The 54,788-nt window shown below is 65.5% G+C and carries 57 protein-coding genes, 1 tRNA gene and 1 pseudogene (2 of these 59 running past the window's edge); 27 read left to right on the top strand and 32 right to left on the bottom strand.

Translation table 11 applies throughout. The features are described from left to right. A protein-coding gene (gene rpoD / locus PAM7066_RS01645; protein ID WP_085852370.1) for an RNA polymerase sigma factor RpoD crosses the window boundary here: on the top strand, positions 1–1,662 show its 3' portion. 345 nt of this gene lie to the left of the window's left edge; 1,662 of the gene's 2,007 nt are visible here — the last part of the coding sequence; its start codon lies beyond the left edge, outside the window; it ends in the stop codon at positions 1,660–1,662. Positions 1,663–1,727: 65 nt separating this feature from the next. After that, positions 1,728–2,006, top strand: coding sequence for an HlyU family transcriptional regulator (locus PAM7066_RS01640; protein ID WP_085852369.1), 279 nt, complete (start codon positions 1,728–1,730; stop codon positions 2,004–2,006). Between the two features lie 98 nt (positions 2,007–2,104). Here the strand turns inward: PAM7066_RS01640 and PAM7066_RS01635 are convergent, their stop codons facing one another. After that, positions 2,105–2,311: a hypothetical protein gene (locus tag PAM7066_RS01635; protein WP_085852368.1), complete on the bottom strand. Its 207-nt coding sequence runs from the start codon at positions 2,309–2,311 to the stop codon at positions 2,105–2,107. Between the two features lie 78 nt (positions 2,312–2,389). Here PAM7066_RS01635 and PAM7066_RS01630 point away from each other — a divergent pair, with 78 nt between their 5' ends. Both PAM7066_RS01630 and PAM7066_RS01625 read left to right on the top strand, forming a co-directional pair. Next, positions 2,390–2,800, top strand: coding sequence for a secondary thiamine-phosphate synthase enzyme YjbQ (locus PAM7066_RS01630; RefSeq protein ID WP_085852367.1), 411 nt, complete (start codon positions 2,390–2,392; stop codon positions 2,798–2,800). Between the two features lie 64 nt (positions 2,801–2,864). Beyond that, positions 2,865–4,604, top strand: a complete 1,740-nt coding sequence (locus PAM7066_RS01625; protein WP_085852366.1) for an alpha-amylase family glycosyl hydrolase — start codon at positions 2,865–2,867, stop codon at positions 4,602–4,604. A 32-nt stretch (positions 4,605–4,636) separates the two neighbouring features. Here PAM7066_RS01625 and PAM7066_RS01620 read toward each other — a convergent pair whose 3' ends face one another. Next, a complete protein-coding gene (locus PAM7066_RS01620; protein ID WP_085852365.1) occupies positions 4,637–5,308 on the bottom strand; it encodes an SDR family oxidoreductase in 672 nt (223 codons plus the stop codon). Positions 5,309–5,469: 161 nt separating this feature from the next. On the opposite strand from PAM7066_RS01620, the gene nrdR reads away from it, so the two are divergent. Together nrdR and ribD are read left to right on the top strand one after the other, a co-directional pair. Next, positions 5,470–5,937: a transcriptional regulator NrdR gene (nrdR, locus tag PAM7066_RS01615; RefSeq protein WP_085852364.1), complete on the top strand. Its 468-nt coding sequence runs from the start codon at positions 5,470–5,472 to the stop codon at positions 5,935–5,937. Between the two features lie 14 nt (positions 5,938–5,951). Next, positions 5,952–7,034, top strand: a complete 1,083-nt coding sequence (ribD, locus tag PAM7066_RS01610; RefSeq protein WP_085852363.1) for a bifunctional diaminohydroxyphosphoribosylaminopyrimidine deaminase/5-amino-6-(5-phosphoribosylamino)uracil reductase RibD — start codon at positions 5,952–5,954, stop codon at positions 7,032–7,034. A gap of 8 nt (positions 7,035–7,042) precedes the next feature. Here ribD and PAM7066_RS01605 read toward each other — a convergent pair whose 3' ends face one another. The 3 genes from PAM7066_RS01605 to PAM7066_RS01595 all read right to left on the bottom strand — a co-directional run bounded on the left by PAM7066_RS01605 (position 7,043) and on the right by PAM7066_RS01595 (position 11,554). Further along, positions 7,043–9,043: a capsule polysaccharide biogenesis protein gene (locus tag PAM7066_RS01605; protein WP_085852362.1), complete on the bottom strand. Its 2,001-nt coding sequence runs from the start codon at positions 9,041–9,043 to the stop codon at positions 7,043–7,045. After that, a complete protein-coding gene (locus PAM7066_RS01600) occupies positions 9,040–10,176 on the bottom strand; it encodes a polysaccharide biosynthesis/export family protein (RefSeq protein WP_476703798.1) in 1,137 nt (378 codons plus the stop codon). The genes PAM7066_RS01605 and PAM7066_RS01600 overlap by 4 nt, the downstream gene beginning before the upstream one ends. Before the next feature lie 91 nt (positions 10,177–10,267). Continuing rightward, complete coding sequence (locus tag PAM7066_RS01595) at positions 10,268–11,554, bottom strand: capsule polysaccharide biogenesis protein (protein ID WP_085852361.1); 1,287 nt, start codon at positions 11,552–11,554, stop codon at positions 10,268–10,270. 111 nt (positions 11,555–11,665) lie between these two features. Between PAM7066_RS01595 and PAM7066_RS01590 the strand changes: the two genes are divergently transcribed. From PAM7066_RS01590 to PAM7066_RS01570, 5 genes are all read left to right on the top strand, one after another. Further along, positions 11,666–12,268 (top strand): riboflavin synthase, encoded by a 603-nt coding sequence (locus PAM7066_RS01590; protein WP_085852360.1) that lies wholly within the window; start codon positions 11,666–11,668, stop codon positions 12,266–12,268. A 66-nt stretch (positions 12,269–12,334) separates the two neighbouring features. Continuing rightward, positions 12,335–13,438, top strand: coding sequence for a 3,4-dihydroxy-2-butanone-4-phosphate synthase (gene ribB / locus PAM7066_RS01585; RefSeq protein WP_085852359.1), 1,104 nt, complete (start codon positions 12,335–12,337; stop codon positions 13,436–13,438). After that, positions 13,438–13,935 (top strand): 6,7-dimethyl-8-ribityllumazine synthase, encoded by a 498-nt coding sequence (locus PAM7066_RS01580; protein ID WP_370738073.1) that lies wholly within the window; start codon positions 13,438–13,440, stop codon positions 13,933–13,935. The genes ribB and PAM7066_RS01580 overlap by 1 nt, the downstream gene beginning before the upstream one ends. 2 nt (positions 13,936–13,937) lie before the next feature. Continuing rightward, positions 13,938–14,405 carry a transcription antitermination factor NusB gene (gene nusB / locus PAM7066_RS01575; protein ID WP_085852357.1) on the top strand — a complete coding sequence of 156 codons (468 nt, stop codon included), beginning with the start codon at positions 13,938–13,940 and terminating at the stop codon, positions 14,403–14,405. 101 nt (positions 14,406–14,506) lie between these two features. Then, complete coding sequence (locus tag PAM7066_RS01570) at positions 14,507–14,692, top strand: hypothetical protein (protein ID WP_139214930.1); 186 nt, start codon at positions 14,507–14,509, stop codon at positions 14,690–14,692. Positions 14,693–14,701: 9 nt separating this feature from the next. Here PAM7066_RS01570 and PAM7066_RS01565 read toward each other — a convergent pair whose 3' ends face one another. Both PAM7066_RS01565 and PAM7066_RS01560 read right to left on the bottom strand, forming a co-directional pair. Beyond that, a complete protein-coding gene (locus PAM7066_RS01565) occupies positions 14,702–15,463 on the bottom strand; it encodes a COG3904 family protein (RefSeq protein WP_085852355.1) in 762 nt (253 codons plus the stop codon). Beyond that, positions 15,460–16,710 carry an AAA family ATPase gene (locus tag PAM7066_RS01560; protein ID WP_085852354.1) on the bottom strand — a complete coding sequence of 417 codons (1,251 nt, stop codon included), beginning with the start codon at positions 16,708–16,710 and terminating at the stop codon, positions 15,460–15,462. Before PAM7066_RS01560 ends, PAM7066_RS01565 begins: the two co-directional genes overlap by 4 nt. A gap of 347 nt (positions 16,711–17,057) precedes the next feature. Between PAM7066_RS01560 and PAM7066_RS01555 the strand changes: the two genes are divergently transcribed. Next, positions 17,058–17,492: an MmcB family DNA repair protein gene (locus tag PAM7066_RS01555; protein ID WP_245749556.1), complete on the top strand. Its 435-nt coding sequence runs from the start codon at positions 17,058–17,060 to the stop codon at positions 17,490–17,492. On the opposite strand, the gene PAM7066_RS01550 is transcribed toward PAM7066_RS01555, so the two are convergent. Further along, positions 17,489–17,692, bottom strand: coding sequence for a DUF6324 family protein (locus PAM7066_RS01550; protein ID WP_085852353.1), 204 nt, complete (start codon positions 17,690–17,692; stop codon positions 17,489–17,491). The two genes, PAM7066_RS01555 and PAM7066_RS01550, sit on opposite strands and share 4 nt — an antisense overlap. A 108-nt stretch (positions 17,693–17,800) precedes the next feature. Between PAM7066_RS01550 and PAM7066_RS01545 the strand changes: the two genes are divergently transcribed. Then, positions 17,801–17,877 (top strand) — tRNA-His (locus tag PAM7066_RS01545). Between the two features lie 2 nt (positions 17,878–17,879). Here PAM7066_RS01545 and PAM7066_RS01540 read toward each other — a convergent pair. After that, positions 17,880–18,167, bottom strand: coding sequence for a DUF6476 family protein (locus PAM7066_RS01540; protein WP_090928600.1), 288 nt, complete (start codon positions 18,165–18,167; stop codon positions 17,880–17,882). Between PAM7066_RS01540 and PAM7066_RS01535 the strand changes: the two genes are divergently transcribed. The 3 genes from PAM7066_RS01535 to PAM7066_RS01525 all read left to right on the top strand — a co-directional run bounded on the left by PAM7066_RS01535 (position 18,166) and on the right by PAM7066_RS01525 (position 21,277). Continuing rightward, positions 18,166–19,194 carry an RluA family pseudouridine synthase gene (locus tag PAM7066_RS01535; RefSeq protein WP_085852351.1) on the top strand — a complete coding sequence of 343 codons (1,029 nt, stop codon included), beginning with the start codon at positions 18,166–18,168 and terminating at the stop codon, positions 19,192–19,194. The genes PAM7066_RS01540 and PAM7066_RS01535 overlap by 2 nt on opposite strands. 150 nt (positions 19,195–19,344) lie before the next feature. Next, the gene (gene rpoH, locus PAM7066_RS01530) at positions 19,345–20,241 is read left to right on the top strand and encodes an RNA polymerase sigma factor RpoH (protein ID WP_085852350.1); all 897 of its coding nucleotides are present in this window, start codon (positions 19,345–19,347) and stop codon (positions 20,239–20,241) included. Positions 20,242–20,308: 67 nt separating this feature from the next. Next, entirely contained in the window at positions 20,309–21,277 is a 969-nt protein-coding gene (locus PAM7066_RS01525; RefSeq protein WP_085852349.1) for a Gfo/Idh/MocA family protein, read from the top strand. 37 nt (positions 21,278–21,314) lie between these two features. Here PAM7066_RS01525 and PAM7066_RS01520 read toward each other — a convergent pair whose 3' ends face one another. From PAM7066_RS01520 to PAM7066_RS01500, 5 genes are all read right to left on the bottom strand, one after another. After that, positions 21,315–23,132, bottom strand: coding sequence for a M3 family oligoendopeptidase (locus tag PAM7066_RS01520; RefSeq protein ID WP_085852348.1), 1,818 nt, complete (start codon positions 23,130–23,132; stop codon positions 21,315–21,317). A 69-nt stretch (positions 23,133–23,201) separates the two neighbouring features. Further along, on the bottom strand, positions 23,202–24,134 hold the full coding sequence (locus PAM7066_RS01515; protein ID WP_085852347.1) for an amidohydrolase family protein: 933 nt from the start codon (positions 24,132–24,134) through the stop codon (positions 23,202–23,204). Continuing rightward, complete coding sequence (locus PAM7066_RS01510; protein WP_085852346.1) at positions 24,127–25,719, bottom strand: ATP-dependent DNA ligase; 1,593 nt, start codon at positions 25,717–25,719, stop codon at positions 24,127–24,129. Before PAM7066_RS01510 ends, PAM7066_RS01515 begins: the two co-directional genes overlap by 8 nt. Further along, entirely contained in the window at positions 25,716–26,732 is a 1,017-nt protein-coding gene (locus PAM7066_RS01505; protein ID WP_085852345.1) for a ligase-associated DNA damage response exonuclease, read from the bottom strand. The genes PAM7066_RS01510 and PAM7066_RS01505 overlap by 4 nt, the downstream gene beginning before the upstream one ends. Positions 26,733–26,774: 42 nt before the next feature. Next, complete coding sequence (locus tag PAM7066_RS01500; RefSeq protein ID WP_085852344.1) at positions 26,775–27,197, bottom strand: BLUF domain-containing protein; 423 nt, start codon at positions 27,195–27,197, stop codon at positions 26,775–26,777. A gap of 155 nt (positions 27,198–27,352) precedes the next feature. On the opposite strand from PAM7066_RS01500, the gene PAM7066_RS01495 reads away from it, so the two are divergent. The 4 genes and pseudogenes from PAM7066_RS01495 (at position 27,353) to PAM7066_RS01480 (ending at position 31,689) form a co-directional block, all read left to right on the top strand. Next, on the top strand, positions 27,353–28,768 hold the full coding sequence (locus PAM7066_RS01495; RefSeq protein WP_085852343.1) for a circularly permuted type 2 ATP-grasp protein: 1,416 nt from the start codon (positions 27,353–27,355) through the stop codon (positions 28,766–28,768). A 2-nt stretch (positions 28,769–28,770) separates the two neighbouring features. Beyond that, a complete protein-coding gene (locus PAM7066_RS01490) occupies positions 28,771–29,727 on the top strand; it encodes an alpha-E domain-containing protein (RefSeq protein ID WP_085852342.1) in 957 nt (318 codons plus the stop codon). Further along, positions 29,724–30,539 carry a transglutaminase family protein gene (locus PAM7066_RS01485; protein ID WP_085852341.1) on the top strand — a complete coding sequence of 272 codons (816 nt, stop codon included), beginning with the start codon at positions 29,724–29,726 and terminating at the stop codon, positions 30,537–30,539. Before PAM7066_RS01490 ends, PAM7066_RS01485 begins: the two co-directional genes overlap by 4 nt. A 184-nt stretch (positions 30,540–30,723) precedes the next feature. Then, positions 30,724–31,689 (top strand): annotated as a pseudogene (locus tag PAM7066_RS01480) (DDE-type integrase/transposase/recombinase). Between the two features lie 78 nt (positions 31,690–31,767). On the opposite strand, the gene PAM7066_RS01475 reads toward PAM7066_RS01480, so the two are convergent. From PAM7066_RS01475 to PAM7066_RS01430, 11 genes are all read right to left on the bottom strand, one after another. Further along, positions 31,768–32,112, bottom strand: a complete 345-nt coding sequence (locus PAM7066_RS01475; protein ID WP_085852340.1) for a hypothetical protein — start codon at positions 32,110–32,112, stop codon at positions 31,768–31,770. Further along, positions 32,109–32,495 (bottom strand): response regulator, encoded by a 387-nt coding sequence (locus PAM7066_RS01470; protein WP_085852339.1) that lies wholly within the window; start codon positions 32,493–32,495, stop codon positions 32,109–32,111. Before PAM7066_RS01470 ends, PAM7066_RS01475 begins: the two co-directional genes overlap by 4 nt. After that, entirely contained in the window at positions 32,496–33,398 is a 903-nt protein-coding gene (locus PAM7066_RS01465) for a CheR family methyltransferase (RefSeq protein ID WP_085852338.1), read from the bottom strand. Then, complete coding sequence (locus tag PAM7066_RS01460) at positions 33,399–33,869, bottom strand: chemotaxis protein CheW (protein ID WP_085852337.1); 471 nt, start codon at positions 33,867–33,869, stop codon at positions 33,399–33,401. Further along, positions 33,866–35,938, bottom strand: coding sequence for a chemotaxis protein CheA (locus tag PAM7066_RS01455; RefSeq protein ID WP_085852336.1), 2,073 nt, complete (start codon positions 35,936–35,938; stop codon positions 33,866–33,868). The genes PAM7066_RS01460 and PAM7066_RS01455 overlap by 4 nt, the downstream gene beginning before the upstream one ends. A 4-nt stretch (positions 35,939–35,942) precedes the next feature. Then, on the bottom strand, positions 35,943–36,314 hold the full coding sequence (locus PAM7066_RS01450; protein ID WP_085852335.1) for a response regulator: 372 nt from the start codon (positions 36,312–36,314) through the stop codon (positions 35,943–35,945). Beyond that, the gene (locus PAM7066_RS18475) at positions 36,311–36,583 is read right to left on the bottom strand and encodes an STAS domain-containing protein (RefSeq protein WP_139214929.1); all 273 of its coding nucleotides are present in this window, start codon (positions 36,581–36,583) and stop codon (positions 36,311–36,313) included. Before PAM7066_RS18475 ends, PAM7066_RS01450 begins: the two co-directional genes overlap by 4 nt. Further along, positions 36,580–36,999, bottom strand: coding sequence for a chemotaxis protein CheD (locus PAM7066_RS01445; RefSeq protein ID WP_175484542.1), 420 nt, complete (start codon positions 36,997–36,999; stop codon positions 36,580–36,582). The genes PAM7066_RS18475 and PAM7066_RS01445 overlap by 4 nt, the downstream gene beginning before the upstream one ends. 140 nt (positions 37,000–37,139) lie before the next feature. Beyond that, positions 37,140–39,668: a methyl-accepting chemotaxis protein gene (locus PAM7066_RS01440; protein ID WP_085852333.1), complete on the bottom strand. Its 2,529-nt coding sequence runs from the start codon at positions 39,666–39,668 to the stop codon at positions 37,140–37,142. 10 nt (positions 39,669–39,678) lie between these two features. Then, complete coding sequence (locus tag PAM7066_RS01435) at positions 39,679–40,242, bottom strand: hypothetical protein (protein WP_085852332.1); 564 nt, start codon at positions 40,240–40,242, stop codon at positions 39,679–39,681. A 196-nt stretch (positions 40,243–40,438) separates the two neighbouring features. Beyond that, complete coding sequence (locus tag PAM7066_RS01430) at positions 40,439–41,179, bottom strand: DsbA family protein (protein WP_085852331.1); 741 nt, start codon at positions 41,177–41,179, stop codon at positions 40,439–40,441. A 126-nt stretch (positions 41,180–41,305) separates the two neighbouring features. Between PAM7066_RS01430 and PAM7066_RS01425 the strand changes: the two genes are divergently transcribed. From PAM7066_RS01425 to PAM7066_RS01415, 3 genes are all read left to right on the top strand, one after another. After that, positions 41,306–42,445: a pyridoxal phosphate-dependent aminotransferase gene (locus PAM7066_RS01425; protein ID WP_085852330.1), complete on the top strand. Its 1,140-nt coding sequence runs from the start codon at positions 41,306–41,308 to the stop codon at positions 42,443–42,445. A 98-nt stretch (positions 42,446–42,543) separates the two neighbouring features. Beyond that, positions 42,544–43,833 (top strand): N-acetylmuramoyl-L-alanine amidase, encoded by a 1,290-nt coding sequence (locus PAM7066_RS01420; RefSeq protein ID WP_085852776.1) that lies wholly within the window; start codon positions 42,544–42,546, stop codon positions 43,831–43,833. A 112-nt stretch (positions 43,834–43,945) separates the two neighbouring features. Beyond that, on the top strand, positions 43,946–46,432 hold the full coding sequence (locus tag PAM7066_RS01415; protein WP_085852329.1) for a penicillin-binding protein 1A: 2,487 nt from the start codon (positions 43,946–43,948) through the stop codon (positions 46,430–46,432). Positions 46,433–46,441: 9 nt separating this feature from the next. Here the strand turns inward: PAM7066_RS01415 and PAM7066_RS01410 are convergent, their stop codons facing one another. The 4 genes from PAM7066_RS01410 to purB all read right to left on the bottom strand — a co-directional run bounded on the left by PAM7066_RS01410 (position 46,442) and on the right by purB (position 50,084). Next, positions 46,442–47,335: a lysophospholipid acyltransferase family protein gene (locus PAM7066_RS01410; protein ID WP_085852328.1), complete on the bottom strand. Its 894-nt coding sequence runs from the start codon at positions 47,333–47,335 to the stop codon at positions 46,442–46,444. 79 nt (positions 47,336–47,414) lie between these two features. Continuing rightward, entirely contained in the window at positions 47,415–48,479 is a 1,065-nt protein-coding gene (locus PAM7066_RS01405; RefSeq protein WP_085852327.1) for a FliG C-terminal domain-containing protein, read from the bottom strand. A gap of 69 nt (positions 48,480–48,548) precedes the next feature. Beyond that, positions 48,549–48,695 (bottom strand): hypothetical protein, encoded by a 147-nt coding sequence (locus PAM7066_RS18810; RefSeq protein WP_175484541.1) that lies wholly within the window; start codon positions 48,693–48,695, stop codon positions 48,549–48,551. Positions 48,696–48,773: 78 nt separating this feature from the next. Further along, the gene (purB, locus tag PAM7066_RS01400; RefSeq protein WP_085852326.1) at positions 48,774–50,084 is read right to left on the bottom strand and encodes an adenylosuccinate lyase; all 1,311 of its coding nucleotides are present in this window, start codon (positions 50,082–50,084) and stop codon (positions 48,774–48,776) included. Positions 50,085–50,162: 78 nt separating this feature from the next. Between purB and PAM7066_RS01395 the strand changes: the two genes are divergently transcribed. Both PAM7066_RS01395 and PAM7066_RS01390 read left to right on the top strand, forming a co-directional pair. After that, entirely contained in the window at positions 50,163–50,582 is a 420-nt protein-coding gene (locus PAM7066_RS01395; protein ID WP_085852325.1) for a DUF6314 family protein, read from the top strand. Between the two features lie 186 nt (positions 50,583–50,768). Further along, entirely contained in the window at positions 50,769–51,701 is a 933-nt protein-coding gene (locus tag PAM7066_RS01390; protein WP_085852324.1) for a calcium/sodium antiporter, read from the top strand. A 40-nt stretch (positions 51,702–51,741) separates the two neighbouring features. On the opposite strand, the gene gap is transcribed toward PAM7066_RS01390, so the two are convergent. Together gap and PAM7066_RS18805 are read right to left on the bottom strand one after the other, a co-directional pair. After that, positions 51,742–52,752, bottom strand: a complete 1,011-nt coding sequence (gene gap, locus PAM7066_RS01385; RefSeq protein ID WP_085852323.1) for a type I glyceraldehyde-3-phosphate dehydrogenase — start codon at positions 52,750–52,752, stop codon at positions 51,742–51,744. A gap of 109 nt (positions 52,753–52,861) precedes the next feature. Then, positions 52,862–53,002: a hypothetical protein gene (locus PAM7066_RS18805; protein WP_175484540.1), complete on the bottom strand. Its 141-nt coding sequence runs from the start codon at positions 53,000–53,002 to the stop codon at positions 52,862–52,864. 157 nt (positions 53,003–53,159) lie between these two features. On the opposite strand from PAM7066_RS18805, the gene PAM7066_RS01380 reads away from it, so the two are divergent. Next, the gene (locus PAM7066_RS01380) at positions 53,160–53,360 is read left to right on the top strand and encodes a hypothetical protein (protein WP_085852322.1); all 201 of its coding nucleotides are present in this window, start codon (positions 53,160–53,162) and stop codon (positions 53,358–53,360) included. 686 nt (positions 53,361–54,046) lie between these two features. Here PAM7066_RS01380 and PAM7066_RS01370 read toward each other — a convergent pair. Beyond that, positions 54,047–54,373 (bottom strand): hypothetical protein, encoded by a 327-nt coding sequence (locus PAM7066_RS01370; RefSeq protein ID WP_139214928.1) that lies wholly within the window; start codon positions 54,371–54,373, stop codon positions 54,047–54,049. Between the two features lie 382 nt (positions 54,374–54,755). On the opposite strand from PAM7066_RS01370, the gene PAM7066_RS18800 reads away from it, so the two are divergent. Beyond that, on the top strand, positions 54,756–54,788 hold the start of the coding sequence (locus PAM7066_RS18800) for a hypothetical protein (RefSeq protein ID WP_176237554.1). The gene runs 465 nt beyond the window's last position; the window shows 33 of its 498 coding nt (coding positions 1–33); it begins with the start codon at positions 54,756–54,758; its stop codon lies off the right edge, out of view.

Below are 54,788 nucleotides of genomic sequence, written 5' to 3'. Positions count from 1 at the left end.
GTCCGGATGTACCTGCGCGAGATGGGCTCGGTCGAGCTGCTGTCCCGCGAGGGCGAGATCGCGATCGCCAAGCGCATCGAGGCCGGCCGCAACACGATGATCGCGGGCCTGTGCGAAAGCCCGCTGACCTTCCAGGCGATCACCATCTGGCGCGACGAACTTCTGTCCGAAGACATCCTTCTGCGCGACGTCATCGACCTCGAGACGACGTTCGGCCGCTCGATGGGCGAAGAGGGGGACGAGCCCGTCGTCTCGGACCTCGGCTCGACGCCGCAGGAGATGAAGGAGAAGCCGCCGGCGCCCAAGCCCGAGGTGGTCAAGGAAGAGGTCGATGCCGACGGCAACCCGATCTCGGAATCAGACGACGAGGAGGATGACGAGGACCAGGCGAACCTGTCGCTCGCCGCGATGGAAGCCGCGCTGAAGCCGCGCGTCCTCGAGATGCTCGACGCGATCGCCAGCGACTACGAACAGCTCAGCGAAATGCAGGACATGCGCATGTCCGCCACGCTGAACGAGGATGGGTCCTTCGATTCCGGCGCCGAAGAGAAGTACCAGAAGCTGCGGGGCGAGATCGTCGTGCTGGTGAAGGAGCTTCACCTGCACAACAACCGTATCGAGGCGCTGATCGACCAGCTCTACGGCATCAACCGCAAGATCATGTCGATCGACAGCGCGATGGTGAAGCTCGCCGACCAGGCGCGCATCAACCGGCGCGAATTCGTCGACGAGTATCGTGGTGCCGAGCTCGATCCGAACTGGATGGACCGGATGCGCGAGAAGGCCGGCCGCGGCTGGCAATCGCTGTTCGAGCGGTCCACCGACAAGATCGAGGACCTGCGCGGCGAGATGGCCCAGGTCGGCCAATATGTCGGCGTCGACATCAGCGAATTCCGCCGCATCGTGCAGCAGGTCCAGAAGGGCGAGAAAGAAGCCCGTCAGGCCAAGAAGGAGATGGTCGAGGCCAACCTGCGCCTCGTGATCTCGATCGCCAAGAAATACACGAACCGCGGCCTGCAATTCCTTGATCTCATTCAGGAAGGCAACATCGGCCTGATGAAGGCAGTCGACAAGTTCGAGTATCGCCGCGGCTACAAGTTCTCGACCTATGCGACGTGGTGGATCCGCCAGGCGATCACCCGCTCGATCGCCGACCAGGCCCGCACGATCCGCATCCCGGTCCACATGATCGAGACGATCAACAAGCTGGTCCGCACCGGCCGCCAGATGCTGCACGAGATCGGCCGCGAGCCGACGCCGGAAGAACTGGCGGAAAAGCTGCAAATGCCGCTCGAGAAGGTTCGCAAGGTGATGAAGATCGCCAAGGAGCCGATCAGCCTCGAGACGCCTATCGGTGACGAAGAGGACAGCCAGCTCGGCGACTTCATCGAGGACAAGAACGCCGTCCTGCCGCTCGACTCCGCCATCCAGGAGAACCTGAAGGAGACGACGACGCGGGTCCTGGCTTCGCTTACGCCGCGCGAGGAGCGGGTCCTGCGGATGCGTTTCGGCATCGGCATGAACACCGACCACACGCTGGAAGAGGTTGGCCAGCAGTTCAGCGTCACCCGCGAACGAATCCGTCAGATCGAGGCCAAGGCGCTCCGCAAGCTCAAGCATCCGAGCCGGTCGCGCAAGCTGCGCTCGTTCCTGGATCAGTAGGGCCCAGGGTGCCCTTGGCCGACGCGCGCCAAGGGCTCGGCCAGTCATGAAGGAGGGGGCAAGACATGAGCATTCTCAGCAAGCTCTTCGGTCGCAGCGGCGACAAGTCCGCGCCCGAGGAGGAATCCGTTTCCTACAAGGGCTTCAAGATTCGACCCGCGCCGATCGTCGAGGGCAGCGAGTATCGCCTCGGGGCGTGGATCGAGAAGGACATCGACGGCGAACTGAGGACCCACCATCTTGTCCGCGCCGACATGACCACCTCGCGCGAGACGGCGGTCGATGCCGCGATCGCCAAGGCCAAGCTGGTGATCGACGAACAGGGTGAACGGCTCTTCGACTGAGGTCGAAGGGTGGCGCCGTTGGCTTCGAACCGGAGGTTGTCGGCGTTGTCGTGACGGCGCCGCGCCTTTCATTCCGAAAGCGCGACAACCGAGCAGGCTCAGGTCCGGTTCGCCTGGTTCGGGTCGTTGGTCGAGCCTTGGCCGGTGGCGGGATTGTCAGGATCCGCGTCGGGATCCGGTTTGACGTCCGGCTTTATCGGCTCCTTCTTCGGCATCGGCGTGCGGTTCGCCTGGTTCGGGTCGTCGGTCGTTCCCGCGCCGGTCTTCGCGCGCTCCGCCTCTTCGTCGCGATCTTGATTGGACATCTTGCGTCCTCCTTTCATCTTCACGTCCAACACGCGAACCGACCGAGGGTTCGCCCAAGGACGAAAGGACGCAGAGCCATGACGCAGACGACGTTCGAAATCGCCACGCGCGGGCCGGGCCTGCACGAGTTCACGGACAAGGTCGCGGGCTGGCTGCCCGATCGGGATGGGGTGCTGACGCTATTCGTGCGCCATACCTCCTGCTCGCTTCTGATCCAGGAGAACGCCGATCCGGACGTGCAGGCCGACCTGATGGGGTGGATAGACCGCCTCGTTCCCCGCGCCGACACGCCCGAGATGCGCTACCTGCGCCACCGCGCCGAGGGGCCGGACGACATGCCGGCGCATATCAAGGCCGCGCATCTGCCGGTGTCGCTGACGATCCCGGTCTCGGCCGGGCGGATGGCGCTCGGCACCTGGCAGGGCATCTACCTGTGGGAGCATCGCGACGATCCCCACACGCGACGGGTCGCCGCCGCACTCGCCTGAAGAAGCGGGAACGCGACCCACGTCTCGCCGTTAGGCACGGAAGACGACTACAGGTAAGCTGCTCATGAGAGAGATTTTTTCCCGCCGCCGCGCCACGATGCGGCCCACCCGAGAATCCATCGTCGCCCAAGTGGCGCAACGCGATCCGCTTCCTCCCCTCGAACGACGCGAATGGTGGCGCGGGGCGGCGCTGTACCAGGTCTATGTCCGCAGCTTCCGCGACTCGAGCGGCGACGGGATCGGCGACCTCAAGGGGGTGTGCGAGAAGCTCGACCATATCCAGTCGCTCGGCGTGGACGGGTTCTGGCTGAGCCCGATCAACCCGTCGCCGCAGGAGGATTTCGGCTACGACATCACCGACTTCCGCGCCGTGGACGCGATCCACGGCAACATGTCGGACTTCGACCGCATGGTCTCCGAGGCGCATTCGCGGGGGCTGAAGGTGCTCCTCGACCTGATCCCGTGCCACACCTCGGACGAGCATCAATGGTTCAAGGAAAGCCGGCGCGACAAGGACGGCAATTTCGGCGACTGGTACATCTGGGCCGATGCGGCGCCCGATGGGGGGCCGCCGAACAACTGGCTCAGCTCCTTCGGAGGCCCCGCCTGGACGTGGGAGCCGCGACGGTCGCAATACTACTACCACCCGTTCCTGTCCTGCCAGCCGGCGCTGAACCTGCGCAAGAACGAGGTGCTTGAGGCGGTCGTGGACGCGATGCACTTCTGGCTCGACCACGGAGTTGACGGCTTTCGCCTCGACGCGATCCAGTGTCTTGCTTGCGATGCCGATCTGCGCTCGAACCCGCCCGAGGACAGCCGCGGCCCGGTCGCGCCGCTTGGCGGGGGCGAGAACAACCCCTTCCGAAAGCAGGCCCACCTGTACGACCGCGACGTGCCCGGCGCCTTCCCGATCGTCGAGCGTCTGCGCAAGGCGGTGGAGGGGTACGAGCCCGAGCGCGTGCTGATCGGCGAGCTGGCCGATACCGATAGCGCCCGCAACTCCGAGAAATATACCGTTCTGGGCGAGGGGCTGCACGCGGTCTATGACTTCAGCCTGATCCACGTCTCGCGCGAGGTGCGCGAGCTGACCGAGATCCTGACCTATCGCAGCGCCTTCCTGCGCACCGGCTGGATGATGAACGTGTTTTCCAACCACGATTCCACGCGCGCCGTGACCGACTTCACCCATTTCGCCGAAACGCGCGAGCAGCAGGTGGCGGCGCAGAAGTTGCTGTTCTTCATGCAATTCGCCCTGAAGGGCGGCGGGATCATCTACCAGGGAGAAGAGCTCGCCCTGCCGCACCCCGAGCTGCGCTACGAAGACCTGCGCGATCCATGGGGTATCGCCTTCTGGCCGGATTTCGAGGGCCGCGATGGTGCCCGGACGCCGATGCCGTGGTCGAGCGGCGCGCCCCATTGCGGCTTCACCGAAGGCGAGCCCTGGATGCGCGTTCCGCCCGAGCATTGCCACCTCAGCGCCGACAGGCAGGCCGAGGACCCCGACAGCGCGATGCGGTTCCTTCGCGCGTTCCTCGACTGGCGGAAGGAGCAGCCTCTGCTGCGGTGGGGCGGCGAGCGGGTCTATCCCCCCGACCTGGCGCCCCTGATCATGTGGGAACGATACGGCGGCGGCGAGGACATGCTGTGCTTCGTCAATTTCAGCGCCAATACGCAAACCTTGCCGGCCGAACGGATCGGCAAGCGCCAGCTTCTGGATGGCCCGGGCATGGCCAGCGAGATGGAGAAGACCGGCGTCGAGATCCCGCCCTTCGGCTTCGGATGCGCGCTCGGCTCGACCGAGTGACCGGGCGCGCCCGGGGAAAGCCCCGGGCGGCCTCAGTTCTGGGGCATCAGGTACACCTCGCGGATCGCGGCGCGGGGATCGGCCTCGATCGCGTAGAGGACGGCTCCGGCGACATCCTCGGGCTGCAGCTTGTCGGGCTTCCCCTCGTCGAAGAAGGGCGTGTCCACCATGCCCGGAGCGATCAGGCTGCACCGCCCGCCCCACTCGCGCATCTCTTCCGCCATGTTCCCGGCAAAGCCGTGGACGAAATACTTCGTCGCACCATAGATCGAACCCGCGATGTGCCGCCGACCCGCGGCCGACCCGGTCAGGACCAGCGTGCCCTTCCGCTTCTTCAGCTCGGGCAGTGTCGCACGCGCCGTCCAGACCAGTGCGGTGATGTTCAGCTGGATCATCCCGGCGATCTCGTCGGCATCGCCCTCGACCACGCCCGACGTGTCCATCCCGCGGCCGGCATTGGCGAAGGCTGCGTCGATCCCGCCGAAGCGGTCCACCGCCCGCGCCACCGCGTCCTGTTGCGCGGCCAGATCCGTCGCATCGCCCGGCAGTGGCAGTGCAGCGTCGCCGATCTCGTCCGCCAGGGCCTGAAGCTTCTCGGCCGAGCGGGCAAAGAGTGCCACGTTCCAGCCGGCCTTCGCGGCCATGCGCGCCGTCTCGGCGCCGATTCCCGAACTCGCCCCGGTGATGAAAAGCGTCTTGGCCATGTCTGATGGTCTCCGTGCTGAATGACCCAGCCCAACGTGATCCGCTTGCATCGGTTCATCACCGCTGCATGTGGGGGGCGATCTTTTCGTGCTGTCCATCGGTAGGGTCGGCGGCTAAGGATGGACGACGAGGGGAGAAATCACCCGAAGGGGGATACGGGATGCGCTGTCCGTTCTGCGGCAATGTCGAAACCCAGGTGAAGGATTCGCGGCCCGCCGAGGATCACGTGGCGATCCGCCGCCGCCGCCTCTGCACTGCCTGCGGTGGCCGCTTCACCACCTACGAACGGGTCCAGCTGCGCGACCTCGTGGTGGTCAAGACCAACGGCCGACGCGAGGATTTCGACCGCGACAAGCTGGAGCGCTCGGTTCGCATATCGATGCAGAAGCGCCCGGTCGAACAGGAGCGGGTGGACCAGATGATCAGCGGTATCGTCCGGCGGCTGGAAAGCATGGGCGAGACCGACATCCCCTCGAAGGTGATCGGCGAGATCGTGATGGAAAGCCTCGCCCGGATCGACGCCGTGGCCTATGTGCGTTTCGCCAGCGTTTACAAGAACTTCCAGGCCGCGGATGATTTCGACAAGTTCGTGAGCGAACTCAGACCGCTTACCAAGCCCGAGGGGTGAGCGACGCGGCCCATATGGCCCACGCGCTGGCCCTGGGCCGGCGCGGGCTGGGTCGTGTCTGGCCGAACCCGGCCGTGGGCTGCGTGATCGTTGCCGGCGGCCGCGTGGTCGGGCGTGGCTGGACCCAGGAGGGCGGGCGCCCCCATGCCGAGACGGTGGCCCTGGCGCAGGCCGGTGCGGCCGCGCGAGGCGCCACGGCCTACGTGTCGCTCGAACCTTGCGCCCACTACGGTCGGACCCCTCCTTGTGCCGAGGCGATGGTTGCGGCTGGCGTCGCGCGCGTGGTGACGGCGCTCGAGGATCCTGATCCGCGCGTCGCCGGTCGTGGTCACGCCATCCTGCGCGAGGCGGGAATCGAGGTGGTCACCGGGGTCCGCGCGGCCGAGGCGCGCCGCGATCAGGCGGGGTTCCTCAGTCGCGTGCTGCGGCAGCGCCCGATGGTGACGCTGAAGCTGGCCACGACGCTCGACGGTCGGATCGCCACCGCGAGCGGCGAGAGCCGCTGGATCACCGGCCCCGACGCCCGGCGCACCGTTCATGCCATGCGCCTGTCGCACGACGCCGTGCTGATCGGTGGCGGCACCGCACGGGCGGACGACCCCCGCCTGACGGTGCGCGGCATGGGTGCCGACCGCCAGCCCGTCCGCGTGATCGCGGCGCGTAAGCTCGACCTGCCGTCGGAGGGTGATCTGGCGGCCTCGGTGGGCGAGGGGCCGCTATGGCTTCTCCACGGGTCCGAGGCGCGGGACGATCGGATTGCCGCCTGGACCGATCTCGGCGCTACCTGCGTCGAGGTGCCGGTTGCGGGCGGCTACCTCGATGCGGGATACCTTTTGCAGGTCCTGGCCGAGCGGGGGATCACCCGTGTCTTCTGCGAGGGCGGCGGCAGCTTCGCCGCGTCGCTGCTACAGGTCGGGCTGGTCGATCGGCTCGTAAGTTTTGGCGCTGGCCGCGTGCTGGGGGCCGAGGGTTGGCCCGCGGTCGGGGCGCTCGGGGTGGACGCGCTTTCCGCCGCCCCGCGGTTCGCCCTCGTCGAGACGCGCCGGATCGGCGCCGACACGATGTCCGTCTGGGAACCCTCGGCCAAGCAGGGATAGGCGCCGCGCTACCGTCGCCAGAGATGGGCCTGACCGGCGAGCGCCCCCTGCAGTTTCGCAAGTGCCCGGTTCGCCCGGCCGGGTCCCGGGATCGCGCCTGTCGCAAGCCGCTCGGCGACGAGTTCGGGCGGGCACGGAAGGCCGCTGAGAGGATCGATGTAGCGCGGATAGGCGATCAGAGTCGCGTGTGCGAGGCCGGCGAGCGGGACCGGGACGCTGCGCCGCATGGGCACGGGGCCGAGGTCCCGGGTGAGGCCCCAGCCCGCGTAGAAGGGCGCGCCGAGGCAGGTCACGGGCACGCCCCGCAAGAGCGCCTCGAACCCCGTGGCCGAGGTCAGGGTCCAGACCTCCTGCACCCGCGGCAGCAGGCGCGCGGGATCGACGCCCGACAGGACGACATCGGCTTCTGCGGCGTGGATCGCGCCGGGGCGCAGGCCGGCCTCGACGTCCGGGTGCGGCTTGTAGAGGATCGCGGCTTCGAGGTTCGCTGCGCGGACGGCTGCCAGGAGGGCCGCGTTCGTCTTCACCGCGCCAGCGCCGAGGCGGATCGAGGCGTCGTCCTCGACTTGGCCGGGCACGAGGATGCGGTGGCCTTCGGGCAAGGGCGGCAGTTCTGCGCGGCCGACGTTGTATTTCGTGAGGCCACCCGCCACGAGCGTCGCCACGAGCCGTTCGGCGCGGAGGAGGTCGGGCTCGGGCAGATCGCCGCTCAGGGCGATCAGCCGTTCGAGCCGCGACGGTCGCGCGGGATCGTAGTAGATGCCCAGATCGTCCGTCACCAGCGACAGGGGCGGGACCAGATCCGCGCCCAACCCGCGCGAGCGCAGGAAGCCGTCCTCGACGCGCAGGATACGCGGCGCGGACAGCCCCGGCTGTTCGGCCCCCGCCCAGACGAGAAGGCCGCGCCCCTCGACCTTTGCGCGGCGGCAGGCGCGGCCGGGGTCGCGCTCGAACCGTACCGGGCGCCAGCGGCCGAAGATGCGCTGCACCGGCCCCCGCTTCCACAGGCGCATCCCGAGGGCGACGTGGCCGTGCCGATCCTCGCGCCAGGCGCGCGCCTGCGCTTCGAGGGTATCGACCACGTCCTCGACCTCGCAGAGACGGTCGCGAAACGGGTCGTACCATGTCGGGTAGTGGATCATGGCGCCCGCGACGAGCTGCGCGCGGGTCAGCCGGCGGGTGCGGCGGGCGACCGGGTATTCATCCTCGGTCAGGCCCCAGCCGGCATAGAAGGGTTGCCCGAAGAGACGCGGGCGGTGGTCGGCGAGGATCGCCTCGAACCCCAGCTGAGAGCTGACGGCGTAGACCGCGACAGCCCCCTCCAGCAGGTTCCAGGGCGAGACGGGCGCGTCCACGATGCTCGTCCGAGCGTCCAGAGCGCCGGGGCCGAAGTGGCCGCCGCGATAGCCGTGAGCCGTCTCGGGGTGGGTCTTGATGACGATGCGCGCGCCCGGATGTTCGAGCCGCGCGAGCGTCAGCATCTCGGCGAAGCTGGCCTCGGTCGCGCCGGCATGGCGGATCGAGGCGTCGCCCAGCGTCTGATCGATTACCAGAACGTAGCCCGGCTCGGGCACCGGCAGCGACGGGTCGACCGCGCTGTATTTCGTCAGATGCGCCCGCTTCAGCCGGGTCACCAGGTGCCGCGCGCGGTCCAGCACCGCCGTGTCGTCGAGCGGCGCGGTCGCGAGCAGATGCTCCAGATCCGACGGTCGGCTGCTGTCGAAATGGACGCCCGCGCGGTCGATCAGAAGGCCCAGCGGCGCCTCGCCGGAGCGGCCGGGCATCAGCGAGCGCAGGAAGGCGTCCTCGATCCGCACCAGCGGTGCGGCGGTGCGCGCGGCGACCGCTTCGCCCCGGTGGGCGTAGGGCGAGCGGCCCCAGACACCCACGGCGTCGCCGTCGCGCGGGCGCCCCGTCGTAACGCGCCACCCGGCCAGCGTCAGGATGCGACGCAACCGCCGATTCAGGAAGCCGGCGGAGTAGACCCGGAGCGCGGGGGGCGGCGTCATTCGGTCGAAATGGTATCCTGAACCGTGGCGAGCGAAGAGGTCGCGCCGGTCAGGACGCCGACGACCTTCTGGACCTGCACGTAGGGCGCCTCGGTCACGTAGACGGTGTCGCCGTCGCGGATCGCGAAGTCGCGGGCCTCGAACATGCCGTTGGGCTCTGTCAGGTCGAGCACGTAGACCATGCGCTGCGGGCCCACGAGGTCGGTGCGGCCCAGCACCATCTCGGCGATCTCTTCCGGCTCGTTGCGGAAGACGAAGACGCCGGTGGGATCGGCGAGGGCGGTCGACAGCCCGCCGACCAGCGCGATCGCCTCGATGGCCGAGATCGTCTGCCGGTCGAACGTCACGAGCCTCTGGCTGCCCGTGGCGCCGAGTGCGGTGAATGACCGGGCGTCTTGTTCCACGAGGATGCGGTCGCCGTTCCTAAGCGCGATGTCGTAGCGCGGGTGGGTGTAGAGATCGTCGAACCATATGGTCTCTTGCCGATTGCCGCGGCTGACGGTGACCTGGGCGACGTCCTGAGGGATGGCCAGCCCGCCCGCCTGCGCCAGCATCGCCGAGAGCGTCCGCGTCGGCTGCTCGATCGGGTAGACGCCCGAGCCCGTGACACCGCCGACCACCGAGACGGTGGCCCCGTCACCGGCAAGGCGGCGGACGAGGATCTGCGGATCGGGGGTCTGGCTGCCCAGCTTTTCGGAAATGATGCGGCGGATCGCTTCGGGCGTATTGCCGGCGGCGCGGATCCGGCCGGCATAGGGCACGAAGATGTAGCCGTCGCCATCCACCTGGATTTCTTCCAGCGAGGTGGCGGGGGTGCCTTCGGGGACCAGCAGGCCGTCCTCGACATTCTCGTAGATGGTCAGGCCCAGCGTGTCGCCGGGGCGGATCGTGTCGGAGCCCAACACGCCGGCATTCAGGAAGGCGGGGCTGAACCCGAGCGACGGATAAATGGCGGTGGCTGTGTTCACGCGCCGGTTGACCGAGACGACGAAGGCGTCGCCCTGGCGCTGCACCGAGCCGCTGTAGATTTCCTTCTTGGTCGGCCCGACGCGCGGTAGGCCGCACGCTCCGACCATGGCAACGGCGGCGAGCAGGACGAAGGGTTTCGCCCAGAACGGGTTCTTGAGATTCACTGCCCGGTCTCCTGACCTGTTCTGCCTCGGGTGCTTTTTTTGGATCAGGATACCCGAGCGGCGCCGGAAATCCACTCCGAATGGGGCGGTGTCACTCATTCACCACATGCAGGCGGAGCCGTGGCGCCGCTCCGAGGCGCAGCGTTCCGTACGGATCGTGTGGGGCCAGCAGCCTGTCGGTCACCTGCCGCAGAAGTTGCCGGCGCCCCGAGGCCGAATAGAAGCCGCCGGCGATCTGGCTCGTCTCGAGCAGGTAGCGCCGGTAGTCCCGGTAGGCTTGCGCATCGGGATGCAGGGGGTGGCGGAAGAACTCGGCCAGCGGCTGGGTCGAGACGAACTCGGGCTTGCCATAGACCGCCGCGCCGAACGCCCGCAAAGGCAGTCCGCGCCACAGCACCTGCTGCCCCGCGGTCGAATTCACCGTCACCGCCGAGCGTGCGTGGTCCAGCAGCGTCGCCAGCTTGCCGCCACGGATATAGTGCACCCGCTCCGCCACCCCGTGTTCGCGGGCCAGCCTGCGGATCGCGCGGCGCTGGTCGACGCGGCCGTCCTCCAGCGGGTGGGCCTTGAAGACCAGGTGGTGGTGGGCGGGCGCGCCGGCGGCGAACCCCTCGATCACCATGCGCAGGAAGTCGGCGCCGGTCTCGAAGGGCGAGTGGTGCAGGAAATTGCTGTCATGCTCGAGCTGCAGCAGCGCGAGGTGGTAGGGAAAGCCGCCGCGCTTCACTCGGCGAGTGGCGGCGACACGGCCGGCGCGGTGGAGGGGGGCGAGCAGAAGCCGCGCGAGGTAGAGGCGGAACTCCTGCCTGACGCTGAGCGCACGGTGGGGGCGGAAGCCCGAATAGCTGCGGTTCCCGAGCAGCACCGCGGCGTGATAGAGCGCGCCGTACCAGACATGTTGGCGCATCTCGCCCCAATGCGCGGGGGCGACCGGCATTTCGGTCTGCCTCTCGGTCAGCGCGCTGCGTATCTGTGCGACGCTGGTGGACATCAGTGGGGAGTGGCCGTTCGAGCCGCCCCGTTCGTAGGTCACCCAGTAGGGGCGCAGGTAGCCTTCCTCGAAGACGTGAACCTCGATCCCGCGCGCGGCCGCGAGGCGCACCGCCTCGGCGTGGACTGGCCGCGTGTCGCCGTAGAGGACGATGTCGGTGATCCCCTTGGCCTCCAGCGTCCGGGCCAGGACGTCCGGCCAATCCCCGGGCGTGCCGCGATAGGGGATGTAGCTTGCGCGGTCGGGCCAGAAGACCCCGTCGCCACGGTTGAAGCCGATCCGCCAGCAGCGCGCGCCGGTGCGGGCGAGCATCCGGCCGAGCTGGCCGAAGAACGGTCCGTGCGGTCCCTGCAGGAACAGGAAGGTGCGTGTCGTCGGATCGTGCATCGGGTCGAGTCTGCCTCTGCGGCGCGGTCTTGCGCAAGCCATGGCAGTCCTTGCAGCCCCGATCACTTCGCGCCATGTGGGGAGGCGATGGCCTGAGCGGAGGATGCAGCGATGTTCACCGGATTGATCGGCGACGTGGGAGAGGTGCTCGAGGTCGAGCTGCGCGGCGACATGCGCGCCCGGATCGCCTGCTCCTGGACCGCCGCGGATATTCCTCTGGGCGCGTCGATCTCCTGCGACGGCATCTGCCTGACCGTGGTCTCGACCGGCAGCGACCCCCGGAACTGGTTCGACGTGGAGATTTCGGCCGAAACCCTGTCGCGCACGAATATCGGCGCAGAGGGCTGGCCCGTCGGCCGGCGCGTGAACCTGGAACGCAGCTTGCGCGTCGGTGACGAACTGGGCGGGCACATCGTGGCGGGCCACGTGGACGGGGTCGCGCGGATCGTGTCGGTCCGGGACGAGGGCGACAGCACCCGCTATACCTTCGAGGCACCGGAAGATCTGGCGCGTTTCATCGCGCCCAAGGGTTCGATCTCGCTCAACGGGACGTCGCTGACGGTGAACGAGGTCGAGGGTGCGCGCTTCGGCGTCAACCTTATCCCGCATACGAAAAAGGTCACGACCTGGGGCGGTGCGGCCGAGGGCGACATGGTCAACCTCGAGGTGGACACGGTGGCCCGCTACGTCGCAAGGCTACGCGACGTCGGCTGAGGGCGATCCGCTCTGGCCTTCGCGGCGCGCCCCGTCTATCTGGCGGGCGGAAGCGAAAGGGTGCGCATGGCCGAGCACGAGTATCACGACGCGATCTCCTCGACGCAGGAGATCATCGACGACGCCCGCAACGGCCGCATGTTCATCCTGGTCGATCACGAGGACCGCGAGAACGAAGGCGACCTTGTAATCCCCGCGCAGATGGCCACGCCCGACGCCATCAACTTCATGGCGAAGGAGGGCAGGGGCCTGATCTGCCTCGCCATGACATCCGCCCGCTGCGATGCGCTCGGGCTGCCGATGATGGCGCAGCACAATTCGTCCCGGCACGAGACCGCGTTCACCGTGTCCATCGAGGCGCGCGAGGGGGTCTCGACCGGCATCTCGGCGCATGACCGCGCGCGCAGCGTCGCCGTCGCCATCGACAGTGCCACGACGCAAGCCGACATCGCCACACCGGGCCACGTCTTTCCCCTGCGCGCCCGTGACGGCGGCGTGCTGGTCCGCGCGGGTCACACCGAAGCCGCCGTGGACATCTCGCGCCTTGCCGGCCTGAACCCCAGCGGCGTGATCTGCGAGATCATGAACGAGGACGGGACGATGGCGCGGCTGCCCGATCTGGTGGCCTTCGCGCAGCGCCACGGGATCAAGATCGGCACGATCAGCAACCTGATCGCCTACCGCCGGCGCAACGACAACCTCGTGCGGGTGATCCGCGAGCAGACCATCACCTCGGAGTTCGGGGGCGACTGGACCATGCGCGTCTACCAGGACCAGACCCACGGCGCCGAGCATATCGTGCTGGTGAAGGGCGATATCTCGGGGGACGAGCCGGTGCTGGTGCGGATGCACGCGATGGACCCGATGCTCGACGTCGTAGGAACGGGGCCGAAAGGCCGCGCCCGCGAGTTCGGCGACGCGATGGAGCTGATCGCGGCCGAGGGGCGCGGCGTTCTGGTCCTGCTGCGCGATCTCGAGATGAAGATCGCCGCCGAGGACGAGGTTTCGCCCCAGACGCTGCGGCAATACGGGCTGGGGGCGCAGATCCTGTCCTCGCTCGGGTTGCACGAGCTTGTGCTGCTCACCAACTCTCCGAAACCGAAGATCGTGGGCCTCGACGCTTACGGGCTGACGATCACGGACACGCGCAAGATCTCGGAGATCGGATGATGGCAGGCCAATCCCACTACACCCCCCCGATGCCCGAATTCGACGACGCGCCCAGCGTGCTGATCGTCGTGGCGCCCTATTACAAGGACATCGCAGACGATCTTCTGGCCGGTGCGCGTCGCACGCTGGAGGCTGCCGGTGCGACGCATGAGACCATCGAGGTGCCCGGCGCGCTGGAAATCCCGACCGCCATCTCCATCGCGCATCGCACCGCCGAATTCGACGGGTTCGTCGCCCTCGGCTGCGTGATCCGGGGCGAGACCTCACATTACGACACCGTCTGCAACGACAGCTCCCGCGGGCTGACCATGCTGGGGCTGTCGGGTGCCTGCATCGGCAACGGCATCCTCACGGTGGAAAACTACGACCAGGCCGCGGTGCGCGCGGGCGAGCAGGACAAGGGTGGCGGTGCCGCCGCGGCGGCCTTGCACCTGGTCGCGCTGTCGCGCAAGTGGCGGAACACGCCCAAGGGCATCGGGTTCAAACCCAAAGGCTGACCATGACCGACAAGAAACAGATGCGCTCGGCCGCGCGGCTCTATGCCGTGCAGGCGCTGTTCCAGATGGAGCACTCGAACCTCTCGGCGGACCGCGTGCGCGCGGAGTTCGAGACGCACCGTTTCGGTGCGATCTACGACGAGGGCGAGATGGCCGAGGGCGATCTGGACCTCTTCCGCAAGACGCTCGACGACGCGGTCGAGTGGCAGAACAAGATCGACCAGATGACCCACAAGGCGCTGGTCGAACGCTGGCCCATCGACCGGATCGACCCGGTGCTGCGCGCCCTGTTCCGCGCGGCCGGGGCCGAACTGCTGCAGGGCAAGGCGCCGCCGCGGGTGGTCATCACCGAATATGTCGACGTGGCCAAGGCGTTCTTCCCCGAGGGGAAGGAGTCCCGCTTCGTCAATGCCGTGCTCGACCACATGGCCCGTGCGGCCAAGCCCGAGGCTTTCGAAGACAGGCGTTGACCCGCGCAGGGAAAAGGCGTTGGATCGCTCAGGTCCTTGGAGACGCGGAACTTAATCTCGCCGAGCCATGTTCCGGTAGCATTGCCATCAGGGAGGAAATGATGCGCAGCGTTCTGTTTCAAATCGGAGTTGGCGTCGCCGCCGCGGCCGGGTTTCTGCTGGTGCTTCTCGGACTCGGCACGGCGGGTGTTGCCGTGCTTGCCGCGCTGGTCTTCCTGACGGTGCACCTCATCAACGCGCGCGTCTCGGCTGAGCCGAAGCCGGTCCGGATCCGCTCAGATCGGTGACGCCGCCGCCTAGCCTTCGGGCGGGGTGACGATGCCGTAGCGCTCGAGCTCTTCCGTGACGAAGATGTAGATCGATTGGGGCGGGGTCATCAGCGCGTGCTCCATGAGCCGCAGGTCAAGTCCCATCTCGGCAAGGTAGGCCAAGACCTGGCCCTGGCCGCGCTGGATGTCCTCGACCGCCAGGAATGCGGGCTGGACGATGTTCTCGCCGAAGTAGTGCTGGTGAACGCCGAGCGATCCGCCCGGCTGCACGGTCCGCGATGCGCCCCCGGCAAAAAGATAGGGGCAGGCGGACAGGCACAGGTCGCCAGGCGCGATCTCGGTCGCGATCCCCAGGTCGCGAACCGCCCGCCCAAGCACCAGCCCATCCCCCACCGATCCACCGGGAGAATGGAGCAGCAGCGCGTCGGGCGCGTCATCTGCGTTGAAGCGCTCGGCCAGCAGGGGCGCGACCCGCTCGCCATCGCCGGGCGCGATCGTCCCCACCATCCGCACCACCTTGCGCCCGTCGAACTCGGCATCGCTCAGCATCAGGCGCGTGGGCATGTCGGCCGTCGGAGGGAAGGGGCGGTTCGGCGCGTCCGGCAGCTGTTGGGGCTGGAACCGTCGCGTCTGGTCGCCGGGCCGCACCGGCTGGTCCAGCTGGGGCGCGCGGGGTTGGGCGCTCCAGGTCGGAAGTCCCGCGTTCATGTCGCCCGCGACCAGTGCCGCACCGATCACCAGTTGCAACGCGAAGATCCCCTTGATGACCGTCGAGGGCGACACGTTCATTCAGCGTGGCCCCGGATCGGTGTGGGCTTGGGCGCTTCCGTCAGGTCGGGCACGTCGCGGTCCTCGACCTCTCGCAGCGCCCGCATGGCCGCGCGGAGTTCGGCCACCGTCATGTGATCCTCGATCGCCACCCGGTCGCGGGAGCGGCGGATCGCGCCCTGCGTCACCATCAGGATCAGGACCAGCACCGCCGGCAGCAGGTCGATGGCGATGGCCCCGGCCCACGACGGGATGAAGTTGCCCGCGTAGCGGATCACCGCATCGGCGGCCGAGATAGGCGTATAGCTGACCTCGACAGGGGGCTGCATTCCTTCGACCTCGGCGGCGGCGGCCCCTAGCGTCGCGGCCCGCTGGGCCAGCACCTCGAGCACGCTGTCGATGGTCGCCTGCTGTCCCTGCGCGGTGGCCTCGGTCTCGCTGAGGACGGGGCGGACGACGCTTTCGGCCAGGTCGTTCGCCGCGCGCGTGACCAGCGGTGCGACGGAGAGCTGCCGCAGTTGCGTGATGAGGCCGGCAAGGCGCACCGCATCTTCGGAGAACTCGACCGAGCGTGCCTCGACCGGGCCGGGCTCGACCGTCAGCGACCGCATCCGGCTGAGGATCTCGTTGCCTTCCGCGAAGGCCTGCGCGACGGCCGGACCTTGCTGGGCGATTTGCTGTTCCAGCGCGGCCAGCTCGGCCGCTTTCTGCGTCAGCACCCGGAACACCGCGCCGCGCCCCGAGATGCCCGACAGATCGCCGGTCGCCTCTTGCTCGGACAGGTCCTGGAACGACTGGCGGACGCGGGCCACGTCCCGCTCCAGCGCCTGGGCCGAGACGGCGATGGTGTTCGCCCGTTCCAGCGACGCCTGGTATTCCTGCACGGTGCGCGCGAGGTGCTGTTCCACCGCCGCCGCGCCAGCCAAAGCGGCCGCGTTCAGCCAGGACGACATCGCGATGATCGCAAGCGACCCCAGCGCCATGGCCCCCAGCAGGCCCAACCGCGACGCGGCGGTGCGCATCGCGGGCAGAAGTCGCATCAGGTAGGACCAGAAGACGAAGATCCCCACCGACACCGCGATGGAATAGGCGAGTGCCGCAAAGACCGACAGCGCACCGGTGGAATCCAGCAGCGATGACACGCCGAGATAGGTGTAGATGCCCGACGCCGTCGCGAGGACACCCAAAGCCGCGCCCGAGAAGGTGTCGAGCCAGCTCAGGTGCCCCTCGAGCTCGCGCACATGGCGCGGATCGGTGCCGTCGTTCATCGGAGTTCCCCCGCTTCGGTTCCAGCAAGTATGACCGGCGGGCGGGGATATTCAAATCACGCTGTGAAGGGGAGTAGGATCGGCGGGACCACCACAAACGTGGGGAGTGCAAAATTCCCGAGGACCTGTATGTACAGGTGGGAACCAGGTAGCAGAACCACGGCCCTGCCAGAGCCAGCCCCCTCGGATTTGCTTAAGGCCACTGGAATTTATCCCTACACGGGAAGGGCAGTGCCCGCCTGATCCATCAGGTAAGCGGGCGGCACGTCGCTGACAAGTCCCGTCTGCGCTTGATTTTTGTTGCCGTTCTGTTCACATTCCTGCCCATGCTTCACAATGCCGAACCCATGCCGAGACCCGGCCAGCTTTTGCAGCGCGGGGTGGCGCGCGCCCTTGTCTCGCACGGGTTCGTCTGCGTCGAGGAACTGGTGCCCACTTCTGGCCTGCGGGTCGACGTCATGGCCCTGGGGCCCAAGGGCGAGATCTGGATCGTGGAGTGCAAATCCTGCCGTGCCGACTTCGCAGGGGACGCGAAATGGCAGGGATACCTCGAATGGTGCGACCGCTACTTCTGGGCGGTGGATTCCGATTTCCCTGTCGAACTGCTGCCCGAGGATAGCGGCCTGATGATCGCCGACGCCTACGACGCCGAGATCCTCCGCATGGGCGCCGAGGCGAAGCTGGCCCCGGCGCGGCGCAAGGTGATGATCCAGAAATTCGCCACCCACGCCGCGCGACGCCTGCATGCGTTGCGCGATCCCGGCGCGGGGCTGGCGGTCTAGCGCTTCTTCTTCTTGGTCATCTGCCGGGCGCCCTGTGCGGCTGCGCGAATCTCTTCCGCGATTTCCTCGGCCTCTTCAGGCTCGAAATCCATCGGGATCTCGATGCCGCCGTCGGCCTCGACGTAGATGCGGACCATGCCGGCGTCGGTCGGGCCGATCTGGATGTTGGCGGACGTGTCCGAGGGGTCGTTGATGCCCATGTGATCGCTCCTTCTTGGCGGGTTTCAGGTATCCTTGCTTCGGACGCCCGGCAAGGCACAGACGGGGTTGCAAGGGGGGTGCGGAATGTGTAGTCCACCGCGCACCGGGCCGCCTTAGCTCAGTTGGTTAGAGCGCTGGATTGTGGATCCAGAGGTCCCCTGTTCAAGCCAGGGAGGCGGTACCACTTCACTTCAGGTCGATACGGCGCGTCAGCGCGCCACCCGCATCGAACAGCAGGATATCGCCGGCTTCGGTGACGACAACGGTGAAGTCCTGCGCCCGCGTCACGGCGGCGGGGCGGGTGCCTTCGGGCAGGTCGAGGGCGGCGGGCCAGTCGGGGGCGGGGCTGCCCATCTCGGACAGGATCGCCCAGATCAACACGATGGCGAGGGCGATCATGCTTGCAGTCATCCCCACGACCAGCCATTTGAGCAGCCGCACCGATCCGTCGGGAGAAGGAGTTTCGCTGTCCATGGCCTCGCGCCTCGTCGTCATCATCGGGGCCGATCCACCCGCGCGTCTGGATAAAGCACTCGCCCGCGACGTGCCAGAGGCCGCGCACCTGTCCCGCTCGCGCCTCGCGAAGCTGATCGAGGAGGGCAGCGTGAGTCGCGGCGGCGAGGTTCTGACCTCGGCCAAGATGCGGGTGGCCGAGGGCGACGAGATCGCGCTTGATATCCCAGACGAGGCCGAGACCGAGATGGTGGCCGAGGATATTCCGCTGGTCGTGGTCCACGAGGACGAGGACCTGATCGTGGTCGACAAGCCCGCCGGGATGGTCGTCCACCCCGCGCCGGGCTCGCCCTCGGGCACGCTGGTCAACGCGCTGCTGCACCATTTTGGGGGCAACCTGTCCGGCGTGGGCGGGGAAAAGCGGCCGGGCATCGTGCACCGGATCGACAAGGACACGAGCGGGCTGCTGGTCGTCGCCAAGACCGACCGCGCGCACCATGCGCTGGCCGACCAGTTCGCCGCGCATACGGTGGAACGGCGCTATCTGGCGCTGTGCCACGGGGTGCCAAGCCCTGCCGATCCGCGGCTGATGGGTTCGCGCGGGGTCAGCGTCGAGCCTGGGAACGTGATCCGCATCGCGACGAACCTTGCGCGACACCCGTCCGACCGGCAGCGGCAGGCGGTGACGTTCCAGGGCGGGCGGCATGCGGTGACGCGGGTGCAGGTCGAGCGGGACTGGGGCGAGGTTGCGCTGATCGCGTGCCGGCTCGAGACCGGGCGGACCCACCAGATTCGGGTGCACCTGCGCCATGCCGGTCACGCTCTGATCGGCGACCCTGTTTATGGCGGGCAGCGCAAAGTATCCGAGCGGCGGCTGGGGGATGTTGCGCTGCAATTGAACGGGTTTTCGCGGCAGGCGCTGCATGCCCATACTCTTGGGTTCACCCATCCGAGCGGCGAAAATATGAACTTCGTCAGCGATCTGCCGTTGGACATGGAAACATTGCTCGAAGGTCTGGACGCCGCATCGAGCGACACAAGCGCGTGAGGTCGCGCGATTGGGATGACCGAATTCGGACCTTCGATCTTTACGATCCGTTTGAATTCGAACGAGAGTCTACATGGAAAGCCCTTGAACTGAACCGATCAGTTCACCACATTGAGGGCTGACGGCCACAGGGCCGCAAGGAGGGGCACAATGGCAAGCTACGCAAATCTTCCCGCACCGAGCCCGGAACAGGGCCTCAACCGTTACATGCAGGAGATCCGGCGTTTCCCGATGCTGGAGCCTGACGAGGAATACATGCTCGCCAAGCGCTGGGTCGAGCACGAGGATACCGAGGCCGCGCACAAGCTGGTCACCAGCCACCTGCGCCTCGCCGCCAAGATCGCCATGGGCTATCGCGGCTACGGGCTGCCGCAGGCCGAGGTGATCTCCGAGGCGAATGTTGGCCTGATGCAGGCGGTCAAGCGGTTCGATCCCGAGAAGGGCTTCCGCCTCGCGACCTATGCCATGTGGTGGATCCGCGCCTCGATCCAGGAATACATCCTGCGGTCCTGGAGCCTGGTGAAGCTGGGCACGACGAGCGCGCAGAAGAAGCTGTTCTTCAACCTGCGCAAGGCGAAGAACCGGATCGGCGCCTTGGAAGAGGGCGACCTGCGCCCCGAGAACGTCAAGCAGATCGCCAACGATCTTGGCGTGACCGAGGCCGAGGTGATCTCGATGAACCGGCGGATGGCCGGGTCGGACGCGTCGCTGAACGCCACGATCTCGAACGATGGGGAAGGGTCTGCGCAGTGGCAGGACTGGCTCGAGGATGAAGACGCCAACCAGGCCGACGACTATGCCGAGAAGGACGAACTGCAGACCCGCCGCGCACTTCTGGGCAAGGCGATGGACGTCCTGAACGAGCGCGAGCGCGATATCCTCACGCAGCGCCGGTTGCAGGACCAGCCGGTCACGCTGGAAGAATTGTCGGGCGTATACGACGTCAGCCGCGAGCGGATCCGCCAGATCGAGGTTCGCGCCTTCGACAAGCTGCAGAAGCGGATGACCGAGCTTGCCTCGCAAAAGGGCATGATGGCCGACGCCTGATCCCGAGGACTGGCGTTCCGCGTCGATAACAGTAGGCTCCCGGGCGAACAGTCCGGGAGCTTTTTTCATGACCGATCCTATCCGCTGGGGCATCGTCGGCGCGTCGAATTTCGCGAGGAAGTCGATGGGCCCCGCCCTCCACGCCGCGCGCGGATCGCGGGTGACGGCGCTTGCCACACGCTCGTCCGACAAGGCGGCCGCCTTCGCCGACTTCCTGCCCGACCTGCGGATCGAAGAGGATTACGACGCGCTGCTGCGCGCGGACGATATCGACGCGATCTACGTCCCACTGCCGAACCACCTGCATGTCGAATGGGTGCTGAAGGCGCTCGAAGCCGGCAAGCACGTCCTCTGCGAAAAGCCGATCGCGCTGCATGCCTCCGAGGTGGACAGGCTGATCGCCGCGCGCGACTCGTCTGGGCTGCTGGCGGCCGAAGCGTTCATGATCGTCCACCACCCGCAATGGCAGCGTGCCCGGCAGCTTCTGTCCGAGGGGACGGTTGGACGCCTGCGCCATGTCGAGACGACGTTCACCTTCTTCAACGACGACCCGGCCAACATCCGCAATCGAGAGGGCATGGGCGGTGGTGGCCTGCGCGATATCGGCGTCTATGCGTTCGGCTCGGTGCTGTACGCGACCGACGCGCGGCCCGGCGACATGAATGCCAAACTGACGATGGAGGGCGACTGGGACAGCTTTGCCGAAGTGACGGCGGCCTTCCCCGACTTCACGTTCCACACGGTTGTCTCGACGAGGATGGCGCCCCGGCAGCGGGTGGTGTTCCACGGCGACAAGGGCGTGCTCGAACTGACAGCACCCTTCAACGCGGGGACGTTCGATCAGGCGGAACTGGTGATCGAGACGGCGATGAACACCCGCACGATCGAGCGCTGGCCGGGCGTGAACCAGTATGTCCTGCAGGTCGAGGCGTTCTGCGACAGCGTGCGCAACGGCACGCCCTATGCGTGGACGCTGGAGCAGACGCGCGGATCGCTCGAGATGATCGACCGCTCGTTCGAGGTCGGCAAAGGCTGAGCCGGCCCGGGACCCTGCGCCCCGGGCCGGCGCGCGATCAGTCTTCCATCGCCTCGAGTTCGTCGATCATGCCCTCGATCATCGACAGGCCCTTGTGCCAGAACGCGGGGTCGCTGGCGTCGAGGCCGAAGGGCTTCAGGAGTTCCGAGTGGTGCTTCGACCCGCCGGCGCGGAGCATGTCGAAATACTTCTCCTGGAAGTCGGGGGCGCCTTCCTCGTAGGCGGCGTAGAGCGCGTTCACCAAGCCATCTCCGAAGGCATAGGCATAGACGTAGAAGGGCGAGTGGACGAAGTGCGGGATGTAGGCCCAGAACACCTGGTAGTCGTCCATGAAGTCGAACGCGTCGCCCAGGGACTCGGCCTGGATCGACATCCATAGCGCGCTGATTTCGTCCGGTGTCAACTCGCCCTCGCTGCGGGCAGCGTGGAGCTTGCACTCGAAGTCATAGAACGCGATCTGGCGGACGACCGTGTTGATCATGTCCTCGACCTTGCCGGCCAGCAAGACCTTGCGCTCGGCCTTGTCCTTGGCGTTCGCCAGCAGCTTGCGGAAGGTCAGCATCTCGCCGAAGACGCTCGCCGTTTCGGCCAGGGTGAGGGGAGTGTTGGCCAGCAGCTCACCCTGATCCGCGGCGAGGCGCTGGTGAACGCCGTGGCCAAGCTCGTGCGCCAGGGTCATCACGTCGCGCGGTTTGCCGAGGTAATTCAGCATGATGTAGGGATGCGCGTCGGTCACCGTGGGGTGGGCGAAGGCGCCTGGCGCCTTGCCGGGGGTGACGGCCGCGTCGATCCAGCCCTTGTCGAAGAAGGGCTCGGCCAAGTCGGCGAGTTGTGGCGAGAAGTCGGCGTAGGCGTCCATCACCATGCCCCGCGCCTCGGGCCAGGCGACGCGGCGCTCGGTCTCCATCGGGAGGGGCGCGTTGCGGTCCCAGACCTGCATCCGGTCTAGGCCGAGCCACTTGCGCTTCAGCTCGTAGTAGCGGTGCGAGAGGCGCGGATAGGCCTCGACGACGGCATTTCGCAGCGCCTCGACCACTTCGGGTTCGACGTCATTCGACAGGTGCCGGCCGGTCTGGGGCGTCGGCATCTTGCGCCAGCGATCCTCGACCTCCTTCTCCTTGGCGAGCGTGTTGTGAACGCGGGCGAAGGTCTTGACGTTGGCCGAGAATACCCGGCCCAGCTCGCGCGCGGCGGCCTCGCGGGTGTCGCGGTTCTGGTCGGTCAGCTGGTTCAGCGTGGCCTCGATCCCCTGAACCTCGCCGTTCACCTCGAATTCGAGGCCCGAGATGGTCTCGTCGAAGAGCTTGTTCCAGGCGGTCGCGCCGACCACGGATTGGTCGTGGAGGAACTTCTCGAGTTCGTCGGACAGCTGGTAAGGGCGCATCTTGCGCAGGCGGTCGAAGATCGGGCGATAGCGGGCGAGATCAGCGTTGGCGTCGAACAGGCCCTGCAGGTGGGGCTCGTCGATGCGGTTGACCTCGAGCCCGAAGAACACCAGCGGCGCGGTGTAGGTGGTCAGGCGATCCTGGCAGTCGGAGAGGAAGGCGGCGCGCTCGGAATCGGTGGTTTGCTGGTAATAGCGCAGGCCCGCGTAGGACATGATCCGGCCGCCGACCATGTCGATCTTCTCGTAGCGGTGGAGGCATGCGAGCATCTCGGCGGCGGACAGGTCGGCCAGCTTGCCTTCGTATTCCGCGGCGAAGGCGGCGCCTTCGGTTTCCAGCCAGCCAAGGTCGCGCTCGACCTCGGGGGCGTCGGGCGCGGCATAGAGGTCGGAGAGATCCCAGGCGGGCAGGTCGCCCAGATCCTTGCCACCGGCGGCGGCGTTGGCGTCGAAGACGGGCTGGCGGGTCATGTCGGCTCCTCGATTGCGTATCCGCCCCGACATATGGCGGCGCACGCGCGCCGCCAACCCGCGCGGCGGTCAGAAGCGGTAGAGCGTCTGCGGCGCGTCGACGAGGATCGTCTGGCGCGCTTCGTTATCCGTCACCGCGTCGAAGAACCGGTCGAGAAGGATGCCGGCGTCTGGCACCTCGGCCCCCTCGAGCATCAGGTGCGGCCAGTCCGAACCCCAGAGGCACCGCTCGGGCGTTTCGGCAAGGGCGGCGACGAAGGGCTGCGCGCTGTCGTAGGGCGCCGACGTCAGGCGATAGAGCGCCGAGAGCTTGGCGTACACGCGCCCCTCGGACACCAGCCGCCGAACGGCGCCGAAGCCGGGGCCATCGGGGCCGGCATTCACGTCCGGCCAGCCCAAGTGGCCGATGACGACGTCGCAGGGCAGCTCGGCGATCTGTTCCGAGAGGTCGGCGATCCGCTCGGCGGTCATCAGCAATTCAAGGTGCATCCCGCGGGCAGCCAGCTTGTGGGCCAGCGGCTTGGCCTCGTCCCAGGTCAACGGAGCATCGAAGACCTCGTTCACGCGAATGCCACGGATGCGGGTGTCGGCGAGCTTGTCGAGCGCCTCGTCCGTCACGTCACCGCGCACGAGGCCGACGCCGACATAGCTTTCGCCGAGCCTGCGCAGAGCTTCGATGGTGACGGTGTTGTCCTCGCCATAGAGCGCCGAGTGGACGATCACCCCGCGCGACATTTCAAGGGTCGTCATGTGGGTCTGGAGAAGCTGCAACCAGTCCTCGAAGCCACGACCGGGCACGGGATCCTCGATCCGGTGGTCCCAGAGCGGGAAGTCGTTCTTGCCACCGACGAGGTGCAGATGCGCGTCGCACGCACCCTGCGGCGGCAGGGTCGACGGCACCTTGGGCCGGTCGGCGGGCGACAGGCCAACGGGAAGTTCCGAGACGGTGTCGTAGTCGCGGTCCGGGGTGGCGTCGGGAAGTTGGCGATCATCTTCAACCATAGGCGGTCAGCATCTCCTGCAGGTCGGTCAGTGTATTGGCCTCGGCGGTCGGCTTGTCGTGGCGCCAGCGGGCCATGCGCGGGAAGCGCAGGGCCACGCCGGACTTGTGGCGCGGGCTTGCCTGTATCCCCTCAAACGCGATCTCGAACACATGTTCCGGTTTTACCTGCCGGACGGGGCCGTAGCGCTCGAGCGTGTTGCGGCGGACCCAGGCGGTGATCCGCCCGAATTCCTCGTCTGTCAGGCCGGAATAGGCCTTCGTGAAGGGGACCAGATCGTCGCCGTTCCAGACCGCGAAAGTGAAGTCGGTGAAGAGGTTTGCGCGGCGGCCATGGCCCTGCTGGGCGTAGATCATCACCGCGTCGATGGTCAGCGGATCGACCTTCCACTTCCACCAGTCGCCCTTGCGGCGGCCGTCGCGATAGGGGGCGTCCTTGCGCTTTAGCATGAGCCCTTCGGCCTGATGCTCGCGGCTCTGGGAGCGGATCGCGGCCAGGTCGTCCCAGCTGGCGAAGGACAGAAGCGGCGAGGCACGAAGCGGGGCTTCGGGCGGCAGGTCGGCCGTCAGGGCGTCGAGGCGCGCGCGGCGCTCGGCGAAGGGCAGGGCGCGGATGTCGCGGCCCTCGTGTTCGAGCAGGTCGTAGGCGTAGAGGATCACCGGCGCCTCGGTCAGCAGCTTTTTCGGCACGGTCTTGCGGCCGATCCGCTTTTGCAGGGCGTTGAAGGGCAGGGGCGCGTCGTCGGTCCAGGCGAGGACCTCTCCGTCCAGAACGGTGCCGGGGGGGACGAAATCGATCAGCCGGGCGAATTCGGGGAAACGGTCGGTCATCAGCTCTTCGCCGCGGGACCACAGGAAGTGCTGGCCGCCGCGCAGGACAAGCTGGCCGCGGATGCCGTCCCACTTGCGCTCGGCCGCCCAGTTCGCGGGATCGTCGAGCGCCTCGGGGCCGCCGTCCAACTGGTAGGCGAGGTAGAACGGGTAGGGCTTGGAGAGGTCGGTCTCGGGGTCGGGGGCGCGGATGAGGGCGTCAAAGCTGGTCGTTTCGGGGCTCCAGTCACCCATCAGACGGTGCGCGAGGTCGGATTCGTCGATGCCGGTGGCGCGCGACAGGGCGCGGGTCATCAGCTTCTGGCTGACGCCCATGCGGAAGCCGCCGGTCAGAAGCTTGTTGAACACGAGCCGTTCACGGGCCGTGAGTTGATCCCAGGCGTCGAGGATGCCCTGTTTGCGGGCGGCCTCGTCGAGTTTCGACAGGTCGCGGAGCATGCCGATCCAGTGGGTAAGCGACCGGTCGGATGTGCTGCCGGGGTCCGGCAGGACGAGGGCGATGGTCTCGGCCAGGTCGCCAACGATGGGGTAGCTTTCCTCGAACAGCCACAGGGGGATGCCGGCGCGCTCGGCCGCCCATTCGCGCAGGTGGGTCGTCGTGATCGTGCGCTTGGGGCGCCGACCGGACAGCAGCGCGATGGTCCAGAGGCGGTCGGGCTCGGGCGCCTCGGCGAAATAGGCGGCGAGGGCGTCGACCTTGGCGTTGGTCTTCGTCGTCTGGTCGAGCGCGGTGAACAGGGCGGTGAAACGCTTCATGGCGCCTCGACCGGGTCGGGATCGAGGGTCTCGCCCTCGTACTGGGTTTCGACGATGGCGGCGTCGTAGCCCTGGCTTTCCAGCCAGCGGCGGAAGATCTGGGTGTAGCCGTGGGTAGCGAAGATGCGCTCGGCCCCCGTCTCGGCGATGGCGGTGTTCAGCCCCTCCCAGTCGGCGTGATCGCTTAGGACGAAGCCGCGATCGGCCGCGCGGCGACGGCGCACCCCGCGCAGGGCCATCCAGCCGCTGGCGAAGCCGGTCGAGGCGGGTCCGAACTTCCGCGCCCACGCCGTTCCGAGCGCCGAGGGCGTGGCGAGAACCAGTGCGCCGGGGTGGTCCTTGGGGTTTATCTCGGGCGTGACGCGGATCGTGTCGGGCAGGGGTAGCCCTTGCGCGCGGAGCACCTCGTTCGTGTTCTCGACCGCGCCATGGGTCAGGATCGGCCCGATCGAGGCGTCGATGGCCGACAGCAGGCGTTGCGCCTTGCCGAGGGCGTAGGCTCCGAGGATCGTCGCGCGCCCCTCGGCCGCGTTGGCGCGCCACCAGTCGTTGATCTGCGCGGCGACGGCGTTCTGGCTGTCCCAGCGAAACACCGGCAACCCGAAGGTGCATTCGGTGATGAAGGTGTGGCAGCGGATCGGCTCGAACGGCTCCGAGAGGCCATCGGGCGCGACCTTGTAGTCACCCGAGACGACCCAGACCTCGCCGCCGACCTCTACCCGGATCTGCGCCGAGCCGGGGACATGCCCGGCGGGATGGAAGCTGATCGCGGCACCCCCGATGCGGCGGGTTTCGCCGTAGGCCACCGTCTCGATCGCGATGTCGCCGAGGCGGTGGCGCATGACGGGGGCCGCGCCGTCGGTGGCGAGGTAGCGGCCCATGCCGGGGCGGGCGTGATCGGCGTGTCCGTGGGTGATGAGCGCCCGGTCGACCGGCTTCCACGGGTCGATGAAGACGTCTGCAGCGGGGCAGTAGATGCCGCGGTCGGTGAAGGTCAGCACGGGGTCGGCCATGCTGTCCGAAGTTAGCGCGCCGCCCGGCCGGGTCGAGCGGGCTCAGGCGGTGTCGATCACCTCGTTCACAGCGCGGTAGGCCAGCGCGCGGATCAGGCGGTCGATCCCGTCAGGCGTGGGCGAGCGGGACACCGCGACCGTCATGTCGGTCAGGGGTCGGTCTTCTGCGGCGTCGAGGTCGACATGAAGCATGGACCAGTCGCTGAACAGGCGGCGCGTCGCCATGCGGTCGGACAGGATCCGGACATCCGAATGGCGCGGGTCGGCGCGGATCACCTCCAGCACGATGTCGAGCGAGGTCGTATCGCCCTCGAGGATCTGGGCGAACACGCCGTCGGCATAGGTCAGCATCCCGGTCAGCCCAAGCGCAGGGTTGTTGCGCCGCGAATGCTCCAGAATGCCGGCGACGTCCGGTTCACCGTCCGGTGGCTCGGCCACGCTGCAATAGAAAATCTGACGAAGCATCCGACCTGCCTATCCCGCCGCTGATGAAACACGAGGCGCGCACATCAATATCGGGAGCAAAAATTAAGACCGGGTGAACGCGCGACGGCAGCCGGTTGATCTCGACCGCTCGCCGCCTAAGGTCAAAGGCACACCAGAGGGACGGGCCGCGACACATGCCGGAATATTTCAACGAGATGTACGAGAACGGCAAGGTCCGGGGACCTTATGCCGGGATCGAGGGCTGGGCAAAGGACATGCCGGTCGACCTGCGGGGCTTGAAGCAGTCCGAGGCCGAGAACCTGTTCCGCCGCATCGGCATCACCTTCGCAGTTTATGGCGAGGGCGGCTCGCCCGACCGGCTGATCCCGTTCGACATGTTCCCACGGGTCTTCTCGGCCGATGAGTGGGGGAGGCTCGAACGGGGGATCAAGCAGCGGGCCCGGGCGCTGAACGCGTTCCTCGCCGATGTCTACGACCGCGGCGAGATCGTCCGCGCGGGCCGCATCCCGGCGCACCTCGTCTACCAGAACGACGCCTACGAGATCGCCGTTGCCGGGTTCACCCCGCCTCAGGGCATCTTCAGCCATATCGTCGGCATCGACCTCGTACGTACCGGTCCGGACGAATTCTACGTCCTCGAGGACAATTGCCGCACCCCGTCGGGCGTGTCCTACATGCTGGAGAACCGCGAGATCATGATGCGGATGTTCCCCCAGCTGTTCCAGGGCAACCGCATCGCGCCGGTCGAGACCTATCCCCGCCAGCTCAAGCGGACGTTCGATTCCGTAGCGCCCAAGAAGTGCGACGGCGAGCCCTGTGTGGTGGTGCTGACGCCCGGGCATTTCAACTCGGCCTATTACGAGCACTCGTTCCTTGCCGACATGATGGGCGTCGAGCTTGTCGAAGGCTCGGACCTGTTCGTCGAGGGCGAGTTCTGCTGGATGCGCACCACCGAGGGGCCCAGGAAGGTCGACGTGATCTATCGCCGGCTCGACGACCCGTTCCTCGACCCGCTGTGTTTCCGGCCGGACTCGATGCTGGGCGTGCCCGGGCTGATGAACGTCTACCGTTCGGGCGGGGTGACGATCTGCTCGGCGCCGGGTGCCGGCGTGGCCGACGACAAGGCGATCTATACCTACGTGCCCGAGATGGTGCGCTTCTACCTCGGCGAAGAGCCGATCCTGCAGAACGTACCGACTTGGCAATGCGCCAAGAAGGACGACTGCGGATACGTGCTCGAGAACCTGCACGAGCTGGTGGTCAAGGAGGTGCACGGTTCGGGCGGCTATGGCATGCTCGTCGGTCCAAAATCGACGAAGGACGAGATCGAGCTGTTCCGCGCCAAGATCGAAGAGAACCCCGAAGGCTACATCGCCCAGCCGACGCTGGCCCTGTCGACCTGCCCGACCTTCGTCGAGCAGGGGGTCGCCCCGCGCCATGTCGATCTGCGGCCATACTGCCTCGTGGGGCAGGATGTGACACTAGTGCCAGGCGGCCTGACGCGGGTGGCGCTGACGGAAGGATCGCTCGTCGTGAACTCCAGCCAGGGCGGCGGGGTCAAGGATACGTGGGTCATCGCGGGAGTATGACAATGCTGAGCCGCACCGCAAACAACCTGTATTGGATGGCCCGCTTCATGGAGCGCGCCGAGACGAATGCCCGCCTGCTGGAGGTCGCGTCGCGCAATGCGCTGCTGCCCGATGTTCACGGCGGAAACCGCAACGAATGGGACTCTGTCCTGCAAGCCTCGGGCACCCGGGACGCGTACCGGGCGAAATTCGGCGACGAGGCCGTGGCGCGGAACGTCGAGACGCACATGTTCTTCGACCGCGACAATCCCTCTTCGGTCGCGTCCTGCCTTCATGCCGCGCGTGAAAACGCGCGGATCGTCCGCACCGCCCTTACCACGCAGGTCTGGGAAGCCGTCAACGAGGCCAATGCCGAGATGACGCAGCTTACCCGGTTGGAGCGCTCGCGGATCTCGACATCGGACATGAAGGACTTTGCGCTCAAGCACATGGCGCATGTGCGCGGGGCGTTGGTCTCGACCCAGCTCCGGAATGACGGGTTCGATTTCATGAACATGGGCTACTACCTGGAGCGCGCCGATTCCACGGCGCGAATCCTCGACGTTAAGTACTACGTGCTGCTGCCCAACGTCTCGATGGTGGGATCGGGGCTCGATAATTACCAGTGGCGCACCGTGTTGCACGCGATGAACGCACAGCGCGCCTTCGCCTGGGTCTATGGCGGCGAGGTCACGGCCCGCAAGATCGTCGATTTCCTGGTGCTGAACCGTCAGGCGCCGCGGTCGCTGATTTCCTCGGCCGAGGGGGTGCTCGAGCATCTCGAACGCCTCGCCCGCCTTTACGGTCGAGGAACCACCGCGACCTCCAGGGGGCGGATGCTGGTGGCACAGCTGAACGAGATTACCGTCGAGGATATCCTGGAAGAGGGGCTGCATGAATTCCTGCAGCGCGTGCTGGGCGAGGTCCTGAACCTCGGGGCCGAGATCAACGCAAGCTACCTGAACGGAGAAGCGCGATGAAACTGAGCGTCCGACACCGCACGGAATATGTGTACGACGCGCCGATGCGCTCGGTCATCCAGTCGCTGCGCCTCTGGCCGACAGAGTTCGAGGGGCAGGACGTGAAGAATTGGTCGGTCCGGATCGAGGGACACGAGGCCGAGCGCGGGGCGGCGTTTCGCGACGGTGCAGGAGATTGGGTCGAGACCGTCTCGATGCGCGACGTCAGCGCGGCGACGATCATGGTGGAGGGCGAGATCGAGACGCGTGACCTGACCGGAGTCGTGCGTGGCTTGCGCGAAAAGGTGACCCCGGTGGCCTATCTGCGTGCGACGCCGATGACGCGGCTGGATGCTGCTTTGCGAGAACTAGCAGCCGACGCCGTAAGGGGCGCGGACAGCCAGCTGGACAAGGCTCATGCGATCTCGCACGCGATCCGGTCCGCGATCGTCTACACCACCGGTGCAACCGAAAGTGAGACGACGGCTGCCGAGGCGCTGAAGCTGGGCCAAGGCGTGTGTCAGGACCAGACTCATGCCATCATTGCAGCCGCCCGCGCCGTCGGAATGCCGGGTCGCTACACTATCGGCTACCTTCACTCGACCGAGGACGCGACGGTGCATCAGGCCAGCCACGCCTGGGCCGAGATCTGGGTCGAGGGACTTGGCTGGGTCGGATTCGACGCGGCCAATGGTTGCTGCCCCGATGATCGCTACATTCGTCTCGGCTGCGGGCTGGACGCTCGGAGCGCAGCGCCGATCCGAGGGCGCGCGTTAGGTGCGGGCACGGAGGACATGCACGTCGAAGTCGAAGTGGTCCAAGCGCAACAGTAGTTCACCGGGCGCGGCCGGCCGAGTGGCATCTCAGCAACGCGCCTACAAGGTTGGGGCGGCGCTGCGTTCGTGCCAATCGAGCGCTGCTAGATGTCCTGTCCGGATGATCAGATAGGCCCTCGCCGGTCCGCGCTTTTCATGCACGATCGATCTTGCGCGAGATTTGCGACGCGGGGCGAGCAGGCTGATTTCTCTTCACAAGCAGGCGGCGACAACGCCGAAGCTCAGGTTTGCGATCCAGGCAAGCACGGACCCGGCATGGATGGTGGCGGAACGCCACGGGATCTCGCAGCAGACGGTCTGGAAATGGCGGAAGCGGGACAGTGTCCATGACCGGAGCCACACCCCGCACAGGCTCCAGACGACACTCACGCCAGCGCAAGAGGCGGTGGCGGTGTCGTTGCGCAAGACGCTGCTTTTGCCGCTCAACGACCTTCTCTGCGTGGTGCGGGAGTTTCTGAACCCTAACGTCTTTCGCTCCGGGCTCGACCGCTGCCTGCGTCGGCATGGAGCAGGCAACCTGCGAGACCTGAAGCCTGCCGCGCCACGGCCCACGCACAGCCTTTCGAGGCCATGAGCCAGGCCATGTGCATGTCGACGTGAAATACCTGCCGCAGATGGCGGACGAGGACCGCCGCCTGTATCTGTTCGTCGCAATCGACCGAGCCGCCCGCTGGGTCTTCGTGCGCATCTATCCTGCGAACACCGCCGCCAGCGCGCGGCGCATTCTGCGCGATCTGGAGCGCGCTGCGCCGATGCGGATCACCCGATGCTTACGGACAACAGCAGAGAGTTCACAGATCGTCTTTTCGGCCCGCGCAAGCGTGCCGCCACCGGCAACCACGACTTCGACCGGCCCTGCACCGAGCTCCGCATCAAGCACCGTCTGGCCCCGCCCATGCACCCTCAGACCAACGGCATGGTCGAGCGCTTCGACGGTCGGATCGAGGGCGTTCTGCAAAGCGACCACTTCCGCAGCGGCGAGAACGTCGAACAGACTATACTGCGCTACGTCCGGCTCTTCAACGGCCAGCTCCCGCAATCAGTGCTCAACGGCAAAATGCCCATCCACGCTCTCAAGGATTGGCAGCGCCGGAAAGCGGAAATCTTTAAGAACCCACCTTATAATTACAAGGGTTGCGACAGCTAGAGATGCGATCAAAGGCGCCATGCTGAAAGGTCCTTCGACCTGATACCCGGCCACGCGCTTACCGATGGCCGGGCGCGATCAATCGAAGAAGTCCGGCTCACTCGGCTGATCAACCTCGATCATTTCTGGACATATGAGACGAGCCCTCAAGTGGTCCAAACGTAGATGCGTCGATACATGATGCGCCGCGAGCCTCTCACATTCGACCGAATCGGACACGCCCACGCACAACCTCGACAGGTCGTGCAAAACTTGAAGGCTACGATCCAGGTTCTGCATGACGCGCCTGCTCGACGGATTTGCCATCGCTGCGGCGAGGATCCCGCTTTCGATGCGGCGCAAATCCTCTTCAAGTTCGTCGAGCTGAGTTCCCACAAAACGTAGGATCTCGCCAATTCCCAGGTCTACGCGATCTCCCGTCATACTGCCCCGAGCATGGGCTTGAGACAGGCCCGCAATTTGGGCGTATCGAAGGGCTTGGCGAGAACGTTATTGGCCCCGTGACGTCTGGCGTCGTCGATAAGATTTTGGTCCAGCTTGCCGCTGACGAGAATGAACCCCACTTTGGCGGTTGTCTTATGACCCCGGAGCTTTGCCAGCAGTTCCAGGCCGCTCATCCCGGGCATATTCTGGTCAGAAATCACCAAATGGCACCCCTTGCGCAGGGCATGGTCCAATGCCGATTCACCGTCTTTCGCGAAGTCGATCTTCTTGAAGCCAATCTCCTCGAGGGAGGACGTAATTAGACCGCGACTGACGCTCGTGTCGTCTACGACGAGAATAGAGATCGTATCCTTGACAGACATTCATACGCTCCGATCATTGTGTTTTGCTGCCCGCGGTGCCGGTCCAGCCGACTTGGGGCGGTAAGCGTTGCGCCCAACCTGGGCAAAGGTTGCGTTGAGTTCCGGGGTCAGTCGTTCAGAATGCCCGATGAAGAGCATCCCTTCTGGATGAAGCACGCGCGCGAGCCCTGCCCATAGAACAGCCTGAGCTGTACTATCCATGTAGATTGCAGCGTTCCGGCAAAAGATCGTGTGGAACGGTCCGCTGACGGGCCAAGGGTCGAAAAAGTTCAGGTACCGAACCGTAACGAGGTCCCTAAGCGGCTCTCGCACGCGAACCCGATCCTCCGATCCTGGAACGTCTTCGAACATTATCCTCGCCAGTTCGTCGCTGACGAGAGAGCTTGGCGGGCGCGCGTACTCGGCAGTTCTAGCCCGCTGCAGCACGGTTTGGTCGATGTCTGTGGCGAGTATGCGAATGTCATGTCGTGGTGCCTCGGGAAAGGCTCGAACCAAGGACGCAGCGAGAGTATAGGGTTCTTCTCCAGATGAGCATGCGGCAGACCATAGCCGAACCCGCTGCCCATCCCGCAGTGCCTGCACAATGGCTGGCACCACCTCGTTCTCAAATATCGTGAAGTGTTCGGCCTCACGACAGAATTTAGTGGTGTTCGTAGTCAATGCACCGATCGCGTGCTGAACCTCGTCAGCAGACGTGCCCGACGTGACGAGATCAATGTATTTGTCGAAGTCTCCCACTCCGCTCCGTTTCACATGGCGCTGCAGTCGAGAGTGCACAATGCGTCGAGACCCTCTATCCAAGCTGATTCCGGTGCGCTCACGCATGAAGGCTGCAATCTTCAGAAAAGCGCTATCGCTTAGCTCCTCGCCCGGTTCAGCGGCGACCGTTGGCTCGAGTTTCATTCAGGCAGTTCCGCTCAGCGCAATCGCAGGCGCCGCTGCTGCGGCATTCAGAATGCTAATCGTGGTGTCTTCTACAACTATCAACCCCTCGATATATTCACTGGTCTCGGCACCAGACATGTCGGGCATCGGCTGGATTGATGAAGGGGGGACACTCAAGATATCCGAAACTGCGGTGACGAAGAAACCTACCACTTGGTCCGCGATCTGCGTGACAAGGATCACGTGGCGCGCTTCAGGCTTTAGCGGAGGCAATCCCAACCTTGCGGCCAGATCGACTATCGGAACGACGGCTCCGCGGAGATTGACGACCCCGAGAACATAGCCTGGAGCATGTGGTAGAACGGTGACGGTAGTCCAGCCGCGTATCTCCCTAACCTGCATTATGTCCATGCAGAAGCTCTGCTCCGCCACGGTGAAGATAATCAGTTCGCGCTTATGCTCGTGTCGAGCATCGGTCGAGTCGTTCATGATAGTGCCTTCTTTTTGACTCCAACCGAACTCGTGTCGTGGGAGTTCGCGGGATTGCTGGTTATCTCGTCCGGGTCGACGATAAGTGCTATCTTTCCGTCCCCTAAAATTGTGGCCGCCGCGATGCCAGGGACGCGCCCGTAGTTGTTTTCTAGGCTTTTGATAACAACTTGACGTTGATCATATATTCGGTCCACGGCGAACGCGGTCAAAGCCTGATTTTCTGTTTCAACAAGAAGAAGCACTCGTTCGGTCGGTGGGCGATTGGAATTTCCAAAAGAGAATACGTCCGATAGCTCAATGATCGGGATGAGTACGTCTCGCACGTTCACCATCTTCGAGCGTGGACCAACGTGGCTGAGCTTCGCCTCTTCCGGCCGGATAGTTTCGACGATCGCAGAAATCGGAATGACCAGCGTTTGACCCGCAACGTCAACAACCATGCCGTCAAGGACAGCAAGGGTCAGCGGTAGGCTGATTGAAATTGTGGTTCCGGCACCTGGTTCAGATGTTATCGAAATGCGTCCACCGAGTTTCTGTATCTCACGGTTGACCACATCCATTCCGACGCCGCGCCCCGATAGATTTGTCACCGCTTCTGCCGTCGAAAAACCGGGCGTGAATAGGAGTCGGTCGATGTCAGCCGGAGATAGGGTAGCATCCGGGGAGACAAGTCCTTTTTCGACCGCCTTTGAGAGAACTCTTTCCCTGTTTACCCCGCCCCCATCGTCCGATATGTCGATAAAGACCCGGCCCGAACGGTGGACGGCGGATAGCCGGAGGTGTCCCTCGAGCGGCTTTCCTCGGCCTTTTCGCGTTTGCGCATCCTCGATGCCATGATCGATCGAGTTGCGCAGGATGTGGGTGAGAGGATCGACCAAATGCTCGACGACCGTGCGGTCGACTTCTGTTGATTCACCTTCTGTTGTTAGTATTACGTTCTTTCCTGCGATATCGGCGGTTTCCCGCACAATTCGCGCCATTCTCTGAAATAGAGGCTTAACTGATTGGGCCCGAAGGTTCATCACTCCTTCTTGGATCTGACGGGATAGGGTCTTTAGCTCCTCCAAGGCCTGATCAATTCGCGTGGCTTCGCTGAACTGCGTCTCTGCCACAGACTGTGCGAGAACCGATTGATTGATGACAAGTTCTCCGACGAGGTTGATCAGCGAATCCACAAGGTCGAGGTCTACGCGCAAAGTTGTTTTCTGGGGTGGAGCTTTCCGGGAGACTTCCGGCGTGCTCGGCTTTTCATCCTTGTCGACACTATTGTCGTCGACGCTTGTAGAATCGGGAGGGCCATCGGGATCCGGTTCTGGATCACTTCTGTTCGCATCTTCCACATCAACAGAAATGGCTGCTAGTTCGCCGACGAAGTCGAAGACGTCCCAGAGTTCCTGGGGCGCCGCGGTCGTAACCAGCCTGAGCCGCCATGACATGAGACCGTCGTTTTCCTGCAATTCAGGAAGGATAGCCTCCGTCTCAAGATCTCCCATGGACGCGAGCTCACGAAAAAGGTGAACGGGTTCGTGGCCGAGGTCGTAGAGTGCTCTGGTTGGCGAGAACTTAATCTGGTACGCTTCTTCAGATGGTTCGACCCCCGGAAAATCCAACATGATTGGTTGGAAGCCGAAACTTTCGGGAGACATCTCGCTCGAATCTGGCTCATTGGATTTGTCAATTCCCATCGCGAGGATCGACGAGATCATCTGGTTGAGGATCGCCTCATCAGTCTCAGCGCCCGTGCCACCTCCAGTAACAAGGTCGGCCAAGTGATCCGAAGCGCGGTAGAATTCACGAACGAGTTCGCTCGACACGCTGATGTGGCCGAGGCGGAGATCGTCGAGAACGGATTCGAACGCATGGGCAAAGCTTGTGAGCGCGTCGAGGCCGAATGACGCGGCTCCTCCCTTGATTGAGTGCACTGCCCGAAACATCGCGTTGATCGTCTCGGACACCTCACCTGCGTCTGCCTCGGGATGCAGTTCACCGAGACCGTCCGTCAGTGTCTCGAGTTGTTCGTCGCATTCGACGAAGAATACCTGTCGGATTTCGTCCAAAGTTGCCATCGATTCAAGCTCCCGCGACGCGGCGTATCGCCGCTAGAAGCTTGGCGTCGTCAAATGGTTTGACGATCCAACCGGTCGCACCGCCGTCCCGAGCCCGAGCTTTCAGTTCTCCTGCGCTCTCTGTCGAGAGAACGAGGATAGGTGTTCGTCGGCTTCCTTCCCGCTTTCTGACCGTCTCAATGACACCGAACCCGTCGAGTCTCGGCATATTGATGTCTGTGATGATAACGTCGGGGGACACGGTCGAGGCAGTCTGCACTCCAACTTCGCCATCCTCGGCCGTAAACACTTCGAAGCCCGCCTCTTCGAGCGTAGCGCGAAGTAGATCGCGCATTGTGCGCGAGTCGTCGATCGCCAGTACCTTCAGACCGCTCATTTTTTGTCTCCCAGATTTTCGAGGGTCGTCGACAGACCCAGCAGTTCGAGGTCGGCGTGCATCTCGCTTGAAGCATTGATGTGCCAAGCACCACCTGACCCGGAGCGCATCGTTCGCGCTCGATGGAGTTCATGAGCGCAAAGCGCTCCGATTCCGCGAACTCCGCTTCCGTCGATTGTCAGGTCTGCAGAAGCGGCGGAAAGCTCATCGCGGAGGGCATCGGCTTGATCCGAGGCTAGCCGTCCTTCCAGCGTGATTTGATTGCTCAAGACTGATCTCCATCGAAGAACATGACGTCGTCGCCTTGCGGCGTGTTTTGAGGTTCGTCCGCGACCATCTCGCGTACGAAGAGCTGCGAAGCTCGACCCGTGGAAGGGCAGAACTTGATGCGCCTTGCCATGGTCCCTCCAGTAGATCGGGCGACGCAGGGAATTTTCTCGAGTTCGAGAAACTCGAATGCGAAGGCGGCGTTGCGGTCGCCAATACTGTTGAGCAGTTCACCCATCCGAGCCCCACCAAACACTTTTGCGGAAATTCGGCTGCGGCGAGCGCCGTGCTTGAGTAGGCCGTTGATCAAGATCTCCATGGCGTAGAGGCCGTAGCGTTCGGTCGAATGACTGCCACCCGCGCCAAATGGCAAGAGGAAGTGGTTCATCCCTCCGACTCCGGCGGTCTCGTCGAACATGCAGGTTGCGATGCAAGACCCGAGGAGCGTCGTCAGCTCCAGGTTTGGATCGTCGGTGACTTGGCATTCTCCCTGCAGAAGGGTGATCGACTTTGGCGACCGAACTGGATGCTGCGTGTCTTGAAGCGGCGGAGTTCCCATCAGAAGTCCGTCCATGTCTCGGTGGCCGTTGCCGCCGCTGATGCAGATGCAAATGGTCCGGCTTTCGCTACGGCGATTTTGGGCGCGCGAGCGGGAGGCGTCGGTCTGGTCTGCGATCGCGTGTCTTTGGAGCCGGGCACACGGAACCGGGCGATAGCTTCAACCAGGGTAGAAGCATCGTTGCGCAGGGTCTCGCTCGCTGCGGTGGTTTCTTCCAGGCGAGCCGCGTTCTGCTGCGTGGCCCCGTCAAGTTGGTTGACGGCACCGTTGATGTCTTCGAGCGATGAAGACTGGTCCTTGGCCGCATCGGCGATCTGTACCACTCGCTCGGAGATGTTCGTGACCAAGCCTACGATCCGTTGAAGCGCCTCGCCGGTTTCGCCCACGAGGGCCACGCCGGATTTCACCTGCGCGCTGCTCTGACCGATAAGGGTGTTGATCTCGCGTGCGGCGTCGGACGACCGTTGCGCGAGGGCGCGCACTTCCGAAGCGACAACGGCGAAACCTCTTCCTGCATCGCCCGCCCGTGCCGCCTCGACGCCGGCATTGAGGGCAAGCAAGTTCGTCTGGAACGCGATGTCGTCAATGACTTTAATGATCGAAGCGACTTTTTGCGACGATGCCGCGATTTCGTCCATCGCCCTGACGGTGCGCACAACAACCTCACCGCTTTGCTCGGCACCTGCGCGAGCATCAGCGACGATGGAACTTGCCTCGCGCGCACTTTCCGCCGCGTTCTTTACGCCACCAGTGAGTTGATCCAACGCCGCGGCCGTTTGTTCGAGCGTGGCCGCCGTGCTTTCGCTGCGTTGCGAGAGGATCTCGGCCGTAGTGCTGATCTCCCTCGTTTCGTTGCAAATCTTGCCGGCGCGCTCGGCAATCTCCGTCATCGCGGACTGAAGCATCTGAACCGTCGCGTTGTAGTCGCTGCGCAGTTCTTCGAAGCGGTCGGCGAACCGCCCCTCGATCTCGGCATCCAGATCGCCGCCCGACAGCTTGCTCATGCCGTCTCGCAAGGCATCGACGACCTGGGTGCGCTCCCTCTCGGACTGCTCACGTTCTGTACGAGCCTGTTCGAGGTCGATCTGCGCCTCGCTCACATCGCGAGCGACGAAGAACAGGCGGTGGATGGTGTCGTCGATGTCCCGCATCGCGTTGATGTTGCACTCGACGAAGACCGGCTTCCCGGAACTCGAGGTGATCTGGAACAGTCCGTCGATGTTCTCGCCGCGCAGGACCTGATTGACGATGTGCTGGCCGGTGGGACCGTTCGGCACGACGCTGCGGATCAATTCGGCAAGCCGGGCGGATTCGGTTCCAACTGCGCTGCGGAATGTGTCATTGCAGGTCTTGAGTTTGCCGTCAGCACCAAATTCCGCGCAAAGTTGGGTGCGTTCGATCGCGTCGATACGCGAGCGGTCGCGAAATTCGTCGGTCATATCCTGCCATTCGAGAACGTAGCCGGCTTGGCTTCCATCGGCAGCATGAATGGGTTGAATCTGCAGTTTCATCCGACCCTCGCCGAACTTCAGGCGGGTGCTGACAGCCGACGCTCCGATCCGGTCCAGAATGCGGCCGTGGTCGTTGGGGTGAAAACGCTGCAGGGGCTGCCCGACGATGTCGGTGGGATCGAAGCCCGGGATCATCTTCATGATCGCATCGCGGTACGTCTTCATCAGCTTTTGTGCAGCGGGGTTGATCGCGGTGATCTGCCCTTTTGCGTCAGCCACCATCAGAGGCGCGCTGGTCGCGTCGAAGGCAGCATTGGTTTCTCGAGCGCGGGCCTCGAGCTCGGCGGCGGCGCTCAGGTCGCTGCGGAACGAGTCGACGGAGCGACTGAGAACGCCGAACTCGTCCCGCCGGTGGGCATCAGCGACCTCGAAATCGTAATCGCGGTGGCGCAGACGTTCGACCGCAGAAGCCAGGCGAGACATCGGCTTTGAGACGATGAACCGGAACGCTATCAAGACGATTGCCGTGGCGATGATCCCGACGACGATCGTGGCCAGAAGAACTTGCCGCTGGATGGCATGGCGCACTGCGGCGATATGCTCCGTCGTCCATTCAACGGCGATGGTGCCCGCTTCGGAACCGTTTGGAAGCGTCAATTGCGCCAACGAGATCCGCTCTGCGTTGGAAGCAGGTGCGATTCCAGTGGAGGCCAGCGCATACAATGCCTGCAGGTTGCCTTGACCTGTTGCCGCAAAAGGTTCGCCCTCGGCATTGGTAATTGCGACGCGTGCGATCGCGCCGTCCGAGTTTTCGACAAGACGCTCAAGGGTGCTCTCGGTGCTTCCCTGCTGTTCGAAGGCGACCTGTGCGCCGAGCAGCGTCCCGACGAATTCAACTTCGGCATCTACCTGAGCGGCCACGAGGCGCGTGGTGATGCGCTCGAGGCCGTCGTCGAATACCAGGTCGAGAGCGATACCAAGCAAGGCAATGGCGCAGACGACGCAGGCGCTGATCTTGAAGCCTGCTGAACGATAGAACGGGGTCTGTTTCTGGGAAATCATGTCGCGGTGCCTCATCTTGGCGAATTCAAAGAACGGCTGCGTCGAAGCCGAAGGTGACGGCGCCCACGGAGGTGCCGGTGACGGGATCGACCAGCGTTCGCGACACCTGGATCTGGAAGCGGCCCGTGGATTCGTCGAGCTCCAGATCCTCGATGTGGAGCGCGTCGGGGCTCTGGCTGAAGGTTCGAAGGAACTTGTCCTCGTCGCCTTGCCAGAAATCCGACGTCACGCTGCTGACGGCGGCGTTCATCCCGCGCTTGTCCATGACGATGATTTCCGTGAGGGCGCCCCCGCCGCGTTCCATCATCGCTCGCAGGCGCTCCGTCCCGGGGCCGGAGATGACCGCTTCGATGGTCGGTTGGTCGTCTTCGCCGACCTCGCGGCGCCACATCCGATCGAGGGCGATCAGCTCGTACTCGGACAATTCACCATGGGCCGCGTTGCCTGCTTCGATGGCAATGCGCACGCCCGCATCGGCCATGAGATCCTGTGCAAGGTCATGCGAGAGCTGTGATATGGCGTCGGTATCGGCATGTGCGGCTTGCGCGCACAACAGTCCCAGACATGTCAGAAGCGGCTTGAACGTCATGGCAGGGTCCCGTGGCAATGTACCGTCTGCCAGACCCTACGTACGGGGATTTAATAAGCATTTAATCGGCGCTGCGGCGTTCAGGTGAACGCCAATCCATACGCCGTGCATTCGTCTAGAATGCTCCGGAAATGACAAGGCGGACCGGGGTGCCATTCACCCCCGGTCGCACTCTAGCGCTCTGCGTTGCAGCCCGTCAGCCGCGTTCGTCGGCCACAATCTCGCGCATCACGTCGAGCGGCACATAGCCGCGGACCATCTGGTCGCCGAAGACGAAGGAGGGCGTGCCATTGACGCCCATCCGCTGCCCAAGCGCCAGCCCCGCTTCGATCCGCTCGTCCACGGCCGGCGCCTCCATCTCGACGGCGATGGCGTCCCAGTCGAGATCGTTGTCCTCGGCAATCCCCTGAAGGCTCGCCTCGCTCACCTCGCCGCGCATGGTCATCAGTTCGTCGTGAACCGTCTCGTAGGCTGCGTCGCCGGCAACCCGCTGGGTGGCGATCGCGAAGCGGCTGGCGAGGACGGACTGCTCGCCGAGGATGGGAAACTCCTTGACGATGAAGCGGATGTTGCCATCGCTTTCGATCAACTCTTCGACCTCGGGAAAGGCACGGCGGCAGTAGCCGCACCGGTAGTCCAGGAACTCGACCACCGTGACGTCGCCCTCGGGATTGCCTCCGACCCAGCTGTCCCCGCTGTCGAAAAGTGCCTCGGCATTTTCGGCAATCAGCTCGGCGTCGGAGGTCGCCTGGGCCTGCTGCTCGCGGCTCTCGAGGACCGAGATCGCCTCCATCAGGACGTCCGGATTGTCCAGCAGGTAGGCGCGGACCTCGTCGCGGAAGGCGGCGCGTTCGGCATCTGTCATGTCCCCGATCTCGGTGGCCGCGGCCGGGCCGGCGAGCGCGAGACAGAGTAGGGCGGCGAGGGGAGTCTTCATCGGCGGGCTCCTTGAAGTGTCGGACGAAAGCGTGGGCGATCCGCCCCCGCGTGGCAAGGGCACTTGCGGCAACGTGATTGACGCCCGGCACGAGGCGCGGCAGGCAGGCGACCGGAGGTGCGAAAGATGCGGCAATCGAGACGCGGGGACGTTGATCCGTTCATCGTCATGGACGTGATGGAAAAGGCGCGCGCCGCCGAAGCCGCGGGACGGCACATCATTCACATGGAGGTTGGCCAGCCGAGCACGCCCGCGCCCGCCGGCGCGCGACGCGCACTTGCCGCCGCGATGGAGACGGGACCGCTGGGCTATACGGTGGCACTTGGCCTGCCGGCCTTGCGCGCGCGGATCGCACAACACTACGCCGAGTGGCACGGCGTCGATCTGGACCCGGCGCGCGTCGTCGTGACGGCCGGCGCCTCGGCGGGGTTCGTCCTGGCCTTCACCGCGCTTTTCGACGCGGGCGAGCGGGTCGGGCTGGGGCTGCCGGGTTACCCCTCCTATCGCCACATCCTGAAGGCGCTGTCGCTCGACCCGGTGGGGATCGAGACGGCGATGGAGGACCGCTTCCAGCCGCGCCCGGACCAGATCACGGCCGATCTCTCGGGGCTGATCGTTGCCTCGCCGGGGAATCCGGCAGGCACCATGCTGTCGCGCGACAGCCTCGCCGCGCTGATCGCGCAATGTCGCGAGATGGACGTGACGCTGATCTCGGACGAGATCTACCACGGGCTGCACTACGACCGTCCGGCCGTCTCGGCGCTGGAACTGACGGGTGACGCCTTCATCATCAATTCCTTCTCGAAGTATTTCTCCATGACGGGATGGCGGATCGGCTGGATGGTCGTGCCGCAAAGCCACGTCCGCCAGGTCGAGCGGCTCGCGCAGAACCTCTTCATCTGTCCCAGCCACGCCAGCCAGGTAGCGGCGCTCGCCGCGTTCGACTGCCACGAAGAGCTCGACGCGAACCGCTCTGTCTATGCTGCGAACCGGCAGCTGATGATCGACGGGTTGGCGGCGGCGGGGTTCCCCAGTTTCGCGCCGCCCGATGGCGCGTTCTACGTCTACGCCGACTCGCGCCACCTGTCGGACGACGCGCTCGCCCTGTCGGGACGGATCCTCGACGAGGCGGGCGTCGCGGTCACGCCCGGCCTCGATTTCGACCCGGTGCGGGGACGGGGGATGCTGCGATTCTCCTACGCCCGTTCCACCGCCGATATCGTGGAGGGACTCGGGCGCCTGAAGGAATGGGCCGAGCGGGCCTGATTTTTCTTTCGGAATTTTTCCGCCGATGCTATCCTTTCTGCCACAAGACGGGGCACGCAAAGACCCCGACCGAGGCAGACAAGACGAGGCACGAGCGGATGGAATTCCGACGATTGGCTATCGGCCTGATTGTCGCGGCGTGCCTTGGGGCGCCCGCGGTAACGCAGGACTTCACTGCCGATGACTGGAACGGGGGCGCCCCCGCGCCGCCGAGCGATGTGCCGGCGCCGTCGAGCGGGCTGACGGCTCTCGCCCGGATCGACACGGATCAAAGCCGGATCGAGGATTTCGGAGCCAACCTGCATGTGGAACTCGCGCTGAGCCAGCCGGTGCCGTGGCGGGTCTTCACGCTCGATGCGCCGCGGCGGCTGGTCATCGACTTCTCGGAGGTCGATTTCACCGGCGCGGAACTGGCGAACCTTCATGCATCGGATCACGTGCAGGGCCTCTATCGCGGGCGCTTCCGCGAGGGGTGGTCGCGCCTCGTGGTCGAGCTTGCCAACCCGCTTCGTATCGAAACCGCTGGCCTCGTCACGACCGGCGTCGAAGGCGCCGTCTTGAAACTGCAGCTCGCGCCGACCACCGCTGAACGCTTTTCCGCCGAGGCAGGCGTTCCCGAGGGGGCGGCCTTCGCGTTGCCCTCTCCGGAAAACGTCCCGGTGCCTTCCCTGCGCCAGAGCGGAGACCGACCGTTGCGCGTCACGCTCGATCCCGGACATGGCGGGTTCGACCCGGGCGCCGAGGCCGACGGGATCAAGGAAGCGGACCTGGTGCTGACCTTCGCAAAGGAACTGTCGGAGGTCCTCGAGGGGCACGGGATGAAGGTTTCGCTGACCCGTGAGGATGACCGCTTCGTGCCGCTGCCGCGCCGCGTCAGCCTGGCGCGTCGGGCCGAGGCCGATGTGTTCCTGTCGCTTCACGCCGATGCACTGGAAGACGGTCTTGCCTCGGGCGCGACGGTCTACACCCTGTCCGAGGATGCCTCCGACGACGCCTCGCGCATGCTGGCCGAGCGCATGGACCACGGCGACCTGCTGATCGGAGTGGAAACCGGGGTGGCAGATGACGCCGTCGCGAGCGTCCTCCTGGACATGGTTCGGCGGGAAACCGGGCCACGCTCCGAGGCACTGGGGGACGAGATCGTCGCAGGCTTGGCGCAGGCGACCGGCGACCTGCACAAGCGCCCACGTCTGAAGGCGGATTTCTCGGTCCTGCGCGCCGCGGACATCCCGTCGGTGCTGATCGAACTCGGCTTCATGTCGAGCTCTAGCGATCGCGCGCGGCTGACCGACCCTGTATGGCGCACCCGTGCCGCCGACGGAATAAGGGTCGGCCTTCAGACCTGGGCACGTCGCGACGCGCTCGAAGCGCAGCGGCTGATGCAGTAGCTCTCACGGAACCGTGTGGCGCGGTAGTTTTCCGCCGATGCAGTTTTGATTTCACGGGGCGTTCACGCTAGTAAGGCGCGACACCCCCTCCCAGCTTTCGGAGATCGCACCTGTGATCCGTGCCTTCCTGTCCCTTATCGGCAGTCTCTTCACGCTCGTGACCATGGGGGCGCTCGCGATTGCACTGTCGATCGGTGCGGTCTTCTGGATCTATTCCCGCGATCTGCCCGACACCGATCAGCTGGCGCAATATACACCGCCGACGATCAGCCGGATCTACTCGGGCGAGGGGAACATCATCGACGAGTTCGCCAAGGAGCGGCGCCTCTTCACCCCGGCGGACGAGATCCCCGCGATGGTGAAGCACGCCTTCATCTCGGCCGAGGACAAGAACTTCTACACCCACCAGGGCTACGATCCGCGCGGTATGGTTGCCGCCGCCATAGATGCGGCTGCCGGCAACGGGGTGCGGGGCGCTTCGACCATCACGCAGCAGGTCATGAAGAACTTCCTGCTGGGTGGCGAGCGCTCGGCCGAGCGGAAGGTCAAGGAGCTGATCCTCGCCGCCCGCATCGAAGAGACGCTGAGCAAGGACAAGATCCTAGAACTCTATCTCAACGAGATTTTCCTGGGACAGAACAGCTATGGCGTCACCGCCGCCGCGCAGAGCTACTTCAACAAGTCGCTCTCCGAACTCGAACCGCAAGAGGCCGCCTATCTCGCCGCGCTGCCCAAGGCGCCCTCGACCTACCATCCGGTACGCGCGCGCGAACGCGCCATCACGCGGCGCAACTACGTCCTGCGCGAGATGTTCGACAACGACTACCTGACCGAGGACGAGTATCGCGAAGCCCGCGTCGCACCGCTTCTGTCAGTGCAGGGCGGCGACTTCGAGAGCTTTCGCGACGAAATCCCCCCCCGCGACTATTTCACCGACGAGATCCGCCGCCAGCTGAGCCGCGACTACGGCGAGGGCGAGTTCTTCTCGGGCGGCCTCTCGGTGCGCGCGACCATCGATCCGGAGCTGCAGAAGGTCGCTGCCGTCGCCCTGCAAGAGGCGCTGGAAGACTACGACCGCAGCCGCGGGCAGTGGCGCGGTACGGGGAAAAGCATCCCGGCAGACGAGCTGTCGGATTGGCAGAGCGCGCTCGAGACCATCGATGTCGCTCGCGACATCGAGGTCGGAGGTCAATGGTACCCCGCCGTGGTACTTGAGATCGGCGACCAATCCATGCGCGTCGGGGTGGAGGGCGAGGGCGAGCAGTCTGTCCCCCGCGACGACATCAGCTGGCTTCCCGGCAGTTTCCACGACGAGTTCGAGGTCGGGGACGTCGTCCATGTCCGCCGAGCCGGGGACGCGGGTTGGACTCTGCGACAGGCACCCGAGGTCGAGGGCGCGTTCATGGCGATGGACGTGGACACCGGCCGCGTCCTCGCGATGCAGGGCGGCTTTTCCTACCAGCACTCGGTCTTCAACCGCGCCACGCAGGCAACCCGGCAGCCAGGCTCGTCCTTCAAGCCCTTCGTCTATGCCGCCGCACTGGACAGCGGCTTCAGCCCGGCCGCGATCGTCGTGGACGCGCCGATCGAGATCAACACGCCCCAGGGCATGTGGCGGCCCAAGAACTACTCGAACAAGTTCTACGGGCCGACGCCGTTGCGAACGGGGATCGAGCAGTCGCGGAACCTGATGACCGTCCGCCTCGCGCAAGAGGTCGGAATGGACACTGTCGCGAGCTACGCCGAGCGTTTCGGAGTCTATGACAACATGGGCCGCTTCCTGGCCAACTCGCTCGGCGCCGAAGAGACGACGCTCTACAAGATGGTCGCGGCCTATTCGATGTTCGCCAACGGCGGCGAGCGGGTCGAGCCGACATTGGTGGATCGCGTGCAGGATCGCTGGGGCCGGACGGTCTACAAGCATGACCGCCGCCAATGCGTCGATTGCGACGTCGCGCTGCTGGAAGACGGGTTTGCGCCGCAGATCGTGTCTGATCGCGAGCGGGTGATGAACGCGATCACGGCGTATCAGCTGACCTCGATGATGAAGGGCGTGGTCGAGAACGGCACCGCGCGAGGCAAGGTCGACCTGGGCGTTCCGGTGGCCGGCAAGACCGGCACCACGAATGACGCCAAGGACGTCTGGTTCGTGGGCTTCACCTCGAACATCGCGGCGGGCTGCTACATCGGCTACGACCAGCCACGCTCGCTGGGGTCCAACGCCTCGGGCGGCGGCATGTGCGCGCCCGTCTTCAACAAGGTGATGCAGGCTGCGACCAAGAAATACGGTGGTGGTCCGTTCGAGGTGCCTCCCGGCGGCCATTTCATAAAGATCAACCGCTACACCGGCGCGCGTCTGCCCGACTCGGCCAGCGGCCCGGACGTCGTGGCCGAGTACTTCCGCCTTGGCGAAGAGCCGATGTTCGGCGTCTCGTTCGACGGGGGCTTTGCCATGGGGGCGAATCTGCCGCTGGTGGACGAGGCCCGCGGGGCCGGCGTCTCGGCGGGCCAGCAGGTGCAGAATGCCAGCGGTCAGACGGTCACGATCCCGACCAGGAAGGCATCCCACGGATCGATGAGCTCGGGCGGGCTCTACTGACGGCCGCTCTCAGCGACGCTTGCGCTTGCGTTCGGGTTTCCAGCGGCGGTGAATCCAGAACCACTGGTCCATGTTCTCGCGCACCACGGCCTCGAGTCGGTCGTTTATCTCTTGCGTCATCTCGACCGGGTCGCCGTGGGGCACGGGATCTTCCATGACCAGGCGGAAGGACAGCCCGTCTGGCTGACGCAGTCCATAGCACGGGATCACCACGGCGCCGTGTTTGACCGCCCAGTGGCAGGCGGCAGTGGATGTCGGGGCACTCTTGCCGAAGAAGGTCGTCTCGGCGCCCTTGCGGTTATATACATCGGTCAGGATGCCGATGATGCCCCCCCTCGCGAGGTGGCGAACGAACTGCGCGACGCCTTCGCGCTTCGTCGGGAACAACGGCGTACCGATCTCGCTCAAGGCCTTGACGTAGTGGTCGTTGAAACGGGGGTTGTTCATCTCGCGGTAGAGCCCGGCCACTTCGTACCCCTCGGAGAAGAGGATTGCGCGGAGGGCATCGAAATTGCCCATATGCGCCGTGACGAGCGCGACGGGGCGACCTTCGGCCCTCGCGGTGTGCAGGGTCTCGACGCCGGGGCCCTCCAGCGGAGTGCCAGCCACGTGGCGCTTGAACTCCCCGCCCGAGTAGATCTCGATCAGCGTGCGGCCGACATTGTCCGGCACCGCGCGCACCAACCGCTCGACCTCGCTTGCGGAAAGGTCCGGGCAGGCATGCGCAAGATTCTCGCGGATGCGCCGGCGCCAGCCTGCTGCCGGAGCGATGACGGTGGTGGCGAGCCGGCCCATCAGCCGCACGCGCGTGGCGTAGGGCAGCGCGAGCACGGCGCCCAGCAGACTGCGGATCAGGACGTTCTGCGTCGCATCGACGACTTCGGATCGGTTCTGGCGGGCCAAGCGTAACACCTCGCAGCGTCTGGTAGCGCGAGGGTTACCCGGCAGCGCCGGAGGGCACAACCTGGCCGCCGAAGGCGGCTCACTCTGCTGCGGTGGCCAGCTTGATCCCGCCGGAATCGGCCAGCGTGCGAATGGCACGAACCACGGCGATTTGTGCCGTTTCACTGTCGGCGTCGGTGATCGGTCCGAACTCGGCTACTTCGGCGCGGATCGTGTCGGCCAGGCGGCCCGGCAGTTTCGACAGGATGAAATCGGATGCGACGGCCATTTTCGGATCGCCCGCCGCTCCGGCAAGCGCCGCGACGAGGCTCGCCTGCTCGACGGCCTTGGCGATCGCGGCCACATCCTTGGGATCGACCCTCTCGGGGATGTCCACGAAAGTGAAGATCGCCGCACGCACCTGATCGGCGAACTCGCGATCCTCTTCATCGAGCCCTGCAAGCACATCTTCGCGCGTCGGAGCGGGGGAGACGTCGAGGATCGCGCCGATCCGTTCGACCGAGGCGGCGGTGAAGGCGCGGGGCGGCTCGGCCTGAAGCTGTGCCGCGAGGGCTGCTCCGATGCAACGGACCGTGTCGGGCATCACGTCGGCGGTGTCGCTGACGGCGATGGTCAGCCGACGCGCCTCGGGCCCGGTCAGCTTTCCCAGAACTTCGGCCGCCGTGCTGACATTGAGCTTCGACAGGATCACCGCGCCGATCTCGGGGCTTTCGCGCTGCATGAGCTCGACCAGCTTCGGGACGTCGAACCGCGAGATCGTCTCCCACGGGTCTTCGCCCCAGAACGCGCCAGACTGCGCGCGCATCTTCGCGATGACATCCGCCGAAATGGCGCCTTCGAGCGCCTTCAGCGCACCGTCCACTCCACCCGGGAACGCCAGGCCGATCCCGTCGAGTTCGGTGGCGAATTCCTCGGCCACCTCGCGCAGGGTCTGGCGGTCTATGAAACGCATCCGGCTCATCTGCGAGATGAGCTCGGCCTGGAGCGCGGGGGGGAGGGACATCAACGGCAACTTGACGCCCTCGGCCAGAAGAAGCCGCACGACGACCGCCGCCTTTTCGCGGCGCGACAGGCTGCGCGGTGCGCCGCTTCCGCCCAACTGCGGCGCGAAATCTTCTTCCTGCGTGGCCAGTGCCGTGATCATCCCGCCCTCCAGGGTCTTTCGCCCGGAAGGTAGGCTGAGCGGAGTTAACGGCGTGTTACCGTGCGCGGTTCAACTGCTAACGGGCACGCAGGTTCTGCTCGCAGAGTCATAGGCGCTGCCTTCGGCACAGGTCATGGCCTGCTTATCGCTTGCGCACTCGGCCATGGCGAATGTGGGTGCGGCGAACAGCGCGAGCGCGGTCAGAAGAATCCTCATGGTCGTCTCCTCTAAGGTCACGATGGGGCAGTTTACCACGTAAAGCTGACCTTGGGGAAACTATTGCGGTTAGGGGTGTCACGGCGTCTCGCCGAAGACCCGTGCAAAGATCGTGTCCACATGCTTGGTGTGATATCCGAGATCGAACTTCTCGGCGATCTCCTCCTTCGACAGCGCCTGCGCGACCTCGGGATCGCCCAGCAACTCGGTCTGGAAATCCGCGCCTTCGGTCCAGACCTTCATCGCGTTGCGCTGCACCAGGCGATAGGCGTCCTCGCGGCTGACCCCGGCATGGGTCAGGGCGAGCAGAACCCGCTGCGACATGACGAGCCCTTTGAACTTGTTCATGTTCTCGATCATCCGGTCGGGATAGATGACGAGGTTGTCGATCAGCCCCGTGAGCCGCGCGAGCGCGAAATCCAGCGTCACGGTCGCGTCGGGGCCGATATTGCGCTCGACCGAGCTGTGCGAGATGTCGCGCTCGTGCCAGAGCGCCACGTTCTCGAGCGCCGGGACGACGGCCATGCGGACGAGGCGGGCGAGGCCGGTGAGGTTCTCGGACAGGACCGGGTTGCGCTTGTGGGGCATCGCGGACGAGCCCTTCTGGCCTTTCGAGAAGAACTCTTCGGCCTCCAGCACCTCGGTGCGCTGCATGTGGCGGATCTCGGTCGCGACGTTTTCGATCGAACTCGCCACGACACCCAGAGTCGCGAAGAAGGCGGCGTGGCGGTCGCGCGGGATGACCTGCGTGCTGATCGGCTCGGGCACGAGGCCCATCTTGTCGCAGACATGCTCTTCCACGCGCGGGTCGATATTGGCGAAGGTGCCGACCGCGCCCGACAGCGCGCCGGTGGCGACCTCGGCGCGGGCGTCGCGCAGGCGGGAGAGGTTGCGGTCCATCTCGGCGTAGAAGCGGGCGAAGGTCAGGCCCATCGTCGTCGGCTCGGCGTGGATGCCGTGGCTGCGGCCGATGCGGACGGTGTCCTTGTGCTCGTAGGCGCGGCGCTTCAGCGCGGCCAGCAGCGCCTCGACATCCGCGATGAGGATGTCGGCGGCGCGGGTCAACTGCACGTTGAACGTCGTGTCGAGCACGTCGGACGAGGTCATCCCCTGGTGCACGAAGCGCGCGTTGTCGGCGCCGACGATCTCGGACAGGTGGGTCAGGAAGGCGATGACGTCATGCTTGGTCTCGGCCTCGATCTCGTCGATGCGGGCGACGTCGAACTCCGTGTCCTTGGCCTTCCACACGGCCTCGGCGTTTTTCTTGGGAATCGAACCGAGTTCGGCCATGGCGTCGCCTGCATGCGCCTCGATCTCGAACCAGATGCGGAACTTCGTCTGGGGCTCCCAGATCGCGACCATCTCGGGGCGGGAATAGCGAGGGATCATGGGGATTGTGCCTTTCTGCTGGCGTGCCGGGACGGCTGTGGCTTAGACCGCGCTGGATGAGGCCACAAGGGCGAGGCGATGACGCCGCAACTGGAAGATTTCGAGGGCGCGTGGCGGCTCACGCGCATCGTCGCGGATCGCCGTGACACGCCCGACGCGAATTTCACCGGCAGCGCCCGGTTCACGCCCGACGGCCCCGTGCTGCGCTATGTCGAGACGGGGCGGCTCGAGATGGGCGAGACGGTGCTCGAGGCCGAGCAGTCGCATCTGTGGCGGATGGACGGCAACCGGTTCCGCGTCTGCTTCGCAGATGGGCGGCCGTTCCACAGCTTCGACGCCTCTGTCCTGCAGCCCGAGGCGCGCCATGACTGCGCGCCCGACCTCTACCTCGTGCGCTACGACTTCACGGCTTGGCCTGCCTGGACCGCGGAATGGACCGTGACGGGCCCGCGGAAGGACTACGTGGCAACAAGCCGGTATTCGCGGCCGGATCGGTAGAGCGGTCGGCCTTGCGAAACGACGACGGCAGGGCGCGAATCTTCGCCCCGTGCGTTTCGCGCCTTGATGCCGGGCGGACCCTGCGCCATGTGTTCGGCTGCTCCGGGCCCCTCTGGCGCGCCTGCCGGCCTCGCGTGATGTCGGAGCCATACCTGTCCCATGCGGCCGGCTGACGGGATATATCTCTTGCTTGTCCTCACACTCATTCTCGGTCTGGTCCTGCTCGTGGCCGGAGGAGAGGCCCTGGTCCGCGGGGCCGTGGCCCTTGCCAACCGGCTTGGCGTCTCTCCGCTTCTCATCGGTCTTACGGTCGTGGGCTTCGGCACCTCGACGCCCGAGCTCGTCACCTCGCTTCAGGCGGCCTTCGCGGGCGCGCCGGGCCTTGCGGTCGGCAATATCGTGGGCTCGAACATCGCCAACATCCTGCTGATCCTCGGCGTTGCCGCCATGCTCAGCCCGGTGGCCGTGTCGCGCGACGCGTTCCGCCGCGATGGCGGCGCGTTGATCCTCGCCACGGTCGCGACGACGGTCATCGTGGTGACCGGCGTGCTCGGCCGGGTCGGCGGCGCGGTGCTGTTGGGCGGCTTGATCGCCTACATCGTGGTGGCCTACCGGATGGACCGGAAGACTCCCACGCCGCCGCAGGACGAATTGACGATCGAGATGCCGCTCTGGCGCGCGTCGCTCTATGCGGTCGGGGGCATCGCGCTGACGATCCTCGGCGCGCGGTTCCTCGTGTCCTCGGCGACCGAGATAGCGACGGCCGCGGGCGTGTCCGATACGCTGGTGGGGCTGACCATCGTCGCGGTCGGCACCTCGCTGCCCGAACTGGTCACGGCCGTCATGGCGGCGATCCGCAAGCAGGGCGACATCGCGTTCGGCAACGTGTTGGGCTCGAACATCTACAACGTCCTCGGGATCCTCGGCGTGACGGCGCTGGCCCGACCGCTCGAGGTGCCGGCCGAGATCGCGAATTTCGACATCTGGGTGATGGGGGCCGCCACGCTGATCCTCGCGGCGGTCGCCATAACCGGCTGGAAGGTCACGCGGGGCGAGGGGGCCGGCTTGGTCGCGCTCTACGCCGCCTATATCGGCTGGCTCGCAGCGACCGCCCTGTGAAGAAGTGCGCCGCCCTTCGCGGGGCGGCGCACGAGGTGGCTCAGAGCTTGCCCATGACGACAGCGGTGTCGGCCATGCGGTTCGAGAAGCCCCACTCGTTGTCATACCACGTCAGGATGCGGCACATCGTGCCGTCCAGCACCTTCGTCTGGTCCATGTGGAAGATCGACGAGTGCGGATCGTGGTTGAAGTCGGACGAGACCAGCTTGTCCTCGGTATAACCCAGCACGCCCTTCAGCTTGCCGTTCGCCGCCGACTTGATCGCTTGGTTGATCTCTTCGACCGTGGTCTCGCGCGAGGCGGTGAAGGTCAGGTCCACGACCGAGACGTTGGGCGTCGGCACCCGGATCGCGACACCGTCGAGCTTGCCCTGAAGCTCGGGCAGGGCGAGGCCCACGGCCTTCGCGGCACCGGTCGAGGTCGGGATCATGTTCAGCCCGGCAGCCCGCGCGCGGTAGAGATCCTTGTGCACCGTGTCGAGCGTCGGCTGGTCGCCGGTATAGCTGTGGATCGTCGTCATGAAGCCGCGCTCGATCCCGATCGCGTCGTTCAGGACCTTGGCGACGGGGGACAGGCAATTCGTCGTGCAGGACGCGTTCGACACCACCTTGTCCTCGGCGCTGAGGCTCTCGTGGTTGACGCCGTAGACGATCGTCTTGACCTGCGGCTGGCTATCGCCGGACACCGGGGCCGAGACCAAAACTCGCTTCGACCCGTTCTCGAGGTGCAGCGCGGCCTGGTCGGCTTTCGTGAAGATGCCGGTGCATTCCATCGCGACGTCGACATCCTGCCACGGCAGTTCCTTCGGATCGCGCAGCGACGTCACCCGGATCTTGCCGCGGCCGGCGTCGATCCAATCGTCGCCGGTGGTCACCTCGCCGGGGAAGCGGCCGTGGACGCTGTCGTAGCGCAGCAGGTGGGCGTTCGTCTCGACGGGGCCGAGATCGTTGATGGCGACGACCTCGATATCGGTGCGGCCCGACTCGATGATTCCGCGCAGCACGTTCCGTCCGATGCGACCGAACCCGTTGATGGCGACCTTGACTGCCATGGTATCCTCCTGGAAACGGCCGGCCCCCTCGGCCGGCGCAGGTTTTGCCGTTGTTGAAAGCCAATTGCCGATCCGGGTCAACCGTTCGACGCTATCAAGGCGGCCACGCTCAGCGCCAGAAGGCCAGCCAGCCGATCAGCCCGTCGATCTTGCGCATCAGGAACAGCGACCCGCCCCAGTCGAACCGCATGTCAGCCCAGATTGCCCCGAGGACCAGCAACGCGACAAGGAGGGATGTCCGGTTCGTCATCGCGGCGGAGCATGCCAGAGGCCCCTTGCTGTGGAAAGAGAGGCGCTATGTCCAAGCGGATGGAGTGGTCGTTCGATCCTGGCCGTTACCGGCCCTTGATCCGTGCTGGCACCACGGGTTCGCGGCGCGCGCCTGCCGGCGTCCCTCCGTCCGTCACATGAGCGGAGGGATCGAGATCGAGCGACGCGACCGCGACGGTGGCGACTCCTCGTTCCTCGTGTGGCTGATCTCGCCGATGGGGCACAGGATCCTGTTCCACGAGGGCGCGACCTATGCCGAAGCACGCGAATGCGCGCTCGAGGCGGTGCCGATCTTCGGTCCCCTTCGGCGGGACGACGGGGGCAATCCGATCCAGTGAAGCGACGGGGTTTGGTAGGCCCGGAGGGACTTGAACCGCGATCCGCTCCGGCCTTGTTTATTCGACCTATGGCGTGGCGTGTACTCCATGCAGAATATACCGTGGGGCACTTCACCAGTCCTGGCCGGCCAGTTTCGACACCGCCATCTGCCCGAGACGCCGCCGCTCTACGTGCCGGGTACAGACCTCCGAGGTGACAGCATCTTGATAGCGGCAAGCGGCGGTAGGACCGGCATAGACACGGGGCGCGAGCCGTTCTTGCCGGGCTGCCAATCGAGCCACACGACGCCGCCATTGGCGCGCCCGAGCCGGTATACATCCCCGATCTGGCAAGCGGTGAACATGAATGGGCTCAGAGCAAGGCGCGCCATTGTTCCGCGCGGATGCGGGTCGCGGTAGCGGTTTAAATCGTCCACCGTCCACGGTGTTGCGCCGCATTGGCTGCGGTAGACCGGAGCCGCGACGGCCGCGCGCCGGACTCACGCCAACATGGCCGCGTTCCAATCCGAAATTGTAGACCGCGCGCAGGAACTTCCACACGTTCAGGGCCTTGCCGGGGGTCGCCGCCATTCGATCCTTGAAGGCGTTGTGCTCGGCCGCAGGCAGTCCGCATTGGTCCTTGCCAGCCGAGCGCTTCTGCTCGCTGATCTGGGCCAGAACGAAACTGGCGAGACTGCGGCGTTCCTTTAAGTGAGCGGCGAGGCTTGACCGGCGGCGACCGTCGCTGAAAGGCGCTCCAGGTTGAGGGCCACCAGCCAGCCGAGCGTGCCCCGGTCTGGCCCATGCACCCCAGTCACGGACAGCCTCTCCCCGGCGCGGGCGGCGCGGTAGTGATCTGCGAAGTCGGGGTGATCCGGATTGACGGGTAGGGTGATCTTGCGGGCCTTGTCGCCTTTCATCCGGACGCGGCACCGGGTGTTGCCTGATGGCAGGCGCTCGATCATCAGCCCCGAAAAATCGACCCGCGCGTCACCATCCACCCGTCTCGTCCTCCCCATCAGATGCGAGGTCATCGGCCTAGGCGTCAAGCGCGTATCGGTCATAGAGTCGCTTGCCGCCGAGAACGCGCCGGAGGATCGGCAGGCCGCGCAGGGTCGGGCAGTAGGTGGGGGACGAATTCCAGGTGCGGTGCTCCCATGGTGTCAGTCCTCCTCTCCGCAACAAGGGCAACGTTCCGGCGCGCGATATCCTTGGGGGGAATACCCGCGCTCCAGCTCGCTAAATCTCTCCGCCTTTGGTCCGATTACAGACGATCTCCTGCGTGGCTTCATCAAGAAGCCAGAGATGCGGGGCCAGTGGTTCTCCGCATGGCGGGGGAGGATCCATAATGAAGCGCCACGTGCAGAAAGAGGATGAGATATTCCAACCGGATGATCCTGAGGAGGGGTGGCGCGATTGGCTTCCGCTCTGGCTGGCGACCTGGGGCAG

Origin of the sequence: Palleronia marisminoris, from assembly GCF_900172315.1 — a bacterium.
GTDB lineage: Bacteria > Pseudomonadota > Alphaproteobacteria > Rhodobacterales > Rhodobacteraceae > Palleronia > Palleronia marisminoris.
This window is presented reverse-complemented; position numbering and strand designations above follow the sequence as displayed.

Coding starts and splice junctions, on each gene's coding strand:
- PAM7066_RS01425 (WP_085852330.1), top strand. CDS start 41,306: ATGCGGCAATCGAGACGCGGGGACGTTGATCCGTTCATCGTCATGGAC.
- PAM7066_RS01510 (WP_085852346.1), bottom strand. CDS start 25,719: ATGAAGCGTTTCACCGCCCTGTTCACCGCGCTCGACCAGACGACGAAG.
- ribB (WP_085852359.1), top strand. CDS start 12,335: ATGGCCGAGCACGAGTATCACGACGCGATCTCCTCGACGCAGGAGATC.
- PAM7066_RS01460 (WP_085852337.1), bottom strand. CDS start 33,869: ATGAACGACTCGACCGATGCTCGACACGAGCATAAGCGCGAACTGATT.
- PAM7066_RS18805 (WP_175484540.1), bottom strand. CDS start 53,002: ATGACGAACCGGACATCCCTCCTTGTCGCGTTGCTGGTCCTCGGGGCA.
- PAM7066_RS01630 (WP_085852367.1), top strand. CDS start 2,390: ATGACGCAGACGACGTTCGAAATCGCCACGCGCGGGCCGGGCCTGCAC.
- PAM7066_RS01520 (WP_085852348.1), bottom strand. CDS start 23,132: ATGACCCGCCAGCCCGTCTTCGACGCCAACGCCGCCGCCGGTGGCAAG.
- PAM7066_RS01495 (WP_085852343.1), top strand. CDS start 27,353: ATGCCGGAATATTTCAACGAGATGTACGAGAACGGCAAGGTCCGGGGA.
- gap (WP_085852323.1), bottom strand. CDS start 52,752: ATGGCAGTCAAGGTCGCCATCAACGGGTTCGGTCGCATCGGACGGAAC.
- PAM7066_RS01380 (WP_085852322.1), top strand. CDS start 53,160: ATGAGCGGAGGGATCGAGATCGAGCGACGCGACCGCGACGGTGGCGAC.
- PAM7066_RS01525 (WP_085852349.1), top strand. CDS start 20,309: ATGACCGATCCTATCCGCTGGGGCATCGTCGGCGCGTCGAATTTCGCG.
- nusB (WP_085852357.1), top strand. CDS start 13,938: ATGACCGACAAGAAACAGATGCGCTCGGCCGCGCGGCTCTATGCCGTG.
- PAM7066_RS01605 (WP_085852362.1), bottom strand. CDS start 9,043: ATGACGCCGCCCCCCGCGCTCCGGGTCTACTCCGCCGGCTTCCTGAAT.
- PAM7066_RS01470 (WP_085852339.1), bottom strand. CDS start 32,495: ATGTCTGTCAAGGATACGATCTCTATTCTCGTCGTAGACGACACGAGC.
- ribD (WP_085852363.1), top strand. CDS start 5,952: ATGGCCCACGCGCTGGCCCTGGGCCGGCGCGGGCTGGGTCGTGTCTGG.
- PAM7066_RS01560 (WP_085852354.1), bottom strand. CDS start 16,710: ATGAACGACGGCACCGATCCGCGCCATGTGCGCGAGCTCGAGGGGCAC.
- PAM7066_RS01570 (WP_139214930.1), top strand. CDS start 14,507: ATGCGCAGCGTTCTGTTTCAAATCGGAGTTGGCGTCGCCGCCGCGGCC.
- rpoH (WP_085852350.1), top strand. CDS start 19,345: ATGGCAAGCTACGCAAATCTTCCCGCACCGAGCCCGGAACAGGGCCTC.
- PAM7066_RS01505 (WP_085852345.1), bottom strand. CDS start 26,732: ATGGCCGACCCCGTGCTGACCTTCACCGACCGCGGCATCTACTGCCCC.
- PAM7066_RS01395 (WP_085852325.1), top strand. CDS start 50,163: ATGACGCCGCAACTGGAAGATTTCGAGGGCGCGTGGCGGCTCACGCGC.
- PAM7066_RS01465 (WP_085852338.1), bottom strand. CDS start 33,398: ATGAAACTCGAGCCAACGGTCGCCGCTGAACCGGGCGAGGAGCTAAGC.
- PAM7066_RS01430 (WP_085852331.1), bottom strand. CDS start 41,179: ATGAAGACTCCCCTCGCCGCCCTACTCTGTCTCGCGCTCGCCGGCCCG.
- PAM7066_RS01475 (WP_085852340.1), bottom strand. CDS start 32,112: ATGACGGGAGATCGCGTAGACCTGGGAATTGGCGAGATCCTACGTTTT.
- PAM7066_RS01485 (WP_085852341.1), top strand. CDS start 29,724: ATGAAACTGAGCGTCCGACACCGCACGGAATATGTGTACGACGCGCCG.
- PAM7066_RS01540 (WP_090928600.1), bottom strand. CDS start 18,167: ATGGACAGCGAAACTCCTTCTCCCGACGGATCGGTGCGGCTGCTCAAA.
- purB (WP_085852326.1), bottom strand. CDS start 50,084: ATGATCCCTCGCTATTCCCGCCCCGAGATGGTCGCGATCTGGGAGCCC.
- PAM7066_RS01435 (WP_085852332.1), bottom strand. CDS start 40,242: ATGACGTTCAAGCCGCTTCTGACATGTCTGGGACTGTTGTGCGCGCAA.
- PAM7066_RS01580 (WP_370738073.1), top strand. CDS start 13,438: ATGGCAGGCCAATCCCACTACACCCCCCCGATGCCCGAATTCGACGAC.
- PAM7066_RS01535 (WP_085852351.1), top strand. CDS start 18,166: ATGGCCTCGCGCCTCGTCGTCATCATCGGGGCCGATCCACCCGCGCGT.
- PAM7066_RS01515 (WP_085852347.1), bottom strand. CDS start 24,134: ATGGTTGAAGATGATCGCCAACTTCCCGACGCCACCCCGGACCGCGAC.
- PAM7066_RS01625 (WP_085852366.1), top strand. CDS start 2,865: ATGAGAGAGATTTTTTCCCGCCGCCGCGCCACGATGCGGCCCACCCGA.
- PAM7066_RS01455 (WP_085852336.1), bottom strand. CDS start 35,938: ATGGCAACTTTGGACGAAATCCGACAGGTATTCTTCGTCGAATGCGAC.
- PAM7066_RS01595 (WP_085852361.1), bottom strand. CDS start 11,554: ATGCACGATCCGACGACACGCACCTTCCTGTTCCTGCAGGGACCGCAC.
- PAM7066_RS01640 (WP_085852369.1), top strand. CDS start 1,728: ATGAGCATTCTCAGCAAGCTCTTCGGTCGCAGCGGCGACAAGTCCGCG.
- PAM7066_RS01370 (WP_139214928.1), bottom strand. CDS start 54,373: ATGACCTCGCATCTGATGGGGAGGACGAGACGGGTGGATGGTGACGCG.
- PAM7066_RS01445 (WP_175484542.1), bottom strand. CDS start 36,999: ATGTTCGACGAGACCGCCGGAGTCGGAGGGATGAACCACTTCCTCTTG.
- PAM7066_RS01420 (WP_085852776.1), top strand. CDS start 42,544: ATGGAATTCCGACGATTGGCTATCGGCCTGATTGTCGCGGCGTGCCTT.
- PAM7066_RS18810 (WP_175484541.1), bottom strand. CDS start 48,695: ATGAGGATTCTTCTGACCGCGCTCGCGCTGTTCGCCGCACCCACATTC.
- nrdR (WP_085852364.1), top strand. CDS start 5,470: ATGCGCTGTCCGTTCTGCGGCAATGTCGAAACCCAGGTGAAGGATTCG.
- PAM7066_RS01635 (WP_085852368.1), bottom strand. CDS start 2,311: ATGTCCAATCAAGATCGCGACGAAGAGGCGGAGCGCGCGAAGACCGGC.
- PAM7066_RS01565 (WP_085852355.1), bottom strand. CDS start 15,463: ATGAACGTGTCGCCCTCGACGGTCATCAAGGGGATCTTCGCGTTGCAA.
- PAM7066_RS01450 (WP_085852335.1), bottom strand. CDS start 36,314: ATGAGCGGTCTGAAGGTACTGGCGATCGACGACTCGCGCACAATGCGC.
- PAM7066_RS01405 (WP_085852327.1), bottom strand. CDS start 48,479: ATGATCACGGCACTGGCCACGCAGGAAGAAGATTTCGCGCCGCAGTTG.
- PAM7066_RS01490 (WP_085852342.1), top strand. CDS start 28,771: ATGCTGAGCCGCACCGCAAACAACCTGTATTGGATGGCCCGCTTCATG.
- PAM7066_RS01555 (WP_245749556.1), top strand. CDS start 17,058: ATGCCGAGACCCGGCCAGCTTTTGCAGCGCGGGGTGGCGCGCGCCCTT.
- PAM7066_RS01550 (WP_085852353.1), bottom strand. CDS start 17,692: ATGGGCATCAACGACCCCTCGGACACGTCCGCCAACATCCAGATCGGC.
- PAM7066_RS01620 (WP_085852365.1), bottom strand. CDS start 5,308: ATGGCCAAGACGCTTTTCATCACCGGGGCGAGTTCGGGAATCGGCGCC.
- PAM7066_RS01440 (WP_085852333.1), bottom strand. CDS start 39,668: ATGAGGCACCGCGACATGATTTCCCAGAAACAGACCCCGTTCTATCGT.
- PAM7066_RS01500 (WP_085852344.1), bottom strand. CDS start 27,197: ATGCTTCGTCAGATTTTCTATTGCAGCGTGGCCGAGCCACCGGACGGT.
- PAM7066_RS01590 (WP_085852360.1), top strand. CDS start 11,666: ATGTTCACCGGATTGATCGGCGACGTGGGAGAGGTGCTCGAGGTCGAG.